The 44,650-nt window shown below is 61.1% G+C and carries 40 protein-coding genes and 1 tRNA gene (1 of these 41 running past the window's edge); 25 read left to right on the top strand and 16 right to left on the bottom strand.

Features of this window, described 5'->3' with window-relative positions; genetic code table 11:
- Positions 1-3 precede the first annotated feature (3 nt).
- Positions 4-90, bottom strand: a tRNA-Leu gene (locus tag BLO97_RS18835).
- A 226-nt stretch (positions 91-316) separates the two neighbouring features.
- On the opposite strand from BLO97_RS18835, the gene rnr reads away from it, so the two are divergent.
- The 15 genes from rnr (at position 317) to BLO97_RS18760 (ending at position 19,898) form a co-directional block, all read left to right on the top strand.
- Entirely contained in the window at positions 317-2,947 is a 2,631-nt protein-coding gene (rnr, locus tag BLO97_RS18830; RefSeq protein ID WP_092146971.1) for a ribonuclease R, read from the top strand.
- Complete coding sequence (gene rlmB / locus BLO97_RS18825) at positions 2,944-3,702, top strand: 23S rRNA (guanosine(2251)-2'-O)-methyltransferase RlmB (protein WP_063323178.1); 759 nt, start codon at positions 2,944-2,946, stop codon at positions 3,700-3,702. The genes rnr and rlmB overlap by 4 nt, the downstream gene beginning before the upstream one ends.
- A 306-nt stretch (positions 3,703-4,008) precedes the next feature.
- Complete coding sequence (rpsF, locus tag BLO97_RS18820) at positions 4,009-4,437, top strand: 30S ribosomal protein S6 (RefSeq protein ID WP_003186395.1); 429 nt, start codon at positions 4,009-4,011, stop codon at positions 4,435-4,437.
- A 28-nt stretch (positions 4,438-4,465) separates the two neighbouring features.
- Complete coding sequence (rpsR, locus tag BLO97_RS18815; protein WP_002551829.1) at positions 4,466-4,696, top strand: 30S ribosomal protein S18; 231 nt, start codon at positions 4,466-4,468, stop codon at positions 4,694-4,696.
- A 36-nt stretch (positions 4,697-4,732) separates the two neighbouring features.
- Complete coding sequence (locus BLO97_RS18810) at positions 4,733-5,623, top strand: YybS family protein (protein WP_092146973.1); 891 nt, start codon at positions 4,733-4,735, stop codon at positions 5,621-5,623.
- A gap of 18 nt (positions 5,624-5,641) precedes the next feature.
- A complete protein-coding gene (gene rplI / locus BLO97_RS18805) occupies positions 5,642-6,088 on the top strand; it encodes a 50S ribosomal protein L9 (RefSeq protein WP_003197251.1) in 447 nt (148 codons plus the stop codon).
- Positions 6,089-6,205: 117 nt separating this feature from the next.
- Positions 6,206-7,603 (top strand): replicative DNA helicase, encoded by a 1,398-nt coding sequence (gene dnaB, locus BLO97_RS18800; protein WP_027911801.1) that lies wholly within the window; start codon positions 6,206-6,208, stop codon positions 7,601-7,603.
- Between the two features lie 291 nt (positions 7,604-7,894).
- Positions 7,895-10,195, top strand: coding sequence for a YgiQ family radical SAM protein (locus tag BLO97_RS18795; RefSeq protein ID WP_092146975.1), 2,301 nt, complete (start codon positions 7,895-7,897; stop codon positions 10,193-10,195).
- Between the two features lie 277 nt (positions 10,196-10,472).
- A complete protein-coding gene (locus tag BLO97_RS18790) occupies positions 10,473-11,393 on the top strand; it encodes an Ssp4 family T6SS effector (RefSeq protein WP_092146977.1) in 921 nt (306 codons plus the stop codon).
- Positions 11,393-11,848, top strand: a complete 456-nt coding sequence (locus tag BLO97_RS18785; protein ID WP_092146979.1) for a hypothetical protein — start codon at positions 11,393-11,395, stop codon at positions 11,846-11,848. The genes BLO97_RS18790 and BLO97_RS18785 overlap by 1 nt, the downstream gene beginning before the upstream one ends.
- Positions 11,848-12,303 (top strand): hypothetical protein, encoded by a 456-nt coding sequence (locus BLO97_RS18780; protein ID WP_092347301.1) that lies wholly within the window; start codon positions 11,848-11,850, stop codon positions 12,301-12,303. Before BLO97_RS18785 ends, BLO97_RS18780 begins: the two co-directional genes overlap by 1 nt.
- Positions 12,304-12,477: 174 nt before the next feature.
- The gene (locus BLO97_RS18775) at positions 12,478-15,771 is read left to right on the top strand and encodes a transglutaminase family protein (RefSeq protein ID WP_092347299.1); all 3,294 of its coding nucleotides are present in this window, start codon (positions 12,478-12,480) and stop codon (positions 15,769-15,771) included.
- Positions 15,772-15,998: 227 nt separating this feature from the next.
- Positions 15,999-18,485, top strand: coding sequence for a circularly permuted type 2 ATP-grasp protein (locus tag BLO97_RS18770; protein WP_092347297.1), 2,487 nt, complete (start codon positions 15,999-16,001; stop codon positions 18,483-18,485).
- Positions 18,485-19,378 (top strand): transglutaminase family protein, encoded by an 894-nt coding sequence (locus BLO97_RS18765; protein ID WP_063323173.1) that lies wholly within the window; start codon positions 18,485-18,487, stop codon positions 19,376-19,378. The genes BLO97_RS18770 and BLO97_RS18765 overlap by 1 nt, the downstream gene beginning before the upstream one ends.
- A 142-nt stretch (positions 19,379-19,520) precedes the next feature.
- Complete coding sequence (locus BLO97_RS18760) at positions 19,521-19,898, top strand: NUDIX hydrolase (RefSeq protein ID WP_092347295.1); 378 nt, start codon at positions 19,521-19,523, stop codon at positions 19,896-19,898.
- 72 nt (positions 19,899-19,970) lie between these two features.
- On the opposite strand, the gene BLO97_RS18755 is transcribed toward BLO97_RS18760, so the two are convergent.
- Both BLO97_RS18755 and BLO97_RS18750 read right to left on the bottom strand, forming a co-directional pair.
- Positions 19,971-20,159 (bottom strand): hypothetical protein, encoded by a 189-nt coding sequence (locus BLO97_RS18755; protein ID WP_057448273.1) that lies wholly within the window; start codon positions 20,157-20,159, stop codon positions 19,971-19,973.
- Between the two features lie 68 nt (positions 20,160-20,227).
- Positions 20,228-20,815, bottom strand: a complete 588-nt coding sequence (locus BLO97_RS18750) for an LOG family protein (RefSeq protein WP_063323171.1) — start codon at positions 20,813-20,815, stop codon at positions 20,228-20,230.
- 342 nt (positions 20,816-21,157) lie between these two features.
- On the opposite strand from BLO97_RS18750, the gene azu reads away from it, so the two are divergent.
- Positions 21,158-21,604 carry an azurin gene (azu, locus tag BLO97_RS18745; protein ID WP_063323170.1) on the top strand — a complete coding sequence of 149 codons (447 nt, stop codon included), beginning with the start codon at positions 21,158-21,160 and terminating at the stop codon, positions 21,602-21,604.
- Between the two features lie 321 nt (positions 21,605-21,925).
- Here the strand turns inward: azu and nadE are convergent, their stop codons facing one another.
- From nadE to BLO97_RS18730, 3 genes are all read right to left on the bottom strand, one after another.
- Positions 21,926-22,753 (bottom strand): ammonia-dependent NAD(+) synthetase, encoded by an 828-nt coding sequence (gene nadE, locus BLO97_RS18740; RefSeq protein ID WP_092146989.1) that lies wholly within the window; start codon positions 22,751-22,753, stop codon positions 21,926-21,928.
- Between the two features lie 4 nt (positions 22,754-22,757).
- The gene (gene pncB, locus BLO97_RS18735) at positions 22,758-23,984 is read right to left on the bottom strand and encodes a nicotinate phosphoribosyltransferase (protein ID WP_063323168.1); all 1,227 of its coding nucleotides are present in this window, start codon (positions 23,982-23,984) and stop codon (positions 22,758-22,760) included.
- A gap of 229 nt (positions 23,985-24,213) precedes the next feature.
- Positions 24,214-25,122 (bottom strand): LysR family transcriptional regulator, encoded by a 909-nt coding sequence (locus BLO97_RS18730; RefSeq protein WP_063323167.1) that lies wholly within the window; start codon positions 25,120-25,122, stop codon positions 24,214-24,216.
- 177 nt (positions 25,123-25,299) lie between these two features.
- Between BLO97_RS18730 and BLO97_RS18725 the strand changes: the two genes are divergently transcribed.
- The 8 genes from BLO97_RS18725 to BLO97_RS18685 all read left to right on the top strand — a co-directional run bounded on the left by BLO97_RS18725 (position 25,300) and on the right by BLO97_RS18685 (position 35,149).
- Positions 25,300-26,790, top strand: a complete 1,491-nt coding sequence (locus BLO97_RS18725) for an L-piperidine-6-carboxylate dehydrogenase (RefSeq protein WP_063323166.1) — start codon at positions 25,300-25,302, stop codon at positions 26,788-26,790.
- Between the two features lie 92 nt (positions 26,791-26,882).
- Positions 26,883-28,166 carry an L-pipecolate oxidase gene (locus tag BLO97_RS18720; protein ID WP_092146993.1) on the top strand — a complete coding sequence of 428 codons (1,284 nt, stop codon included), beginning with the start codon at positions 26,883-26,885 and terminating at the stop codon, positions 28,164-28,166.
- Between the two features lie 370 nt (positions 28,167-28,536).
- Complete coding sequence (locus BLO97_RS18715; protein WP_063323164.1) at positions 28,537-29,673, top strand: branched-chain amino acid ABC transporter substrate-binding protein; 1,137 nt, start codon at positions 28,537-28,539, stop codon at positions 29,671-29,673.
- A gap of 164 nt (positions 29,674-29,837) precedes the next feature.
- Positions 29,838-30,752 (top strand): ABC transporter permease subunit, encoded by a 915-nt coding sequence (locus tag BLO97_RS18710; protein ID WP_063323163.1) that lies wholly within the window; start codon positions 29,838-29,840, stop codon positions 30,750-30,752.
- Between the two features lie 2 nt (positions 30,753-30,754).
- Positions 30,755-32,035, top strand: a complete 1,281-nt coding sequence (gene livM, locus BLO97_RS18705; RefSeq protein ID WP_060739397.1) for a high-affinity branched-chain amino acid ABC transporter permease LivM — start codon at positions 30,755-30,757, stop codon at positions 32,033-32,035.
- The gene (locus BLO97_RS18700; protein ID WP_063323162.1) at positions 32,032-32,904 is read left to right on the top strand and encodes an ABC transporter ATP-binding protein; all 873 of its coding nucleotides are present in this window, start codon (positions 32,032-32,034) and stop codon (positions 32,902-32,904) included. The genes livM and BLO97_RS18700 overlap by 4 nt, the downstream gene beginning before the upstream one ends.
- A complete protein-coding gene (locus tag BLO97_RS18695; protein WP_053117959.1) occupies positions 32,901-33,617 on the top strand; it encodes an ABC transporter ATP-binding protein in 717 nt (238 codons plus the stop codon). Before BLO97_RS18700 ends, BLO97_RS18695 begins: the two co-directional genes overlap by 4 nt.
- Before the next feature lie 767 nt (positions 33,618-34,384).
- On the top strand, positions 34,385-35,149 hold the full coding sequence (locus tag BLO97_RS18685) for an SDR family oxidoreductase (protein WP_003197302.1): 765 nt from the start codon (positions 34,385-34,387) through the stop codon (positions 35,147-35,149).
- Between the two features lie 147 nt (positions 35,150-35,296).
- Here BLO97_RS18685 and BLO97_RS18675 read toward each other — a convergent pair whose 3' ends face one another.
- From BLO97_RS18675 to BLO97_RS18640, 8 genes are all read right to left on the bottom strand, one after another.
- On the bottom strand, positions 35,297-36,430 hold the full coding sequence (locus tag BLO97_RS18675) for an AGE family epimerase/isomerase (RefSeq protein WP_092347289.1): 1,134 nt from the start codon (positions 36,428-36,430) through the stop codon (positions 35,297-35,299).
- Between the two features lie 200 nt (positions 36,431-36,630).
- The gene (locus BLO97_RS18670) at positions 36,631-37,203 is read right to left on the bottom strand and encodes a HupE/UreJ family protein (protein WP_092347286.1); all 573 of its coding nucleotides are present in this window, start codon (positions 37,201-37,203) and stop codon (positions 36,631-36,633) included.
- Between the two features lie 31 nt (positions 37,204-37,234).
- On the bottom strand, positions 37,235-37,849 hold the full coding sequence (gene ureG / locus BLO97_RS18665; protein WP_003197309.1) for an urease accessory protein UreG: 615 nt from the start codon (positions 37,847-37,849) through the stop codon (positions 37,235-37,237).
- Positions 37,850-37,858: 9 nt separating this feature from the next.
- Positions 37,859-38,533 carry an urease accessory protein UreF gene (locus BLO97_RS18660; RefSeq protein ID WP_092146999.1) on the bottom strand — a complete coding sequence of 225 codons (675 nt, stop codon included), beginning with the start codon at positions 38,531-38,533 and terminating at the stop codon, positions 37,859-37,861.
- Positions 38,530-39,030: an urease accessory protein UreE gene (gene ureE, locus BLO97_RS18655; protein ID WP_063323158.1), complete on the bottom strand. Its 501-nt coding sequence runs from the start codon at positions 39,028-39,030 to the stop codon at positions 38,530-38,532. Before ureE ends, BLO97_RS18660 begins: the two co-directional genes overlap by 4 nt.
- Positions 39,031-39,254: 224 nt before the next feature.
- Positions 39,255-39,638: a DUF6124 family protein gene (locus tag BLO97_RS18650; protein ID WP_092222444.1), complete on the bottom strand. Its 384-nt coding sequence runs from the start codon at positions 39,636-39,638 to the stop codon at positions 39,255-39,257.
- Between the two features lie 465 nt (positions 39,639-40,103).
- Positions 40,104-40,736 (bottom strand): TetR family transcriptional regulator, encoded by a 633-nt coding sequence (locus tag BLO97_RS18645; RefSeq protein WP_063323156.1) that lies wholly within the window; start codon positions 40,734-40,736, stop codon positions 40,104-40,106.
- Between the two features lie 158 nt (positions 40,737-40,894).
- Positions 40,895-41,236, bottom strand: coding sequence for a hypothetical protein (locus tag BLO97_RS18640; RefSeq protein ID WP_092347283.1), 342 nt, complete (start codon positions 41,234-41,236; stop codon positions 40,895-40,897).
- A gap of 377 nt (positions 41,237-41,613) precedes the next feature.
- Here BLO97_RS18640 and BLO97_RS18635 point away from each other — a divergent pair, with 377 nt between their 5' ends.
- Positions 41,614-43,689, top strand: coding sequence for an AsmA family protein (locus tag BLO97_RS18635; RefSeq protein WP_092222448.1), 2,076 nt, complete (start codon positions 41,614-41,616; stop codon positions 43,687-43,689).
- Positions 43,690-43,795: 106 nt separating this feature from the next.
- On the opposite strand, the gene BLO97_RS18630 is transcribed toward BLO97_RS18635, so the two are convergent.
- Complete coding sequence (locus BLO97_RS18630; protein ID WP_003197320.1) at positions 43,796-44,326, bottom strand: ferritin-like domain-containing protein; 531 nt, start codon at positions 44,324-44,326, stop codon at positions 43,796-43,798.
- Between the two features lie 57 nt (positions 44,327-44,383).
- On the bottom strand, positions 44,384-44,650 hold the 3' end of the coding sequence (locus BLO97_RS18625) for a LysR substrate-binding domain-containing protein (RefSeq protein WP_092222450.1). Its footprint extends 675 nt past the window's final position; only the last 267 of its 942 coding nucleotides appear in the window; its start codon lies beyond the right edge, outside the window; it ends in the stop codon at positions 44,384-44,386.

The raw sequence follows: 44,650 nt of genomic DNA, 5'->3' as shown, positions 1-44,650 counted from the left end.
AATTGGTGCCCAGAAGAAGACTCGAACTTCCACGACCTTGCGGTCACCAGCACCTGAAGCTGGCGTGTCTACCAATTTCACCATCTGGGCAATATCGACATCGTGTGTACGTCGTCGATGGCGCGCACTATACGGAGCGTCTTTTTAACTGTAAACCCCTCCTGAGAAAAAAACCGCTAAATTTCACGAGCGGTGCTTTTCCAGGCTTCCAAGGCGGGTCAAATGGCTTTAGAAAAGCGATCGGATGCTTGAAATTTCCCGTTTCATTAAGCCTATGCCAAACTAACCCGCATATAGACAAGGTGAAAACTCTCTAATGGCCGATTGGCAGTCCCTCGATCCCGAGGCCGCTCGTGAAGCGGAAAAATATGAAAACCCTATTCCTAGCCGCGAACTGATCCTGGCGCATCTCGCCGATCGGGGTTCGCCTGCTAGTCGCGAGCAGTTGGTCGAAGAGTTCGGTCTGACCACCGAGGACCAACTCGAAGCCCTGCGCCGCCGTCTGCGCGCCATGGAGCGCGACGCTCAACTGATCTACACCCGGCGCGGCACCTATGCGCCGGTGGACAAGCTCGACCTGATCCTGGGCCGCATCGCCGGTCACCGTGACGGCTTCGGTTTCCTGATCCCGGACGACGGCAGCGACGACCTGTTCATGAGCCCGGCGCAAATGCGCCTGGTATTCGACGGCGACCGTGCCCTGGCCCGCGTTTCCGGCCTGGACCGTCGTGGTCGCCGTGAAGGCGTGATCGTCGAAGTGGTGTCCCGTGCCCACGAGTCCATCGTTGGCCGTTACTTCGAAGAAGGTGGTATCGGTTTTGTTGTGCCGGATAACCCGAAGGTCCAGCAGGAAGTGCTGATTACCCCGGGCCGTAATGGCGCCGCCAAGGTGGGTCAGTTCGTCGAGGTGAAAATCACCCACTGGCCAACGGCGCGCTTCCAGCCGCAGGGCGATATCGTTGAAGTGGTCGGCAACTACATGGCGCCGGGCATGGAGATCGACGTTGCGCTGCGCACCTACGACATTCCTCACGTCTGGCCCGAGGCCGTGCTCAAGGAAGCCGCCAAGCTCAAGCCGGAAGTTGAAGAGAAAGACAAAGAAAAACGCATCGACCTGCGTCATCTGCCGTTCGTCACCATCGATGGTGAAGACGCCCGCGACTTCGACGATGCGGTCTACTGCGAAGCCAAACCTGGCAAGCTGCGCCTGTTCTCCGGCGGCTGGAAGCTGTTCGTCGCGATTGCCGACGTGTCCAGCTACGTGAAGATCGGTTCGGCCCTGGATAACGAAGCCCAGGTGCGCGGCAACTCCGTGTATTTCCCTGAGCGCGTGATCCCGATGCTGCCTGAGCAGCTGTCCAACGGGCTGTGCTCGCTGAATCCGAAAGTCGACCGTTTGGCCATGGTGTGCGAGATGACCATCTCCAAAACCGGCGAAATGACCGACTACCAGTTCTACGAAGCGGTGATCCACTCCCAGGCGCGCCTGACCTACAACAAGGTCAGCACCATCCTGGAAACGCCGAAGACCAGTGAAGCCAAGGCCTTGCGTGCCGAATACGCTGGCGTGGTGCCGCACCTCAAGCAGCTTTACTCGCTGTACAAGGTGTTGCTGGGTGCCCGTCATGTGCGTGGCGCGATCGATTTCGAGACCCAGGAAACCCGGATTGTCTTCGGTTCCGAGCGCAAGATCGCGGCAATCACCCCGACGACCCGTAACGATGCGCACAAGCTGATCGAAGAGTGCATGCTGGCGGCCAACGTGGCCACCGCCGAATTCCTCAAGAAACACGAGATTCCTGCGTTGTACCGCGTGCACGACGGCCCGCCGCCGGAGCGTCTGGAAAAACTGCGGGCCTTCCTCGGCGAGCTCGGCCTGTCCCTGCACAAAGGCAAGGACGGCCCGACGCCGAAGGACTACCAGGCGCTGCTGGCGAGCATCAAGGATCGTCCGGATTACCATGTGATCCAGACCGTGATGCTGCGCTCCCTGAGCCAGGCGGTGTACAGCGCCGACAACCAGGGCCACTTTGGTCTGAATTACGAGGCGTACACCCACTTCACCTCGCCGATTCGCCGTTACCCGGACCTGCTCACGCACCGCGCGATCCGCAGCGTGATCCATTCCAAGCAGAACACCCCGCACGTCAAGCGCGCCGGTGCCATGACCATTCCGAAGGCACGGATCTATCCGTACGACGAAGCGGCCCTGGAACAGTTGGGCGAGCAGTGCTCCATGAGCGAGCGGCGCGCCGACGAAGCCACTCGCGACGTGGTGAACTGGCTCAAGTGCGAGTTCATGAAAGACCGCGTGGGCGAGTCGTTCCCAGGCGTGATCACTGCAGTGACAGGCTTTGGTTTGTTTGTCGAGCTGACCGACATCTACGTCGAGGGCTTGGTGCACGTTACCGCCTTGCCGGGTGATTACTATCACTTCGATCCTGTGCACCACCGCCTGGCGGGCGAGCGCACCGGTCGCAGCTTCCGTCTGGGCGACACCGTGGAAGTGCAGGTCATGCGCGTCGACCTCGATGAGCGCAAGATCGACTTCGGAATGTCTGACAAGCCCGCCGAAGCACCGACTGGTCGTAAAAAACGTGGCAACGAGACCGCCGCGCCTGCGACCAAAGGTAAAGGTGCTCCTGCAAAAACCGCAGAGCCTGAGCCGGCCAAGGCCGGTCGCCGTTCGTCCGTCAAGGACAAGGCTCCCGAAGCCTACCGCCCCAGCGACGCTGCGGCGAAAAATGCCGAGTTGCGCAAGAGCCGCGAGTTGAAGCAGCAGTTGCTCAACGAAGCCAAAAGCGGTGGTAAAGCGGCGTCTGGGGGAAAGTCCCACGGGGCGGAAAAGCCGTCGAGCAAGCCAAGTAAACACCGTAAAGGCCCGCCAAAAGCGGGTTCGGCCCCTGCGAAAAGCGGCGGGTCGCGCAAACCTAAGGCCAAGTCATGAGTCTGGAAAAAATCTACGGCGTGCACGCCGTGGAAGCACTGCTGCGTCACCACCCAAAACGTGTCAAGCAAGTGTGGTTGGCGGAAGGTCGCAGCGAGCCGCGTGTGCAAGCGCTGGTCGAACTGGCCACCCAAAACAAGGTTGCCATTGGCCAGGCCGAGCGTCGCGAAATGGACGTGTGGGTCGAAGGCGTTCACCAGGGTGTGGTTGCGGACGTAAGCCCCAGCCAGGTCTGGGGCGAGGCGATGCTCGACGAACTGCTCGATCGCACCGAAGGCGCCCCCCTGCTGCTGGTGCTGGACGGCGTGACCGACCCGCATAACCTCGGCGCTTGCCTGCGTTCGGCAGATGCAGCGGGTGCGTTGGCGGTCATCGTGCCTAAAGACAAGTCGGCAACCTTGACGCCGGCTGTGCGTAAGGTCGCCTGCGGCGCGGCGGAAGTGATTCCGCTGGTGGCGGTGACCAACCTGGCGCGCACCCTGGAAAAACTCCAGCAGCGCGGCCTGTGGGTGGTCGGCACGGCGGGCGAGGCCGAGGTCAGTATCTATGACCAGGACCTGACGGGCCCGACGATCCTGATCATGGGCGCCGAAGGCAAGGGCATGCGCCGCCTGACCCGCGAGCACTGCGATTACCTGGTCAAGCTGCCGATGGCGGGCAGCGTCAGCAGCCTCAACGTTTCGGTTGCGACCGGTGTGTGCCTGTTCGAAGCGCTGCGCCAGCGCAGCGTCAAGGCTGTCGCCAAAAAGCCCTGAGCCAGACGCGTATCAAGTGTGGGAGCGAGCTTGCTCGCGATGACGGTGTATCAGTGCCAGAAATGTTGACTGGCACGCCGCTATCGCGAGCAAGCTCGCTCCCACAGTGTTTTGTGCAGGGGCAAGGATCGGCGGTTGTTCAAATAATCGCCAATTACCTTGCACCGCCCTCGACCCTTCTCTACAATTGCGCCCCTTGCTGTGATGGCAGGCACTTATGTGTCTAGCGTCCACAAGTCCATAAGTGTCATTCACTCCTTGTCTGACCGTTTTTGAGCGGCAGGCTACAACCCGTAAGGAGCATTCATGCGTCATTACGAAATCATCTTTTTGGTCCACCCGGATCAAAGCGAGCAAGTCGGCGGCATGGTTGAGCGTTACACCAAGCTGATCGAAGAAGACGGCGGCAAAATCCACCGTCTGGAAGATTGGGGCCGTCGTCAACTGGCTTACGCAATCAACAATGTTCACAAGGCTCACTACGTGATGCTGAACGTTGAGTGCACCGGCAAGGCCCTGGCCGAGCTGGAAGACAACTTCCGCTACAACGATGCAGTGATCCGTAACCTGGTCATCCGTCGCGAAGAAGCCGTCACCGGCCAATCCGAGATGCTCAAGGCTGAAGAAAACCGCAGTGAGCGCCGTGAGCGTCGCGACCGTCCTGAGCACTCTGACAGCGCCGATGGCGATGACAGCGATAGCGACAGCGACAACAGCGATAACGCTGACGAGTAATCCACGGACCTTTTAAGGAGCCAATCACATGGCACGTTTCTTCCGTCGTCGTAAATTCTGCCGCTTCACCGCTGAAGACGTGAAAGAGATCGATTACAAAGATCTCAACACTCTGAAAGCCTACGTATCCGAGACCGGCAAAATCGTTCCAAGCCGTATCACCGGTACCAAAGCTCGTTATCAGCGTCAGCTGGCCACCGCTATCAAGCGCGCCCGCTTCCTGGCCCTGCTGGCCTACACCGACAGCCACGGCCGCTGAGACCGGGCAGTCGACGAGTAGTAAGGGATTGAATGCATGCGCGCCTTAGCTGACTTCATCATGCGGGGACGTGTGCAGGCCACGTTGGTTGTGGCCGGATCCGCGGCATTGCCGCTGTTGTTCTGGTTGAGTGCCGCCGCTGGGTGCCTTGTGCTCCTGCGGCGCGGTTCGGACGCCTTGAGCGTCCTGGGTATCGGGTTGCTGTCAGCGTTGGTGAGCTGGTACTTCCTGAAGGACCCGACAACACTCCTGGTGTTGCTCGGGGCTTGTGGCCTGGCGTTGGTTTTGCGCGCCGGCCATACCTGGAACCGCGTGCTGCTGTGCAGCGTGGCCGTGGGGTTGTTGTGTGCGGTGAGCCTGGGAACTGTATTCAGTTCCTTCATCGAGTCACTGGCGCAGACGTTCGAACACGTCCTGCCGCTGGCGATGGGTGAGGTCTACGAGACATTCTCGGCAGACCAGAAGGCGTTTCTCACCGCCCTGAGCGCTCCGCTGATGATCATTTCGATAGCGTCTTCGCTGCAGATCTTTAGCGTGCTGTGCCTGATTCTTGGGCGCTATTGGCAGGCATCGTTGTATAACCCCGGTGGTTTCGGTCGCGAGTTTCGCGCCATCCGATTCCCCAAGAGCGTGGCGCTGTCACTGCTGGCCGTCATGTGTGTTGCTCCGTTTTTCGGGCTGCATGCATTGATCCTGTTGCCGTTGTGCAGTGTACCGCTGGTCTTCGCCGGCCTGGCCCTGATTCACGGGCTGGTGGCGCAGAAACGACTGGCCACTTTCTGGCTGGTGGGGGTATACGTGACGTTGTTGCCTTTCATGCACTTGCTCGGTCCGTTGCTCGTGGTCTTGGCCATCGTTGACAGCCTGATTGATTTTCGCGGTCGTATGGCGCCGAAAGACGCCGACAACGCGAACGGTGAAGGTTAAAAGTTAGAGGATTTTCACATGCAACTGATCCTTCTGGAAAAAGTCACCAACCTGGGCAACCTGGGTGACAAAGTAAACGTTAAGGCCGGTTACGGTCGTAACTACCTGCTGCCTTACGGCAAAGCCACCGCTGCGACCGCTGCCAACCTGGCTGCGTTCGAAGAGCGTCGTGCCGAGCTGGAAAAAGCTGCCGCAGACCGTAAAACCTCGGCTGAAAGCCGTGCTGCCCAACTGGCTGAGCTGGAAGTGACCATCACTGCCACCGCTGGCGACGAAGGCAAGCTGTTCGGTTCGATCGGTACTCACGACATCGCTGACGCACTGACCGCCTCCGGCGTTGAAGTTGCGAAAAGCGAAGTTCGTCTGCCGAACGGCACCATCCGCAACGTAGGCGAATTCGACGTAGCCGTGCACCTGCACGCCGAAGTTGAAGCCACCGTACGCGTTGTCGTGGTAGCAGCCTAAGCAACACCTGTCGGTTGGCACCTTCGGGTGCTTGCCGGTAACATCGGGCACGATCCTGTTTACAGGTCGTGCCCTTTGTCTTTCTGCAATTCCTGATTTTCATAACCAGAAGTGGCCATGAACGAAATCACCGCTCCCGAGCAATACGATCTGCAAACCGCTGCCCTGAAGGTGCCTCCGCATTCCATCGAGGCCGAACAGGCCGTGCTCGGTGGCCTGATGCTGGACAACAACGCCTGGGAACGCGTGCTCGATCAAGTCTCCGATGGCGATTTCTACCGGCATGACCACCGTCTGATTTTCCGTGCGATCGCCCGTCTGGCCGATCAGAACATGCCGATCGACGTTGTGACCCTGGCCGAGCAATTGGACAAGGAAGGGCAGACGTCCCAGGTCGGCGGCCTCGGTTACCTGGGCGAACTGGCGAAAAACACACCGTCGGTCGCCAACATCAAGGCCTATGCCCAGATCGTGCGCGAGCGGGCGACCTTGCGCCAATTGATCGGCATCAGCACCGAAATCGCCGACAGCGCCTTCAACCCGGAAGGCCGTACCGCCGCCGAGATCCTTGACGAAGCCGAGCGGCAGATCTTCCAGATCGCCGAGGCCCGTCCGAAAACCGGCGGCCCGGTCAGCGTCAACGACCTGCTGACCAAGGCCATCGACCGCATCGACACCTTGTTCAACACCGACAACGCCATCACCGGCCTGTCCACCGGTTACACCGACCTCGACGAGAAGACCAGCGGTCTGCAACCGTCCGACCTGATCATCGTCGCCGGCCGTCCGTCCATGGGTAAGACCACCTTTGCGATGAACCTGGTGGAAAACGCCGTGCTGCGCAGCGACAAGGCGGTGCTGGTGTACTCCCTCGAGATGCCAGGCGAATCGCTGATCATGCGTATGCTTTCGTCCCTGGGGCGTATCGACCAGACCAAGGTCCGTTCCGGCCAGCTGGAAGACGACGATTGGCCGCGCCTGACATCGGCGGTCAACCTGCTCAACGACCGCAAGCTGTTCATCGACGATACGGCCGGTATCAGCCCGTCGGAAATGCGCGCCCGTACCCGTCGCCTGGTGCGTGAGCACGGTGATATCGCACTGATCATGATCGACTACCTGCAATTGATGCAGATCCCGGGTTCCAGCGGCGACAACCGGACCAACGAGATTTCCGAAATCTCCCGTTCCCTCAAGGCCCTGGCCAAGGAATTCAACTGCCCGGTGGTAGCACTTTCCCAGTTGAACCGATCCCTGGAACAGCGCCCCAACAAGCGTCCGGTGAACTCCGACTTGCGGGAATCCGGAGCGATCGAGCAGGACGCCGACGTGATCATGTTCGTGTACCGCGACGAGGTGTACCACCCCGAGACGGAGCACAAGGGCATCGCCGAAATCATCATCGGCAAGCAGCGGAACGGCCCGATCGGCTTCATCCGCCTGGCGTTTATCGGCAAATACACGCGCTTCGAAAACCTGGCGCCGGGTAGCTACAATTTCGATGACGACGAGTAAGCCGTTCGCTCGATCGGATATTGTCTTTGTGGCGAGGGAGCTTGCTCCCGCTCGACTGCGCAGCAGTCGCAAAACCAGCGAATGCGGTTTGCCAGGGTAAAAGTGGGTGCAGCAGTGGGTCTGCTGCGCAGCCCAGCGGGAGCAAGCTCCCTCGCCACAATTGATTTGTATCTGGCTTGAGTTCTGGGGGCGAGCCACAAAATCGATTTCCGACCATAGCCGTCGGAATTGGTCAAAATTTGTGCTATATTCCGCGCCCGCGATTTTTCATCCTTTATACCGGTCATCGACATGCAAGCAGCCAAGCCGTTATTTGACTATCCCAAGTACTGGGCCGAATGTTTCGGCCCGGCGCCGTTCCTGCCCATGAGCAGGGAGGAGATGGATCAGCTCGGCTGGGATTCGTGCGACATCATCATCGTGACCGGTGATGCCTACGTCGATCACCCGTCGTTCGGCATGGCGATCATTGGCCGTCTGCTGGAAGCCCAGGGCTTTCGCGTCGGGATCATTGCCCAGCCGAACTGGCAGTCCAAAGACGACTTCATGAAGCTTGGCGAGCCCAACCTGTTTTTCGGTGTCGCGGCCGGCAACATGGACTCGATGATCAACCGCTACACCGCCGACAAGAAGATTCGCTCCGATGACGCCTACACCCCGGGCGGCATGGCGGGCAAGCGGCCGGACCGCGCGAGCCTGGTCTACAGCCAGCGCTGCAAGGAAGCCTACAAGCATGTGCCGATTGTGCTGGGTGGCATCGAAGCGTCGCTGCGCCGCATCGCTCACTACGATTACTGGCAGGACCGTGTCCGCAACTCGATCCTGATCGACGCCTGCGCCGACATCCTGCTCTACGGCAACGCCGAGCGGGCGATTGTCGAAGTCGCCCAGCGCTTGTCCTACGGTCACAAGATCGAAGACATCACCGACGTGCGCGGCACGGCCTTCATCCGTCGTGACACGCCGAAAGACTGGTACGAAGTCGATTCCACGCGCATCGACCGTCCGGGCAAGATCGACAAGATCATCAACCCGTATGTGAACACCCAAGACACCCAGGCTTGTGCTATCGAGCAGGAAAAGGGGCCGGTTGAAGACCCGAGCGAAGCCAAGGTCGTGCAGATCCTGGCAAGCCCGAAAATGACCCGCGACAAAACCGTGATCCGTCTGCCCTCAGTGGAAAAGGTCCGTGGCGATGCGGTGCTCTACGCTCACGCCAACCGCGTCCTTCACCTTGAAACCAACCCGGGCAACGCCCGTGCCCTGGTGCAGAAGCACGGCGAAGTCGATGTCTGGTTCAATCCACCGCCCATTCCGATGACCACCGAAGAAATGGACTACGTGTTTGGCATGCCTTACGCACGCGTCCCCCATCCGGCGTACGGCAAGGAGAAGATCCCGGCCTACGAGATGATCCGTTTCTCGGTGAACATCATGCGTGGCTGCTTCGGTGGCTGCACGTTCTGCTCGATCACCGAGCACGAAGGCCGGATCATCCAGAACCGTTCCGAAGAATCGATCATTCGCGAGATCGAAGAGATCCGCGACAAGGTTCCCGGTTTCACCGGGGTGATTTCCGACCTCGGCGGCCCGACCGCGAACATGTATCGCATCGCCTGCAAGAGCCCGGAAATCGAATCCGCGTGCCGCAAGCCGTCCTGCGTGTTCCCGGGCATCTGCCCGAACCTGAACACCGACCATTCTTCGCTGATCCAGCTGTACCGCAGCGCCCGGGCCTTGCCTGGGGTGAAGAAGATTTTGATTGCCTCCGGCCTGCGTTACGACCTGGCGGTCGAGTCGCCGGAATACGTCAAGGAGCTGGTGACCCACCACGTCGGCGGTTACCTGAAGATCGCTCCGGAGCATACCGAAGAAGGCCCGCTCAACCAGATGATGAAGCCGGGCATCGGCAGCTATGACAAATTCAAGCGGATGTTCGAGAAGTACACCAAGGAAGCCGGGAAAGAGCAGTACCTGATTCCGTACTTCATCGCCGCCCACCCGGGCACCACCGATGAAGACATGATGAACTTGGCGCTGTGGCTCAAGGGCAACGGCTTCCGCGCCGACCAGGTGCAGGCGTTCTATCCATCGCCAATGGCTACGGCCACGGCCATGTACCACTCGGGCAAGAACCCGCTGCGCAAGGTCACCTACAAGAGCGACGCGGTGACCATCGTCAAGAGCGAGGAGCAGCGCCGCCTGCACAAGGCCTTCTTGCGTTATCACGACCCCAAGGGCTGGCCGATGCTGCGCGAAGCGCTGACCCGCATGGGCCGTGCCGACCTGATCGGGCCAGGCAAGCACCAATTGATTCCGTTGCACCAGCCGGCCACCGACAGCTACCAGAGCGCCCGTCGCAAGAACTCGACGCCAGCCGGCAGCCACAAGGTTGGCAAGGAAACCACCAAGATCCTGACCCAGCACACCGGCCTGCCACCGCGCGCCAGCGACGGCGGCAACCCGTGGGACAAGCGTGAGCAGGCCAAGGCCGCGGCATTCGCCCGCAACCAGCAGGCCGCCAAGGAACGCAAGGACGCCGCCAAGGGCAAAGGACCGAAACCGGCACGCAAGCCTGTCGTGCCGCGCTGATCGCCTAGCCGCATCGCAAAACGCCAGCCTAAGTGCTGGCGTTTTGCTTTCTAGCGACGGTGCTGGCCGTTTGTTATCGTGGCGCCCGCATAGCCCTTGTGGCGAGGGAGCTTGCTCCCGCTGGGCTGCGAAGCGGCCCAAACAATCCCATGCAATGTTTCCAGACAGACCGTGCCGGCCGGTGTACGACGGCTTCGCCGCCGAGCGGGAGCAAGCTCCCTCGCCACAATATTGTGTGTGGATAAAGATTCACTTCCGTTTCTCAAGGACGATTCATATGAGCAGCGCTTCAACAGGCATCGGCATGGACCTGAGTTTCTCCCAGGTCATGGCCCGCAAACGCATTGAAAGCCAAATCAACCTGCCACGTCTGTTCGCCGCCATCGATGCCGATCCAGGCATCGTCGGCGCAGGCGTGGTGTACATCGATGCTGAGTTCAATGTAGTGACCCTGCGTGAGTTCAAGCCGATTTGCAGCATCAAGCCCAAGCGGATCATTTTGCATGAGGCGCAGAAGTACATCGCGCCTGAGCAGTTTGCCCAGCAGGTACAGGTCAATCCTCGGCAATCGCGCCTGGTGGGAGAGGCGATCAATACCACCTTGTCCTGCGCTGGAGCGGTATTGGGTTGGGTTGTCGTGCTCAGTGGGTCGATTGCGGTTCCTTTCAGTGCCGGGGCTAGCACTGTGGTAGTGGCTTTAGGTTATGCGGCTGCGACGGCGAGTTCAGTGCAATGTGGTATCGGTATTATCCGTACGACGGCAGAAGTGACTAATCCGCAGATCAATGACAAGTTGGACAGTGAAGAGTGGTACCAATACGCCTCGATCGGTCTGGATGCTGCCTCTTTGCTGGGCGTAGGGGCTTCTACCTTAACCACCATAAAACTTGTGAGGGTGGCCAAGGCCAGTACGGGTAAGAGTCTGCGTGAAGTCTTGCGTGGCCTGACTCGCCAGGAGCGGTCGAAGTTGACCAAAGAGTTGTTGAGCATCAATGATCCCCGGCTGACGCCAAAGATGCTCAAGCTCAAGCAACTTGCCGGTGAGTTGCCAAAGCGCTTCACTCCGACCCAACTGCAGCACGCTACGGTTACTCAGATCAAGGACGCCTTGGGGGCGGCGATAGGCCTGACGGGTAGTAGCTTGTCGGGCAATGTCAAAACTATTGCCGTTGGCTTGTACGAAGAGCTGGAGGAGTAATGGAAGATCTGAGTCTGCCCCGTTTTTTGGCGCGTTACTTTCCGACTTTCATGGGCGGCATTTTCGCCGCGCTGCTCTCTTTGGGCTGTGCTATTCCCTTGGTGACAACGTCCTATTTCGCCGGGGCTTCAATCGACGAGCAAGCGACTTGGTCGGTTCTGGGGGGCGCGGCGGTCACCCTGGTGGTGGTGCACTGCAATTTCATGATGGTGCGCGGATGGCCATTGTGGGTGTGGGGAGTGGTCGCCGTTCTGGTTTTATGCCTGCTAGTCGTATTACCCACCATAGGGAGCCATCCGCATAAGGTCATCTATGTTTTGGCTGTGATGTTTCCACTATTAGGTTTGCTGGTACTCAACAGCAAACGGCATCGCGAGATGCGTAGCCGGCTGGTGGAGATCCGTCATCAACGTGAAATGTTAAGGCAAGAGCTGAAGGGGCAGAGAAAGAAATAATGAATCGCAAGCATTCATTGAGCGCTTTCCTTGCTCACTATTTCCCGACCTTCATCGGCGCCTTTTTTCTAGCCTGCTTTGCGGTCTCCGCTTCGATTTCATTGGCATCAAGTACTTATTTTCGAGGTGATCCTGAACGGGCAAAATATTCTTTCCTGATTGCACTGGTGCTATCTCTGCTCTTGGCGCTGAGTCATTTCTTCATGATCAGAGGGCGGTCATGGGGTGTTCGGGTCATCGTTGTGTTCTATCTGGGGTGCCTTTTCACTGTCCTTCCCACCTACGGCTATGAACCGCACCCCGTTGTCTATGTGGCTGGGTTGCTGTTCCCGTTGCTAGGGCTGCTACTGCTAAACAGCAAGCGCCATCGCGAAATGCGCAGCAAACTGGTAGAAGTCCGCCGTCAGCGCGAACTCACCATCCAGGCCGCCAAGGCATCACGCCCGCGTCGCTGAGTCGATTCGCGCTGCCTGCGCCGCATTTATGTGCATTGCTTTGCAGATGAATTCGGGCAGCGCGCGTTTTTAGTGCTCTACTGCCTTGAGTAGACAAAGAAAGTGTCCGACCTGCCTGCATGGCATAAGTCTTGCGCCGCTTTCGATAACGCCCAGGCTCGCAGGAGGCACGTCGTGTCGATCCATGTCGCATTGCACCACGTTACGCATTACCGCTACGACCGCGCCGTCGAACTCGGCCCGCAGATCGTTCGCCTGCGCCCGGCGGCCCACAGCCGCACGCGCATTCTTTCCTATGCGCTGAAGGTTTCGCCCGAGCAGCATTTCATCAACTGGCAGCAGGATCCCCAGGGCAACTACCTGGCGCGGCTGGTGTTTCCCGAGAAAACCCGGGAGATGCGCATCGAAGTCGATCTGCTGGCGGAAATGGCGGTGTTCAATCCGTTCGATTTTTTCCTCGAGCCCTACGCCGAAAAGATTCCGTTCGCCTACGCGGCCGACGAGCGCAAGGAACTGGCGCCGTACCTGGAAACCCTGCCGTTGACGCCGAAATTCCAGGCCTATCTGGACGGCATCGATCGCACGCCATTGCCGGCGGTGGATTTTTTGGTGGCGCTCAACCAGCGCCTGAGCGAAGACATCAACTACCTGATTCGCATGGAGCCGGGCGTGCAGACCCCGGAGCATACCCTTGAGCACGCGTCCGGCTCTTGCCGCGACTCGGCCTGGCTGTTGGTGCAGCTGTTGCGCAATCTTGGCTTGGCCGCGCGTTTCGTTTCCGGTTACCTGATCCAGTTGACCGCTGATGTGAAAAGCCTCGATGGTCCGTCCGGCACTGACGTGGACTTCACCGACCTGCATGCCTGGTGCGAGGTCTACCTGCCAGGTGCCGGTTGGATCGGCCTGGATGCGACGTCGGGGTTGTTCGCTGGTGAAGGCCATATCCCGTTGGCGTGTAGTCCCGATCCGTCCTCGGCGGCCCCGATCAGTGGCTTGGTGGAGCCTTGCGAGTGTGAGTTCAGCCACGAAATGTCCGTCGAGCGGGTCTGGGAAGCGCCGCGGGTGACCAAGCCTTACACCGACGCACAGTGGCTGGCGATCCAGGCACTGGGGCGGCAGATCGATGCCGACCTGTTGGAGGGCGACGTGCGCCTGACCATGGGTGGCGAACCGACCTTTGTCTCCATCGATGACCCGGACGGTGCCGAGTGGAACACCGCGGCACTCGGGCCGGATAAACGCCGGCTCTCCGCCGAGCTGTTCCAGCGCATGCGCAATCACTATGCGCCCAAGGGGCTGGTGCATTTCGGCCAGGGCAAGTGGTACCCCGGCGAGCAATTGCCGCGCTGGTCGCTCAACTGCTATTGGCGGCGCGACGGCGTGCCGATCTGGCACAACAGCGCGTTGATCGCCGATGAGCAGGAGGACTACGGTGCCGATGGCGAACTGGCCGGACGTTTCCTGGCGAGCGTCGCCGAGCGTTTGAAAATTCCTGCGCGGTTCGTGTTTCCGGCCTACGAAGACAACTTCTATTACCTCTGGCGCGAAGGTGCATTGCCTTCGAATGTCACGGCCGAGGACCCACGCCTGGAGGACGCCCTGGAGCGTGCACGGTTGCGCAAGGTCTTCAGCCAGGGCCTGGACAAGATCATCGGCCAGGTCCTGCCGCTGGCCCGTACCGCCAAGGGCGATCAGTGGCAAAGCGGTCGCTGGTACCTGCGCGACAACCACTGCCGCCTGGTGCCGGGGGATTCGCCCCTGGGTTATCGCTTGCCGCTGGCGTCCCAGCCTTGGGTAACGGCGGCCGAGTACCCGTTCATCCACCCCACCGACCCGAACCAGGATTTGCCCGAGCTGCCCGGCACCGAGCAACTGGCGCGTCACGGCGAGCCGGCGGTCGAGCAGGAGCGCGTCCCGGAGATCGACAAATCCGCCGACTGGCTGACCCGCACCGCCTTCTGTGCCGAGGCCCGCGATGGCCGGCTGTACCTGTTCATGCCGCCACTGGAGCGGGTCGAGGATTACCTGGAGCTGGTCAGCGCCATCGAGGCGACGGCCGAGGAGCTGCATTGTCCGGTGCTGTTGGAGGGCTACGAGCCGCCGAGCGACCCGCGCCTGGGCAATTTCCGCATCACCCCCGACCCGGGTGTGATCGAGGTCAACGTGCAACCCTCGGCGACCTGGGATGAGTTGGTCGAGCGGACAGAATTTTTATACGAAGAGGCGCGACAGACCCGACTGACCACCGAGAAATTCATGATCGATGGCCGGCACACTGGCACTGGCGGTGGTAACCATTTCGTACTGGGTGGCGCGACACCGGCTGACTCACCGTTTCTGCGGCGTCCCGACCTGCTGCGCAGCCTGATCAGTTACTGGCATAACCATCCGTCGTTGTCCTACCTGTTTTCCGGATTGTTCATCGGCCCGACCTCCCAGGCACCTCGCGTGGACGAGGCGCGCAACGACGCGTTGTACGAGCTGGAAATCGCTTTCGCGCAAATGCCACAGCCCGGCGAGGAATGCCCGCCGTGGTTGGTCGATCGCCTGTTGCGCAACCTGTTGATCGACGTGACCGGCAATACACACCGTGCCGAATTCTGCATCGACAAGCTCTATTCACCGGACGGCGCCACCGGGCGTCTCGGCCTGTTGGAGTTGCGTGCTTTCGAGATGCCCCCCCACGCCCGCATGAGCCTGGCCCAGCAATTACTGCTGCGGGCACTGGTGGCGCGGTTCTGGCGTGAGCCTTACGCGCCGGCGAAACTGGCGCGCTGGGGCACCGAGCTGCATGACCGGTTCTTGTTGCCGCACTTTATCGAGCAGGATTTTGCCGATGTCATCCATGAGCTGAACGCCGCCGGCTACCCGCTGCGGGCCGAGTGGTTCGCCGCGCACCTGGAGTTCCGCTTCCCCAAGGTGGGCGATTACGCGGTCAGCGGTATCGAACTGCAATTGCGCCAAGCCCTCGAGCCTTGGCATGTGCTGGGGGAAGAGGGCGCGGTAGGCGGCACCGTGCGTTATGTGGATTCCTCCCTGGAGCGCTTGCAGGTCAAAGTCAGCGGCCTGGCGCCGCAACGCTACCTGCTGACCTGCAATGGCGTGCCGGTGCCGTTGCAACCCACTGGACGGGTCGGCGAGTTCGTCGCCGGGGTGCGCTTCCGCGCCTGGCAACCGCCCAACTGCCTGCAACCGACCATCCCGGTGCATGCGCCACTGGTCTTCGATTTGCTCGACACCTGGATGCAACGTTCCGTGGGCGGCTGCCAGTATCACGTGGCCCATCCGGGGGGGCGTAACTACGACAGCCTGCCGGTGAATGCCAACGAGGCCGAAAGCCGGCGGATGGCGCGTTTCTTCCGTATCGGACACACGCCTGGGAAACTTCCGATACCTAGCCTGGCAATGGATGACGAATTTCCCCTCACGCTCGACCTGCGTCGTTTTCAAGGGGCACCCAAGGTGTAAGCGAACCCCGTGGCGAGGGAGCTTGCTCCCGCTGGGCTGCGCAGCAGCCCTGAAACCTGACGACCCGGTGTGTCAGGCCAATGGAGTCTGCTGTCTTGGGGCCGCTGCGCAGCCCAGCGGGAGCAAGCTCCCTCGCCACGGTCGTCATGTTCCGCTCCAAACTCAACTATCCGGGCGTCATGCGCTTGCGCTAGTCTCACCTTTTATTGCCGTCTGCCGAGCTTTCCATGCCTGACCTGCTTGACCGTTACCCGCTGACGACGGGCACCTATCACGAACTGTTGGACGACAACGGTGCGGTGCGTCCGCACTGGCGGCGGTTGTTCGATCAGTTGCAGCGCAGCACGCCGGCTCACCTGATCCAGCGTCAGGCGCTGCTGGCTCGGCAGATCCAGGAAAACGGTGTGACCTATAACGTCTACGCCGATCCGAAGGGCGCCGACCGGCCGTGGGAGCTGGACCTGCTGCCCCACGTGATCGACCCGCAGGAATGGAAACATCTGTCGGCCGGGATCGCCCAGCGTGCGCGGCTGCTCAATGCGGTTCTGGCCGACCTGTATGGGCCACAGCGGCTGATCAGCGAAGGGCTGCTGCCGGCGGAGTTGGTGTTCGGGCACAACAACTTCCTTTGGCCCTGTCAGGGCATCGTGCCGCCGGACGGCAGCTTCCTGCACTTGTATGCGGTGGATCTGGCGCGCACCCCCGATGGCCGTTGGTGGGTCACGGCGGATCGGACCCAGGCGCCTTCGGGGGCCGGTTATGCGCTGGAAAATCGCATGATCGTCTCCCGCGCGTTCCCCGAGCTGTATCGCGACCTGAGGGTGCGACACTTGTCCGGGTTCTTCCGCACCTTGCAGGAAACCCTGGCACGACAGGCACCCAGCGACGGAGAGTCGCCACTGGTGGTGCTGTTGACGCCGGGGCGGTTCAACGAAAGTTATTTCGAGCATCTTTATCTGGCCCGTCAGCTTGGCTATCCGCTGGTGGAAGGGGGCGACCTGACCGTGCGGGACGCCACGGTCTACCTCAAGACCCTTAGCGGCTTGCGCCGGGTTCACGCCATCATGCGCCGGCTCGACGACGATTTCTGTGACCCCCTGGAGCTGCGCACTGATTCAGCCCTCGGCGTGCCGGGACTGCTGGAAGCGGTGCGCCAGGGCCGGGTGCTGGTGGCCAATGCCCTGGGCAGCGGCGTGCTGGAGTCACCGGGCCTGTTGGGGTTCCTGCCGAAGATCAGCCAGTATCTGTTCGGCGAGGAATTGATACTGCCGTCCATCGCCACCTGGTGGTGCGGTGAGCCGCCGGTGCTGGCCCAGGCCCTGGAAAAGCTGCCGCAACTGTTGATCAAGCCGGCGTTTCCTTCCCAAAGTTTCACCCCGGTGTTCGGCCGTGACCTGAACGAGGTGCAGCGCGGCCAACTGGCGGCGCGCATGCAGGCTCGGCCCTATGCCTATGTCGCCCAGGAGCTGGCGCAACTGTCCCAGGCCCCGGTCTGGCAGGCCGAAGACGGGCACATCCAGCCTCGGGCCATTGGCATGCGCGTGTATGCCGTGTCCGGGAAGGATGATTATCGGGTGCTGTCGGGTGGCCTGACCCGCGTGGCCGCCGAGGCCGACGCCGAAGTGGTGTCGATGCAGCGCGGCGGCGCCAGCAAGGACACTTGGGTGTTGGGCGAGCAGGCGCCCGGCGGTGAACAATGGACGGCCCAGCGAACCGTCGGCGTCCACGACCTGGTTCGCCGCGATCCATACCTGCCTTCGCGGGTGGTGGAAAACCTGTTCTGGTTCGGCCGTTACTGCGAACGCTGCGACGACAGCGCACGGCTGCTGCGGATCATGCTGGGGCGTTATGTCGATGGCGATGACCCGCAGGCCCTGCAGTCGGCGGTGGCCCTGGGCGAAAGCCTGATGCTGCTGCCTGAAGAGGGTGAGCTGCACGAGCGTTTGCTGGCGGCGCTGTTGGGCGACGACTGGTCGTTCAGCCTGCGTTCCAACCTGCAGCGCTTGCAGTGGGCGGCCTCGCAGGTTCGCGGCAAGCTGTCCCGGGAGAACTGGCAGGCGCTGGTGGAGTTGCAGCGCGAAGCGGCGGAGCTGGAAACCGAGGAACCGGATTTCGGTGAGTTGCTGGATTTCCTCAATCGGCTGGTGATGTCCCTGGCGGCGTTGTCCGGATTTGCCTTGGACGACATGACCCGCGACGAGGGCTGGCGCTTCTTGATGATTGGCCGGCGCCTGGAGCGCTTGCAGTTCCTCAGCAGCAGCCTGGCGGCGTTTTTGCGCAGCGATGCAGTCTTCGACCAGGCCGGGTTGGAGTGGCTGCTGGAACTGGGCAACAGCAGCATCACCTACCGTTCGCGCTACCTGGCGGTGGCGCAACTGATCCCGGTGCTGGACCTGTTGTTGCTGGACGAGCAGAACCCCCACGCGGTGCTTTTCCAGTTAAAACTGGTGGCCCGCACGCTCAAGCGCCTGAACGATGATTTTGGCGCGCCGAAGGAAACGGCCTTGCCAGAATTGGTGACGCGTCTTTCTCGCTTTGACTTGCGTTGCCTGGAAAATCCCCTGTTTGGCGAAGCCAGCCTGCGCGCAGCACTTGATGGGCTGGCCGACCTGTTGCAGGAAGTGGCCGATGTCGGTGGCCAGGTATCCGATCGCCTGGCCTTGCGTCATTTCGCCCACGTCGATGACGTCAGCCAACGCACGGTATCCGTCTGATGAGCGCTCGTTACCAGATCCTCCACGACACCCATTACCACTACGACAGCCCGGTGTCCCTGGCCCAGCAGCTTGCTCATCTGTGGCCGCGCGCCTGTGACTGGCAGCGTTGCACCGAACAGCAGTTGCTGATCAGCCCGGAGCCGACGACCCGGCGCGATGAGCAGGATGTGTTCGGCAACCCGCTGACCCGCCTGGCCTTCGAACGCCCCCATGACGAGTTGCTGGTCAATGCTCGCTTGAGCGTCGAGGTGCTGTCTCGCCCCTCGCTGGACTTCAACCTGTCCCCGGCCTGGGAGTCGACCTGCAACGCGCTGACCTACAGCGGCCGGCCACTTGCGGCGCCATTGCTGCAAGCATGCCGTTTTCGTTTCGAGTCACCGTATGTGCACCTCAAGCGCAGCTTCGTCGAGTTTTCCGAAAGCTGCTTCCCGCCGGGGCGCCCGTTGATGGTTGGCGTGCGGGCGCTGATGGAAAAGATTTTCGAGGAGTTCACCTTCGATGCCGAGGCGACCCAGGTGGCCACGCCGCTGGTGGAGGTGCTGGAGCGGCGGCGGGGCGTGTGCCAGGACTTCGCCCACTTGATGCTGGCCTGCGTGCGCTCTCGCGGGCTGGCGGCGCGTTACGTCAGCGGCTACCTGCTGACCCAGCCGCCACCCGGCCAACCCCGGCTGATTGGCGCCGATGCGTCCCATGCCTGGGTCTCGGTGTATTGCCCGGTGTTGGGTTGGGTGGACTTTGACCCGACCAACAACGTGCAACCGGCCTTGGAACACATCACCCTGGCCTGGGGCCGGGACTTTTCCGATGTGTCGCCGTTGCGGGGCGTGATCCTGGGGGGCGGCAATCATGATCCCGAGGTGCGGGTGACGGTGATGCCGCTGGAGTCATGACCGCGCTCTGCGGTGAAATACTTGTGGCGAGGGAGCTTGCTCCCGCTGGGTCGCGCAGCGACCCCATTTTTATGGGCGCTTCGCACCCAAGCGGGAGCAAGCTCCCTAGCCACAGATAAATCATTAACTGCGAGGCCTCTTCATGTTCCCGGTTTCCATCAAAGGCGTGCTGCTATCCCCCGAAGGCTTGGTCGTGCTGATGCTCAACGAACGGGATGAATGGGAATTGCCCGGCGGGCGGATCGAGCTGGGCGAAACAGCGCCGCAATGCCTGGCGCGGGAAATTACCGAGGAGCTGGCGATCGAGGTGAGCGTGGGGGAGCCGCTGGATTCGTACTTGTTCGAGGTGATTCCCGGCAAGCACGTCTTCATCTCCACGTACCGCTGCCAGTTGCTGGGCGGTTTCGTGCCGACGATCAGTCATGAACACAAGGAGATTGGGCTGTTCGAACCGGGGCGGCTGCCGGCGAACCTGCCAACGGGTTATCGCGAGTCGATTATCAAGGCATTGGGGTTGTGAGGACCGGCAGCTAGGCTGCCGGCCCTGGACACAAACCGTGGGGCCGGATTACATCATCGGGCCCGGAGGGGCTCAGGCGTCGGGCGCCTGATCTTTCGGTGCATCAACATCATCTTCTGCCGCCACTTCGCCTTCGGTATCCGGGGTCAGTGCGGCTTCTTCTTCAGCTGTGGCTTTCTTGCGCTGCAGCTTTTCCTCTTTCTTCTGCTCCTTGGCCAAGTCTCTTTGACGTTTGGCGAAGGAATAATTGGGTTTGGCCATGGGCGATCCTCTGGGGTCGAAGGTGAGGTTGAGCGGCGCATATTCTGCCCTGTATCGGGGCCGAGCCGTTAGCTGGGTTTTTGTTCGGCCCACTTTGGCTGCACTGACGGTTGCCATTCGTCCAGCGCATCGAGCAGGCTCTGCGCTGATTCGCTCACTTGCAGCATGTCACGATGGGGCGCGCGGACGAAGCCTTCGTCGACGATATGATCGAGAAAGCCGATGAGCTTGCTGTAGAAACCGTTCACTTCCAGCAGCCCCAGCGGTTTGCCGTGGTAGCCGAGTTGGCCCCAGGTCCAGACTTCGAACAACTCCTCCAACGTGCCGAGGCCGCCAGGCAGGGCGATGAAGGCATCGCTGAGTTCGGCCATGCGTGCCTTGCGGGCGTGCATGCCGTCCACCACTTCCAGGCGAGTCAGGCCGCTGTGGCCGATTTCCTTGTCCTTGAGGCTTTGCGGGATGATGCCGATGACCTCGCCGCCGGCCGCCAGCGCCGCGTCGGCGACGATCCCCATCAGGCCGACGGCACCGCCGCCGTAGACCAGGGTCAATTTTCGTTCCGCCAATGCCCGGCCCAAGGCCTGCGCCGCTTCACGATACGCTGGATCGGTGCCGGTGCTGGCGCCGCAAAATACACAAACAGACGCGATGGACATGCTTTACTCCATGATCAGTAACCGACCCAGAGTAAAGCCTGGCCTTGGTGGCGCAAAGCGATTAAACCTCGCGCTGGGGTTTTTCGTAGGTACCACTGGCGCCGCAGGCGTAGGCGGCGAGCAAGCTGCATAACAGGCTGTTGACGTTCATGAGGGGCGCTCCCGAGAGGTGGTGAGGCTGATCATAAAGTGGCGTCATCCCTCTGGCTGGTTGATTGTGTCCATCAGGCTGATAGCCTTAAGTTGTATACAATCTTTGATTCAGGTCATAGGAACTTGTCTGAAATTCAGGCAGTCTTCCCCTTTGACGGATTTTTGTTAACCATGCCTTGGAGATTCACGATGTTTGCCAAACTTGTTGCAGTATCCCTGTTGACGCTGGCCAGCAGCCAACTGATGGCAGCGGAGTGCAAGACCACCATCGACTCGACCGACCAGATGTCCTTCAACACCAAGGCCATCGAGATCGACAAGAGCTGCAAGACGTTCACCGTTGAGCTGACGCATTCGGGCAGCTTGCCGAAAAACGTCATGGGCCATAACTGGGTGCTGAGCAAAGAGGCTGACATGCAGCCGATTGCCACGGCTGGTTTGGCAGCAGGCATCGACAAGAACTACCTGCCGGAAGGTGATGCACGCATCATCGCCCACACCAAACTCATTGGTGCCAAGGAAAGCGACTCGGTGACCTTCGATGTGTCGAAACTGGCTGCCGGTGAGGCGTACGGCTTCTTCTGCTCGTTCCCAGGCCACATCTCGATGATGAAAGGCACCGTTACCCTGAAATAATCACTTCAAGCATAAAAAAGCGCCCCATGCAGGGTAATGCTGTTCACTTAAGGCAATCGATACACCCGTGGCGAGGGAGCTTGCTCCCGCTGGGCCGCGAAGCGGCCCCAAAACCGGCCAAATGCGGAGCATCAGACACACTGCATCCACCGGTTTACGACCGTTTCGCGGCCGAGCGGGAGCAAGCTCCCTCGCCACAGGTCCATCATTGTTCTTAAATGAACAGCGTTACCCATGCGGGGCGCTTTTTTTATGCCAGGCACCCCCCCCCTGTGGGAGCGAGCTTGCTCGCGATGGCGGCAGAGCAGGCGCCTCTTGTAGTCATGGGGCGTAAGGCATCACCCGCTTGTGCTCAGTCTTGCGATAGGTCTCGCAAATGATCCTGAACGCCTCGTCCCGTACCGGCTTGCCGTGCAGGAACGCATCGATCTCGGCGTAGGTCACGCCGTGGGAGGCTTCGTCCGGCTTGCCTGGGGACAGGTCCTCAAGGTCGGCGGTGGGGATTTTTTCCACCAGCGACTCCGGCGCGCCAAAGTCACGAGCGATGGCCCGGACCTGGTTTTTCACCAAACCACTCAACGGCGCCAAGTCGCAGGCGCCATCACCGAACTTGGTGAAGAAACCCATCACCGCTTCGGCGGCATGGTCGGTGCCGATCACCAGGCCGTGCTCGGTGCCCGCGATGGTGTATTGCGCCACCATACGCATCCGCGCTTTGGTATTGCCCAGCACGAAATCCCGCGAGACTGCTGCCTTGCCTTCGAACGCCGCGACTTGATCGGCCAAGGCCTTGACCGCCGGACCGATGTTGACGGTATGGCGCTCGTCCGGGTCGATGAAGTCCACACATGCTTGGGCTTCATGCTCGTCGAACTGGGTTTCGTACGGCAGGCGCACGGCGATGAACTTGTAGGCGGTGTTACCGGTTTTCTCCCGCAGTTCGCGCATGGCACGTTGGGCCAGCAGCCCGGCGGTCAGCGAATCGACGCCACCGCTGATGCCCAGCACGAGGGACTTGAGCCCGGAGTTGACCAGGCAATCCTGGATAAAGTCTACCCGACGGGCGATTTCGGCCTTGAGGGCGGCGTCATCGGCGAACGGTGGCTGGACCTTGAGCTGTTCAGCAATCTCACGCTGTACGGCTTGCATGAATTCACTCCTTGCTTGATGTGTCAGAAAGGGCGGCAGGTACTTGGAAAACATGTCGCATGTAGGCGACGAAATTCGGGTCTTTGCAGTGGGTCTTGCCGGGCTCGTCTGAAATCTTGGCCACGGGTTGCCCGTCACAGCTGATCATTTTAAGCACGATGCTCATCGGCTCTACACCTGGAATGTCACACGTCAGGTTGGTGCCAATACCGAAGCTGACATTAATGCGACCACGCAATGCTCGAAAAATCTCCAGGCATTTGGGCAATGTCAGGCTATCGGAGAACACCAGGGTTTTGCTCATCGGATCGATGCCGAGCTTGTGATAGTGGGCAATGGCTTTTTCGGCCCAGATCACCGGGTCGCCCGAGTCATGGCGCAAACCGTCGAACAGCTTGGCGAAGAACAGATCGAAATCCTTGAGGAAGGCGTCCATTGTGATGCAATCGGTCAGGGCGATCCCCAGCAGGCCTCGGTACTCGCGCACCCAGCAATCGAGGGCGGCGATCTGGCTGTCGATCAGCCGCGGGCCCAATTGCTGGTGGGCCATGATCCACTCGTGGGCCATGGTGCCCAGGGGCTTCATGTCCAGTTCCCGGGACAGGTGCACGTTACTGGTGCCGACGAAGCGCCCGGGGAAGTCATGCTTGAGCACGTTGACCACTTCTTCCTGGACACGGAAGGAAAAACGACGACGGGTGCCGAAGTCCGCGACTTGCAGTTCGGACAGTTCTTCGGCGCTGGCGTTGGCGCTCAGCCAGTCGAACTTGCGATAAAGCTGTTCCCGCGCCTGTTCCAGGACGATTTCACGATAGCGATAACGATTGCGCACCTCGCTGACGATGGCCAGTAGCGGCACTTCGAACAGAATGACGTGCAGCCACGGCCCGCGCAGGCGGATGAACAGCTCGCCGTTTTCGATACCGGTGTGCACGTAGCGCAGGTTGAAGCGAAACAGGCCCAGGAAACGCAGGAAGTCCGGCTTCAGAAAACTGATGCGCTCCAGGAAACCCAACTGGTCGGCGCTCAGGCTCAACTCGGCCAGGCGCTCGATCTGAAAGCGGATCTCCGCCAGGTACGGGCGCAGATCTTCGCTGTTGCGGCAGCGAAATTCCCATTCGACTTCGACGTTGGGGTAGTTGTGCAACACCGCCTGCATCATCGTCAGTTTGTAGAAGTCGGTGTCGAGCAGGTTCTGCACGATACGATCGGCAAATACGCTCTCGCTCATAGGGTTCTCCAGACAGGCCGCTGCGGCGGGCAGCGGGGTGCAGCGGTTTGGGATGAGGGGGTTAGTGGCGCATAACCTGGGTGGGTATTGCCAGTGATTTTTTAGTGTTCACAGGCCTTTGTGGCGAGGGAGCTTGCTCCCGCTCGGGTGCGCAGCGCCCGCACGTTTTTGGGGCCGCTTCGCAGCCCAGCGGGAGCAAGCTCCCTCGCCACAGGGTCAAAGCCAATGGCTACTGCGGCGTACCCGGGCTCTCGATCTGCTCCAACATCCACTCCACAAAAAACCGCACCTTGGGCACTTCCGCCGAATGTTCCGGATAGGCCAGGTAATAGGCGTTGGTGCTGGGCATCGCGTGTTGCCAGGGGATGACCAGTTTACCGTCGGCCAGTTCTTCTTCCACCAGAAACCGCGGCAACAGGGCGACGCCGCAGCCGACCTGGGCGGCGCGGATGCACATATAGAAAGTTTCGAAACGCGGCCCGTGATAGCTATGTTCGGTGTGGTAGCCCTGGTGGTCGAACCAGTCGTGCCAGGCCTGGGGCCGCGAGGCGTTTTGCAGCAGCACCAGCTCGGCCAGTTGGGTCGGGTCGGTGAAGGGCTGGTCAGGCAGGCTGCCGGGCGCGCAGACGGGCACCAGTTCTTCGCCAAACAGCTTCAGGGATTCGGTGCCGGGGCGCGAGCCTTGGCCGAAATAGAACGCCAGGTCGCTGCGCCCTTGCAGCAAGTCGTCGGCCTCCTGCTCGCTGCACAGGTCCAGGTGAATCTTTGGATGGCGCAATCGCCAGCCCTTCAAGCGTGGGACCAACCAGCGAGCGCCGAAGGTCGGAGGCGTGGAAACGCGCAGAACTTCGGTGTCGCCGCCGTAGGAGCGCAGGTAATGGGTAGACATCTCCACCTGCGTGAGGATTTTTCGCACCTCCCCCAGGTACAAATCACCGGCAGGCGTCAGCTGCAAGCGTCGGCGCACGCGTCGGAACAGCAAGTGCTGCAGCAGTTCCTCCAGTTGCGCGACCTGTTTGCTGACGGCGCTCTGGGTCAGATTCAGCTCTTCGGCGGCACGGGTGAAGCTCAAGTGGCGGGTCACCGCTTCGAAGCATTGCAGCGCCGTGATCGACGGCAAATAGCGTTTATTGAGCATATGAGGCCTTATTTCTTGTCGCTCTGCTTATCCGGTCATGGCCAGCATGAATAAACGGAATGATATCTCGCTTAAAGGTCGTTTGTTGGCAAGACTCAGGCCAGCTACAACTACAGGTCTGATCAGTCGCATTCGTCCGGCTGCCAATCCTTTGTTTTTCGTGTGAGGAAATTTTCCATGGTTGCTGCATTGCTTGATCGCTTGGGCGTCGACTCGGCCTTGTACCAGAACGGCACACAACCGGTGCATTCGCCCATTGATGGCAGCCGTATCGGCGCTGTGAACTGGGAAGGCGCGGCTGAGGTCGAGCAGCAGGTCAGCCGTGCCGAACACGCCTTCGACCTGTGGCGCCAGGTGCCGGCCCCGCGTCGCGGCGAGCTGGTGCGTCAATTTGGCGACCTGCTGCGTGAATACAAGGCCGACCTTGGCGAGCTGGTGTCGTGGGAAGCCGGCAAAATCACCCAGGAAGGCCTGGGTGAAGTGCAAGAGATGATCGACATCTGCGACTTCGCCGTCGGCCTGTCCCGCCAGCTGTACGGCCTGACCATCGCCTCCGAGCGTCCGGGCCACCACATGCGTGAGTCCTGGCATCCGCTGGGCGTGGTCGGGGTGATCAGTGCCTTCAATTTCCCGGTGGCGGTCTGGGCCTGGAACACCACGCTGGCCCTGGTGTGCGGCAACGCGGTGATCTGGAAGCCGTCGGAAAAGACCCCGCTCACCGCCCTGGCGTGCCAGGCGCTGTTCGAGCGCGTGTTGAAGAACTTCAGTGACGCCCCCCCATACCTGAGCCAGGTGATCATCGGCGGTCGTGATGCCGGTGAAGCGCTGGTGGATGACCCGCGCGTGGCCTTGATCAGCGCCACCGGCAGCACCCGCATGGGCCGTGAAGTGGCACCGAAAGTTGCCGCGCGTTTCGCCCGCAGCATACTGGAGCTGGGCGGCAACAACGCCATGATCCTGGCACCGAGTGCCGACCTGGACATGGCCGTACGCGCCATCCTGTTCAGCGCCGTCGGCACCGCCGGCCAGCGTTGCACCACCCTGCGTCGGCTGATCGCCCATGAGTCGGTGAAGGAAGAAATCGTCACCCGCCTCAAGGCCGCCTATTCGAAAGTGCGCATCGGCCATCCGCTGGAAGGCAACCTGGTGGGGCCGCTGATCGACAAGCACAGCTTTGACAACATGCAGGACGCCTTGGAGCAGGCCCTGAGCGAAGGCGGGCGCGTGTTTGGGGGCAAGCGCCAGCTCGAAGACCAGTTCCCGAATGCCTATTACGTCTCGCCGGCCATCGTCGAGATGCCGGAGCAGAGCGACGTCGTGCGCCACGAAACCTTCGCGCCGATCCTGTATGTGGTTGGCTACAAGGACTTTGCCGAGGCCTTGCACCTGAACAATGCCGTGCCCCAGGGCCTGTCGTCCTGCATCTTTACCACCGACGTGCGTGAAGCCGAACAGTTCATGTCGGCCGTGGGCAGTGACTGCGGCATCGCCAACGTCAACATCGGCCCGAGTGGCGCCGAGATCGGCGGTGCATTCGGTGGCGAAAAAGAAACCGGCGGCGGTCGCGAATCCGGCTCCGATGCCTGGCGCGGCTACATGCGCCGCCAGACCAACACCGTGAACTATTCGCTGGAGTTGCCGTTGGCGCAGGGAATTACCTTTGATTAAGCAGCTTCAAGCCGCAAGCTCCAAGCTGCAAGCGACCCCTGCTTGCAGCTTGAGGCTTGAAGCTCGCAGCTGCTCCTGACCAGGAGCTGGCAATGCCGTTACGCGAAGAATGTCTATGGGAAAAACTGACGCCGCAAAGGCCTGAAAACAGCGGGCTCACCGGTGAAGTCACGGCCGACGTCTGCGTGATCGGCGCGGGTTTTACCGGGTTATCGGCGGCGGTGCATTTGCTCGAACAAGGCAAGCGCGTGGTTGTGCTGGAAGCCCATCGGGCCGGGCACGGCGGATCGGGGCGTAACGTCGGGTTGGTCAACGCCGGCCTATGGATCCCGCCGGATGACATCGAGGCCGGGTTCGGCGAGGCGGTGGGCAGCCAGCTCAACCGCATGCTGGGGGCCGCACCGGCCCTGGTGTTCAGCCTCATCGACAAATACAACATCGATTGCCAACTGCGCCGCGAAGGCACCTTGCACATGGCCCATAACGCCCGGGGCGAGGCCGACCTGCGCAGTCGTGAAGAGCAATGGAAGCGCCGCGGTGCCCCGGTGGAGTTGCTCACCGGCCAGGCCTGTGTCGATGCCACCGGCACGTCGAAAATCGCCGCGGCGCTGCTCGACCATCGCGCCGGCACGCTCAACCCGATGGCCTACACCAGCGGGTTGGCCAAGGCGGCCACCGACCTTGGCGGTCAGTTGTTCGACCACTCGCCGGTGACGCACCTGGAACGCCAAGGCCAGCGCTGGTCGGTGCAGACTGCCCAGGGGGCGGTGCTGGCCGAGCAGGTGGTGATCGCCTCCAACGCCTACACCGAGGGCGACTGGACCGAGCTGCGGCGCAATTTCTTCCCCGGTTATTACTATCAGGTCGCCTCGGTCCCGCTGACCGACGAGGCCGCCCGACGCATTCTGCCGGGCGGGCAGGGCTCGTGGGATACCCGCCAGGTGTTGAGCAGCATCCGCCGGGACAAGGACGGCCGTTTGCTGCTGGGCAGCCTGGGCAACGGCAACCGCAAGCCGACCTGGTTCCTCAAGGCTTGGGCCGATCGGGTGCAGCAGCACTATTTTCCTTACCTCAAGTCGGTGGAGTGGGAGTGCACCTGGACCGGTTGCATTGCTTTTACCCCCGATCACTTGATGCGCCTGTTCGAACCGGCTCCCGGGCTGGTGGCCGTTACCGGCTACAACGGTCGGGGCGTGACCACCGGCACGGTGGTCGGCAAGGCGTTCGCCGATTACCTGTGTCACGGTAACGCCCAGGCCCTGCCGATCCCGTTCGCCCCCATGCAGCCATTGGCCGGGGTGGGGTTGCGCAGTTGCCTGTATGAAGCGGGCTTTTCGCTGTATCACGCGGGCCAGTGCCTGCGGATCGTCATTTGAGTGTTGAAAATTGTTGCTGGAAGCCGCGTTTTCCGGCGTAGCGTCTAGCCTGTTATGGTGCGGGTTGTAGCAATCGTGCACCGACAGTGTGCAGTTCGGTGACGTGGGTTGTTACACAGCGGTTGCACGCTGTTTCGTGCGATGGTTGCAATGATGGCTCACAGAGGGTTTCACTCATTTAAATAAAAGGTTGCACCTCGTGCGGTTTAGACGGTTGCACGCCCTATGAAAAAGGGCTCGAAACAGTCGAAATAACAATAAAGCAGCGACTTTTTTCAGAATAAAAAACCGATGGCACGGCCCTTGCTCTGAGCTTTTCAGTGAAATGAAGTCGCAGTGCCAACTAAAAAAAACCTTGGAGCACCACCTCATGTCCCAGACGTTTTACAAGAAAGGTTTCCTGGCCCTCGCAGTGGCAGCTGCGCTGGGTGTTTCTGCGTTTGCTCAAGCTGATGTGAAATTTGGTGTGGCGGGGCCGATGACCGGCGCCAACGCTGCATTTGGCGAGCAGTACATGAAGGGTGCCCAGGCGGCAGCCGATGCCATCAACAAGGCTGGCGGCGTCAACGGCGAGAAAATCGTACTGGTCGCGGGCGACGACGCCTGCGAACCCAAGCAGGCCGTGGCCGTGGCCAACCGCCTGGTCGACCAGGACAAGGTGATCGGCGTGGTCGGGCACTTCTGCTCGTCCAACACCATCCCGGCCTCCGAGGTCTACGACGAAGCTGGCATCATCGCCATCACCCCGGGCTCCACCAACCCCCAGGTCACCGAGCGCGGCCTGAGCGCCATGTTCCGCATGTGCGGTCGTGACGACCAGCAGGGCATCGTGGCAGGTGACTACATCGTCGACGTGCTCAAGGGCAAGAAAGTGGCCGTGCTGCACGACAAGGACACCTACGGCCAAGGCCTGGCGGATGCCACCAAGGCACAACTGGCCAAGCGCGGCGTGAAGGAAGTGCTGTACGAAGGCCTGACCCGCGGCGAGAAAGACTTCAGCGCCGTGGTCACCAAGATCCGTGCGGCCGGTGCCGACGTGGTCTATTTCGGTGGCCTGCACCCGGAAGCCGGCCCGTTGGTTCGCCAGTTGCGTGAGCAAGGGCTCAAGGACGTGAAGTTCATGTCCGACGATGGCATCGTGACCGACGAACTGGTCACCACCGCCGGCGGCGCGCAATACGTCGATGGTGTGTACATGACCTTTGGCGCCGACCCGCGCCTGCTGCCAGACAGCAAGGCCGTGGTTGAAGAGTTCCGCAAGAACGGCACCGAGCCTGAAGGCTACACCCTGTACGCCTACGCTTCGGTCCAGGCCCTGGCCGCCGGTTTCAATGGCGCCAAGTCCAATAAGGGCGAAGACGCGGCCAAGTGGCTCAAGGCCAACCCCGTCCAGACCGTGATGGGCAAGAAGGAATGGGATACCAAGGGCGACTTGAAAGTCTCCGACTACGTGGTCTATCAGTGGGACAAGGACGGCAAATACCACCAGCTGGAAAAACAGAAGTAAGGGCTGACGCGACCGTCAACGCCTCCTTTGGGGGCCGGGCAAACCCCGGTTTCCAAAGGGCGCGTGCAGGTCGTGCCTGACATTGCTCCGACGTTAATCTGTATTTTCCTTAGAAGAACCGCGCACCCAAAGGTGTGCAGGTTCTCACTGCGTGAGATTGCGTTATGGATGGTATTTTCCTGCAGCAACTGATCAATGGCCTGACCCTCGGGTCGGTCTATGGTCTGATCGCCATCGGCTACACAATGGTCTACGGCATCATCGGCATGATCAACTTCGCCCACGGCGAGGTTTACATGATTTCCGCTTACCTCGCGGCAATCAGTCTGGCTCTGCTGGCTTACTTCGGTATCGAATCCTTTCCACTCATGATCCTTGGCACGCTCGTGTTCACGGTGGTGGTCACCGGGGTATACGGCTGGGTCATCGAACGCGTCGCCTATAAACCCCTGCGCAACTCGACCCGGCTGGCACCGCTGATCAGTGCCATCGGTATTTCGCTGATCCTGCAGAACTACGCACAGATCAGCCAGGGTGCCCGTCAACAGGGTGTCCCGACGCTGCTTGAAGGCGCCATGCGCCTCGACATCGGCAGCGGTTTCGTCCAGCTCACCTACACCAAGATCTTCATCCTGATCGCCGCATTCGCCGGGATGGCGGTGCTGACCTACATCATCAAGTACACCAAGCTCGGGCGCATGTGCCGCGCCACCCAGCAAGACCGCAAGATGGCCTCGATCCTGGGGATCAACACCGACCGGGTGATCTCCTACGTCTTCATCATCGGTGCGGCCATGGCAGCCCTGGCCGGCGTGCTGATCACCATGAACTACGGCACATTCGACTTCTATGCCGGCTTCATCATCGGCATCAAGGCGTTCACCGCGGCGGTACTCGGCGGCATCGGCTCCCTGCCTGGGGCCATGCTCGGCGGGATCATCCTCGGGATTTCCGAGTCGCTGTTCTCCGGTCTGATCAACTCCGACTACAAAGATGTGTTCAGTTTCTCGCTGCTGGTGCTGATTCTGATTTTCCGTCCCCAAGGCCTGTTGGGTCGCCCACTCGTGGCGAAGGTATAAGTATGTCTGCTGCCAATAAACCGCTTGATATCAAACAGAGCGTCATCGACGCGATCCTGGCCGGCCTGATCTCGCTGATCGTGTTCGGGCCGATCGTCGGCGTGGTGCTCGACGGCTACAGCTTCAACTTGCAACCGGCCCGCGTCGGCTGGCTGGTGGCGATCGTGATGATCGGGCGCTTTGCCTTGAGCCTGTTCCTGCAAACCCCCAAGGGACTGAAGATTCTCCAGGGTTTCGAGAGCACCGGCTCCGGCGTGCACGTGCTGCCGCCGGACTACAAGTCGCGCCTGCGCTGGATCATCCCGGCGTTGATCGTGATTGCCATCGTGTTTCCGTTCTTCGCCAACAAATACGTGCTCACGGTGGTCATCCTCGGGCTGATCTATGTGCTGTTGGGCCTGGGCCTGAACATCGTGGTCGGCCTGGCGGGTCTGCTCGACCTCGGCTATGTGGCGTTCTACGCCATCGGCGCCTATGGCCTGGCGCTGGGCTACCAATACCTGGGGCTGGGCTTCTGGACGGTGCTGCCGCTGGCGGCCATCGCGGCGGCGATGGCGGGGTGCATATTGGGATTCCCGGTGTTGCGAATGCACGGTGACTACCTGGCCATCGTGACCCTGGGCTTTGGCGAGATCATTCGCCTGGTGCTCAACAACTGGCTGTCGTTCACCGGTGGGCCCAATGGCATGCCGGTGCCTTCACCGACTTTCCTGGGCCTGGAATTCGGCAGGCGGGCGAAGGATGGCGGGGTGCCGTTCCATGAGTTCTTCGGCATCGACTACAACCCCAACATCAAATTCCTGTTCATCTACATCGTGCTGTTCATCACCGTACTGCTGGTGCTCTACGTCAAGCATCGCCTGACCCGCATGCCGGTCGGTCGTGCCTGGGAAGCCCTGCGCGAGGATGAAATCGCCTGCCGCTCCATGGGCCTTAACCATGTGCTGGTCAAGCTCTCGGCGTTCACTATCGGTGCGTCCACGGCTGGCCTGGCCGGGGTGTTCTTTGCCAGTTACCAAGGCTTCGTCAACCCGTCTTCGTTCACCTTCTTCGAATCGGCGCTGATCCTGGCCATCGTGGTGCTCGGTGGCATGGGCTCGACGGTCGGCGTGGTGATCGCGGCATTCGTGCTCACCGTGGCACCGGAGCTGCTGCGCAGCTTCTCCGAATACCGGGTGTTGCTGTTCGGCGTACTGATGGTGTTGATGATGATCTGGCGTCCTCGCGGCCTGATCCGTATCAGCCGAACCGGCGTGACGCCGCGCAAGGGGGTTGCGCCATGAGCGAAGTCGTACTCAAAGTTGAAAACCTGATGATGCAGTTCGGTGGCATCAAGGCCCTCAGCGATGTCAGCCTGCAAGTCAAACGCAACTCGATCTTTGCCCTGATCGGTCCCAATGGCGCGGGCAAAACCACGGTGTTCAACTGCCTGACCGGTTTCTACAAGGCTTCGGGCGGCAAGATCGAGCTCAATGTGCGTGGCGAGCAAACCAACGTCATCAAGCTGTTGGGCGAGGCGTTTCGCCCGACTGATTTCGTGTCGCCGAAGTCCTTCGCCAGCCGGCTGTACTACAAGATGTTCGGCGGCACCCACTTGGTGAACCGCGCCGGCCTGGCGCGTACTTTCCAGAACATTCGCCTGTTCAAGGAAATGTCGGTGCTGGAAAACCTGCTGGTGGCCCAGCACATGTGGGTCAACCGCAGCATGGTGGCGGGTATCCTCAACACCAAGGGCTACCGCAAGGCCGAAAGCGACGCCTTGGATCATGCGTTCTATTGGCTGGAAGTGGTGGACCTGGTGGATTGCGCCAACCGTCTGGCGGGCGAGCTTTCCTACGGTCAGCAACGGCGCCTGGAAATCGCCCGGGCCATGTGCACACGCCCGCAGATCATCTGCCTCGACGAACCGGCCGCCGGCCTCAACCCTCAGGAAACCGAAGCGCTGAGCGCGATGATCCGGCTGCTGCGCGACGAGCATGATCTGACCGTGGTACTGATCGAACACGACATGGGCATGGTAATGAGCATTTCCGATCACATCGTGGTGCTGGACCACGGCAACGTGATCGCCGAGGGCGGTCCCGAGGCGATTCGCAACGATCCGAAGGTGATCGCGGCCTACCTGGGTGCCGACGAAGAGGAGCTGGTATGAGTGGACCTATCCTCGAACTCAAGGAATTGGACGTGTTCTACGGGCCGATCCAGGCCCTGAAGAAAGTCTCGATGCACATTGGCGAAGGCGAGACCGTGAGCCTGATCGGCTCCAACGGGGCCGGCAAGTCCACGCTTTTGATGTCGATCTTCGGCCAGCCGCGTGCCGCCGGTGGGCAGATCATTTACCAAGGCGTGGACATCACCCACAAGTCGTCCCACTACATCGCGTCCAACGGCATCGCGCAGTCGCCGGAAGGGCGGCGGGTATTCCCCGACATGACCGTCGAGGAAAACCTGCTGATGGGTACCATTCCTATTGGTGACAAATACGCCAGCGAAGACATGCAACGCATGTTCGAGCTGTTCCCGCGACTCAAGGAGCGGCGCAACCAGCGGGCCATGACCATGTCCGGCGGCGAGCAGCAAATGCTCGCCATCGCCCGGGCATTGATGAGCCGGCCAAAGTTGTTGCTGCTCGATGAGCCGAGCCTGGGGCTGGCACCCATTGTGGTGAAGCAGATCTTCGCCACCCTGCGTGAGCTGGCATCCACGGGGATGACCATCTTCCTGGTGGAGCAGAACGCCAACCACGCCCTCAAGCTGTCGGACCGGGCCTATGTGATGGTCAACGGTGAAATTCGCCTGACCGGCACCGGCAAGGAATTGCTCGCCAACGAAGAGGTGCGTAACGCGTACCTGGGCGGTCATTGAGGCGGTTGTTGCAATGAAAAAACCGGCGAGTGATCGCCGGTTTTTTTATTCCTCGAATACACCACTCATTCCCTGTGGGAGCGGGCTTTGGTCGCTTGGGAGAATTGTGGACAACAATCCTTAGCCCTTGCGAAGCCGCGACATAAAGTCGCCGCAAATAGTTGTTTTGCCACGGTTTTGACTTGTCCCCGTTTGCTGTGGAACTGGCTGTGGGTAACGTGGGAGTAGCTGGCTGAAAGCCTTTGAATACGTGGCTTGCAGGGCTGTGATCGTTTTTTGATCAGGCGTTTTCAGTCAAGCGGGAATGGCTGTTGTCAACACTTTTGTGACCGCTGCAATGGGCTTGAAAGTCGCTGGACAAGCCTGTGGATAAGTCTGTGGTTAAACTCTGGAAAGACGGCGCTGAGCAGCGTCGTTACTGGCTTGGAGCCATCGCCCATCTCGCATTGGCTTATAGCAGATAACTTGCGCTGCACAACCTCACTTGCAGGGTCAAGCGAAAAAAATTTCCAAACACCCCGCAAAGCCTTATGCACAGCGGCTTGCGGGTTTTGCACTTGCCCCCGATTACTGTGGACGTGCCTGTGGATAAGATGCGGGCAACCGGCTGCGGCCCTTGTTCGACAAGGCCTGGCATTGATTGGTTGTTTTATGAGCAGTCGTTGGGCAAAAGCCGTGTGCAAGCCTTGCCCCTACCGTGCCAGGGCGGGCATGCTGTGGGCCGATTTCCATTCAATGGCTGTTGAAGTTCAAACAAGGAGAACACGATGTCTGACACCCTGTTTATTACCGGCGCGACGTCCGGTTTTGGTGAAGCCTGTGCCCGTCGTTTTGCCGAGGCCGGTTGGAAACTGGTGCTGACCGGTCGTCGTGAAGAACGCCTCAATGCCCTCTGTGCCGAGCTGTCGAAGCAGACTGAAGTCCATGGCCTGGTATTGGATGTGCGTGATCGCAAGGCCATGGAAGAGGCCATCGCCAACCTGCCGCCATCCTTCGCCAAATTGCGCGGGCTGATCAACAACGCCGGACTGGCCCTGGGCGTTGACCCTGCACCCAAGTGCGACCTTGATGACTGGGACACCATGGTCGACACCAATGTGAAAGGGCTGATCTACAGTACTCGCCTGTTGTTGCCGCGCCTGATCGCCCACGGTCGTGGGGCCGGGATCGTCAACCTGGGTTCCATCGCCGGCAACTACCCGTACCCGGGCAGCCATGTGTATGGCGCGAGCAAGGCGTTCGTCAAACAGTTCTCCCTGAACCTGCGTTGCGACCTGCAAGGCACGGGCGTGCGGGTGAGCAATATTGAGCCGGGCCTGTGCGAGAGCGAGTTCTCCCTGGTGCGCTTCGGTGGCGACCAGGAACGCTACAACGCGACCTACGCCGGCGCGGAGCCGATCCAGCCACAGGACATCGCCGATACGATTTTCTGGGTGCTCAATGCGCCAGCGCATATCAACATCAACAGCCTGGAGCTGATGCCGGTGAGCCAGACCTGGGCCGGGTTTGCCATTGAGCGCAACAAGACTTGATGGTGGACATCTGTGGCGAGGGAGCTTGCTCCCGTTCGGCTGCGAAGCAGCCGCCAGCTTTTGGGGCCGCTACGCAGCCCAGCGGGAGCAAGCTCCCTCGCCACAAAAGCTACAGGAGTCACAGCAGCCACAGCAGCCACAGCAGCGTTATGCCAGGTAGTCGGCCAGCCCGCGATAGCAGGTCAGCAGGTGATACGGCGTAGTGGACGGCATGTCCCGGCGGCTGACGATGCCGTCGGCGTCCAGGCATTCGTTCCAGCCCTTGGCATGCAGAAAATGCTGCTGCAGCGCGCGCAATTGACGCAGCAGCAGCCCCTGGCTGCCCGGGCGCAAGGTGAGGGCCCGCAAGTATTCCGCCTGGGCCCAGATGCGTTGGGTGGCATCGCGCGGGCCTGCCTGGGATCCCAAGGCCAGCGTTGCACACACAGCGCCGGAGTCCGGGGCGACGCCGCGTTGTTCGGTATGGCCGAAGCTGTGCTCCAGGGCCGCGTGCAGCTTGCCGTCACGCAGCAGGGGTGACGAAGCCAGCAGGAAATACCATTCGAACTGATGCCCCGGTTCGAACCAGTTATCCACAGCTCTGAGCGGCTTCTCCATCATCACGCGTTGCTGCGGCTCGATGAAATGCTTGGACATCCCGTCGCAAAGGCTCAGCAGTGCCTGGCGGACGTTGGCGTCTTCGCGGACCGACAAGGTCGCGAGGAACGCTTCGGCCAGATGCATCAAGGGGTTTTGCAACGGGCCGGATCCGGTCGTTGACCAGTCGCGCTTTAGGCTGGCTTCGTAGAGGCCGTCTGCGCTGGCAAAGCGCCGGGCAATGACCTCCAGGCACGCGTTGAGTACCGACTCCACCAGCGGTTCGCGGACCTTGCCCCAGTAATGGGCGCAGGCGAACAGGATAAAGGCGTGGGTGTAGAGGTCTTTGCCGGTGTCCAGCGGCGCGCCTTGCGGGTCGATGCTGTAGAACCAGCCGCCATGCTCGGCATCGTGGAAATGACGCTGCAGCGAGCGGAACAGTGCACTGGCCCGCTCCTCGGCCTGGGGCACTTCGCCGATCAGATTGGCGAACACATACAACTGCCGCGCACAGGCCATGGCGCGGTAGCGCTGGGGTGGCAGCGGCACATGCTCGGCATCAAGGGATTCATAGGGCAACGCCAGTTCGGCATTCCAGCCCGGGCCTTGCCACATCGGCACGATCACGTCGTGAAAATGCTGACGCACCGTTGCGAACAGGGCGGTCAATTCAGGCTGGGGAGCGGGGCGGGAAGCATCAGGCATCGGCGGAGGTCGTCACGGCTGGGGGCGATTGCGCGACATGGTAGCAGAGTGACCGACTCCAGAGAGATGGTGCTTGTAAGTCCGTCATCGCGAGCAAGCTCGCTCCCACAGGGGCCGGTGTACACCGATCAAAGTGTGGAGCCCGATCAAGCTGTGGGAGCGAGCTTGCTGGCGATGACGGCCTGGCGGGCGCTAAAGAATCAGCCCGCCAGCAACCAAACCCCAGTCGCCGCCGAAGCCGCCCCAGCCAATCGAACCAACGGCGCCGCCGCTCGCGGCAACACCCGCACCAGGGCAAACCCGGCGCCATGCAACGCCGCCGTCGCTGCGACGAAGCCCACCGCATAGGCCCACGGGCTCGACATGTCCGGCAGTTCCAAGCCATGGGCCACGCCATGAAACAGCGCGAACAGTGCCGTCGCACCGACTGCCAGGCTCAATGGTGGACGCACCGCCAGTGCCACCGCCAGGCCCAGGGCGAGCACCGAGGCGGCGATCCCGCTTTCCAGCGCTGGCAGATCCAGGCCTTCAAAGCCCAGCAGGCCACCGAGCAGCATTGTACCGACGAAAGTGCAGGGCAGCGCCCAGCGCGCGGCGCCTTGTTGTTGCGCGGCCCACAAGCCCACCGCCAGCATCGCCAGCAAATGGTCGAGCCCACCGATGGGGTGGCCGAGGCCGGCGATCAGGCCATTGTCGCCATGGCCGGGATGGGCGAAGGCCAAGGCTGGGGTCAGCAGCAGGGCAAGGGCGCCGAGGATGCGTTTGAAGTTCATGGATAAGCTTCCTTGTGGTCAGTCGGAAAGATCAGGCGGCGGTCAGCAGACCCTGGCGCTCGATGAAGGCAATGATGTCGTCCAGGCCCTGGCCGGTCTTCTGATTGCTGAACACGAAGGGCTTGCCGTTGCGCATCCGCCGGGTGTCGCTGTCCATCATTTCCAGGGACGCACCCACCAGCGGTGCCAGGTCGATTTTATTGATCACCAGCAGGTCTGATTTGCAGATGCCCGGCCCGCCCTTGCGCGGCAGCTTGTCACCGGCCGAGACGTCGATCACATAGATGGTCAGGTCCGACAATTCCGGGCTGAAGGTCGCCGACAGGTTGTCGCCGCCCGACTCAACCAGGATCAGGTCCAGGCCCGGGAAGCGCCGGTTCAACTGGTCCACCGCCTCCAGGTTGATCGACGCGTCTTCGCGAATCGCCGTGTGCGGGCAACCGCCGGTTTCCACGCCGATGATCCGCTCCGGCGCCAGGGCCTCGTTGCGCACCAGGAAGTCGGCGTCTTCGCGGGTGTAGATGTCGTTGGTGACCACCGCCAGGTTGTAGCGTTCACGTAGAGCCAGGCACAGGGCCAGGGTCAGGGCGGTCTTGCCGGAACCTACCGGGCCGCCGATACCGACGCGCAGAGGTTGTGTATTCATGAGTGTCTCCTAGGAACGGAACAGACGGCTGTACTGGCGCTCATGGGCCATGCACGCCAGGGACAGGCCAAATGCGGCGCTGCCGTAATGATCGGGGTCGATGTTCGAGGCGTCGCGCTGGGCCTGTTGCAGCAGCGGCAGCAGCTCGCTGGTCAGGCGCTGGGCCGCTTGCTGGCCCAGGGGCAGGGTTTTCATCAGCACCGCCAGTTGGTTTTCCAGCCAGCTCCACAGCCAGGCGGCGAGGGCGTCCTGGGGGGCTATCTGCCAGGCGCGGGCGGCCAGGGCCCAGCACAAGGCCAGGTGCGGCTCGCTGCGCTGTTCGAGAAAGTCTCGCGCGGCGCGGTCGAGTTCCGGCAGGCCCGCGAGCAATTGCTGCAACGAGTAGCCCATCTGCCGGCTCTCCTGATACAGCTCGCGGGTTTCCCGGCTGGCGCGGTGTTCTTCGCAACGTTGCAGCAGCGCGTCCCAATCGTCAGCGGCGGCTGCGGTGCAGTGCGCCAGTAGCAAGGGCGCTTCGAAGCGTGCCAGGTTCAGCAGCAATTGATCGCTGATCCAGCGACGGGCGTCGTCAGGGTTTTTCACCTGGCCGTTGTCCACCGCCATCTCCAGCCCCTGGGAATAGCTGTAGCCACCAATCGGCAGTTGCGGGCTGGCCAGACGCAGCAGCGCCCAGGCCGGGTTCATGTGCGCACGCCGAACTGATGCAGGCGCGGCGCGTAGTTGAAATCTTCGTCGCCGTGCCGGGAGTGATGGTGACCGCCGCCATAGGCGCCGTGTTCCGGCTGGAACGGGGCTTCGATGGATTCGGCGCGGGCGCCCAGTTGTTCGAGCATCGCCTTGAGCACGTAGTCGTCCAGCAGGCGCAACCAGCCATCGCCCACTTGCAGGGCGACATGGCGATTGCCCAGATGGTAGGCGGCGCGGGTCAGTTCGAAGGCGTTGGCGCAGGTGACGTGCAGCAATTGTTCGGCGCGGGCGCAAACGCGCACGATGCGCCCGTCTTCAGCTTGCAGGCATTCGCCGTCGTACAGCGGCGGTTGGCCTCGTTCCAGGAACAACCCCACGTCTTCACCCTCGGCACTGAAACAGCGCAGGCGGCTTTTGCTACGGGCGTCAAAGGTCAGGTGCAGCTCAGCGTCCCAGCGCGGTTGAGTGTCGATTCTGCGATGAATCACCAGCATCGGAGTGCTTCCAGCAATGAACAGTGCTGTGTTTAGAGCAAGGGGCTTGCCAACCGAATGAGGTGTAGGAAATAGCTGGGATGGCGTTTCAGGATGGGGCGGATTGCGTGCCATGTTGGTGCGCGGCGCGATGGCGTGCACCATTTTGCGGCTGACACAAAAAGAACCTGTGGGAGCGGGCTTGCTCGCGAAGGTGTCGGCTCAGCTTGCGTCAAAACAAAGCGCTATCCCTTGGCACCAGGCGCCGCCATCTCCTTGGTTTCCAGATGATCCAACGCCCGCTCAACCAACAACTGCACCCCATCGGCCATCCGGCTGATCGCCAGGGCGACGCAGCGGCGTGAATCGTCCACGTCGTCAGCCAGGTCGGCGGCGATGGTGCTGATGGAGAGCAGGTCTTCGGAGGCGTTGGCGAGCAGGGTTTCGGTGTCGATGTGGGGGGACACGATGAAGAGTTGGTTTTTGTCAGGTTCGGGCGGTGAGGCGGGCTTGGGCTTGAGGTAGTAGTCGAGGGCGCGGGTGGCGGCGTCTTCGAGCTTTTTTTCTTCCTGTGCTTCGACGCGGGATTTGTGGCTGCTTTGCGGGGGATTCGGAGTTGCTTTGAACATAGTGAAAATTCCTGGAAGTGGAGCCGACACCCTCCGATTGCACGTCGAAAAATGGGTGGCAGCTGTACGTAGGTGTGCAAGACCGGTCCAGGAACCCGGCAGACCCGAAGGTCTCCCACGCGCAGCCGCCATAACAGTCGGCGAGCATAGAAAAATGCTCGGCGAATAGCCATAACGAATGCGTTCCTAGATCGGACTTGCACGTCCGTGTCACCGTTTTTTGCGATGACGAACAAAGGTTAGCGGCGCTCGAAATTGCTGCCTAGTTCATGAGCAGCCCTGCGTGTTGAAGGAAATGTCCGAGGGTTTGGCAGGGAAAAGCCCCGAAAGGTCACAGCGGTCGGCAGTTCCTACAGAGATGGCCACATCTCCCAGGCGGTTCTTCGGGAGGCGGTGTGTCAGGTGAGCAATCAGGGGGCTGAGACTCCGCTATCGCGAGCAAGCTCCCACAGTGGGTACATCGGGTTATTCGGTACTGCCCAACCCTTGCCAATGCTTGAGGCCAATGAAGATGAACCGCAGTTGCTGGGTAATCTTCGCCTGGGGCGTGAGATGTTCGGGGAGGGCTTGGGCGGGTGGGTCGATGATGTCCGGCAGGGTGGCGAATACGCTCTTGACGATGAGGTCGGCCATCACGCCCAGGGCGGCAAGGTCCAGGTGCTGCAACTTGGGCATCAAGGCCAGGTCGGCTGCCAGGTCCGAGCTGATGTCTTCGCGCAGTTGGGCGATGGCCTGGCGCACCGGCAGGGAACCGCCATATTGCTCGCGGGCCAGGAACAGGAACTGCGATCGGTTGGCCTGCACCACATCGAGAAAGATCCGCACTGACGCGTCGATAATGCCGCCCATGACGAATTCGTTGTGGCGTACCAGGCGGATGGTTTCGCGGAAGGTCTGGCCGACTTCGCTGACCAGCACCAGGCCCAGTTGGTCCATGTCGTCGAAGTGCCGGTAGAACCCGGTGGGGACGATGCCGGCTGTCCGGGCGACTTCCCGCAGGCTCAGGCTGCCGAACCCCCGGCCACACTCCATCAAACGGCGGGCTGCGTCCATCAGGGCAATTCGGGTCTGTTGTTTCTGTTCGGCGCGGGGCAGCATCGCAAGGCTGGCTTCTGATTCACGGGAGCGACGCACTCTAGCAAATCGGCTTTGTCGACGTCGAACGATAGAGAGGGGGGCGGGCGGGGAAAACGAGGGGTTTGAAAAGTCAAAAGCCCGATTGCTGGAATCGGGCTTTTTTCTGGGCCACCATGGGCTCAGCTCACTGTGCCGTTGCGTTCGATCACGCGGTCACCACCGCCTTCGGCGAGGGTCTCACCCAGCTTGGTGCGGGAAGAGCCGTCTTCGGCGAGGGTCTCACCCAGCTTGGTGCGGGAAGAGCCGTCTTCAGCCAAGGTCTCGCTTTGCTTGGTGCGGTCATAACCGTCTTCAACCAGACCTTTTTGTTCCAGGCGATCACGGCCACCTTCGGCAACCGTCTGGCTGTAGACAGAGTGGCTGTCCTTGACCTGTGGCGTGGCTTGTTCGGAAGCTGGCAGTGCGAAGGCAGTGGAGGCCAGCAGTGAAAGGGACAGGCTCATCAGTAATTGGCGTTTCATGATCGTTGCTCCTTGGGGGGGCGATAAAGTGGGTACGAGGGCAATGCTACTCTCGATAAGTCGATATAAAAGTTCATAAAGACAATGGTAATAATCAACGGAATTGATTGTTCTGCGCGAAGGCTCTAGAACGGGCGTTTCCGAGGTGCCGTTTTGCACCGAGGTGGGTATTTTGTACCCACTACTGCCTCGTAAATGTGCGAGGGCGGTAACAGTTTGTTGGCTGATCGGTCAGGAATATTGCATTTTTTTGTGCCGTTCATCGGCACCTGTGGGCCGCTTTACCAGTCCAACCCTTCATAACGAACCGACTGCAAGGTCGTGTTCCCAGCGGCGTCGCGGTTGCGGACGCTGACTTGTCATCAGGAGCCTTGTGCATGACGCGCACCTCGAAAATCCTCGCCTGGAGCTTTGCCAGCCTTGTTGTCCTGCTGGCCGTGCTGGTCCTGGTCATCGCCTTCTTCGACTGGAACCGCATCAAGCCCACGCTCAATGCCAAGGTTTCCGAGGAGTTGCATCGTCCCTTCGCCATCAACGGCAATCTGGCGGTAGCCTGGCAGCGTGAGCCAGAGGAAGGGGGCTGGCGTGCCTGGCTGCCCTGGCCCCATGTGGTGGCCGAGGATTTGAGCCTGGGCAACCCTGACTGGTCGAAAACCCCGCAAATGGTCACGCTCAAGCGTGTCGAGTTGCGCGTGTCCCCCTTGGCCTTGCTGGCCCGGCGGGTGGCGATACCGCGCATCGACCTGACTGAGCCCAATGCCAACCTGCAGCGTCTGGCTGACGGACGCGCCAACTGGACCTTCCAATTCGATCCGAAAGACCCGGACGCCGAGCCGTCCAGCTGGGCGGTGGACATCGGCGCCATCGGCTTCGACAAGGGCCACGTCACCCTTGACGACCAGACGCTCAAGACCCGGCTCGACCTGTTGATCGACCCGTTGGGCAAACCCATCCCGTTCAGCGACATTGTTGGCGACAAGGCCGCCAAAAAGGCTCAGGACCAGGGCGCGACACCGCAGGACTACGCGTTCGCCTTCAAGGTCAACGGGCAGTATCACGGGCAGAACCTGGCCGGCTCCGGCAAGGTCGGTGGTTTGCTGGCATTGCAGGATGCCTCACGACCCTTTCCGCTCCAGGCCCAGGCGAAGATCGCCGAGACCCGCGTCGAACTGGCCGGCACCCTCACCGACCCGATGAATCTCGGGGCCCTGGACTTGCGCCTGAAACTGGCCGGCAACAGCCTGGCTCATCTCTACCCGCTGACCGGCGTGACCCTGCCGGATTCGCCGCCTTACGCCACCGATGGCCGCTTGATTGCCAAGCTGCATGAGCCGGGTGGGGCGCTGTTCCGCTACGAGGCGTTCAACGGCAAGATCGGCGACAGCGATATCCATGGCGACCTGGCTTATGTCGCCAGTCAGCCCCGGCCGAAACTCAGTGGCGCGCTGGTCTCCAACCAATTGCTGTTCAGCGACCTGGCGCCGCTGATCGGTGCGGACTCCAATACCGAGCAAAAGGCCCGTGGCGGCGCCAGCAAGCAGCCAGCCGACAAGATCTTGCCCGTGGAAGAGTTTCGCACCGAGCGTTGGAACGTGATGGACGCCGATGTGGAGTTCACCGGCAAGCGCATTGTCCATAGCGAGCAGTTGCCATTCACCGACCTGTATACCCATCTGGTGCTCAACGATGGGCAGTTGAGCCTCGAGCCCCTGCGCTTCGGTGTGGCCGGTGGTCGCCTCGATGCGCAGATCCGCCTCAATGGCCATGCCCAGCCCCTTGAAGGCCAGGCGAAGTTGACGGCGCGCGGCTTCAAACTCAAGCAGCTGTTCCCGGGTTTTGAGCCGATGAAAACCAGTTTCGGCGAATTGAACGGCGATGCCGATATCACCGGGCGCGGCAATTCGGTGGCGGCGTTGCTGGGCACTTCCAACGGCACGCTGAAAATGCTCATCAACGATGGCGCTATCAGTCGTGAGCTGATGGAGCTGGCGGGGCTGAACGTCGGCAACTACGTGGTGGGGAAAATCTTTGGCGACAAGGAAGTGAAGATCAACTGCGCAGCGGCGGACTTCGACATCAAGACGGGCCTGGCAACCACGCGTCTGTTCGTGTTCGACACCGAGAACGCGATCATCTACATCGACGGCACGGCGAACATGGCGAATGAACAGCTGGACCTGACCATCACCCCCGAGTCCAAGGGCTGGCGCCTGATTTCCCTGCGCTCGCCGTTGTACGTCCGGGGTCCGTTCGCCAAGCCCGCCGCCGGGGTCAAGGCGGTGCCGCTGATGCTGCGCGGCGCCGGGATGGTGGCGTTGGGTGTGATCGCTGCACCGGCCGCCGGCTTGCTCGCGCTGGTAGCGCCCAGCGGCGGTGAGCCGAACCAGTGCGCACCGCTGCTGGAGCAGATGAAGGCGGGCAAGGCGCCGGTGACGGTCAAGCCCACCCGATAAGCCAGGCTTGCGGTGAGGCGACGGGCCTCATCGCGAGCAAGCTCGCGCCCACAGGGAGATGCGATTCCATGTGGGAGCGAGCTTGCTCGCGATAGCGGTATCAGTATCAGAGGTCGGCCAGGATATCGGCCATGTCATCGGCATGCTCTTCTTCCTGGGCCAGGATGTCTTCGAAGATGCGCCGGGTGGTCGGGTCTTTTTCGCCGATGTACTGGATGATTTCCCGATAGCTGTCGATGGCGATCCGTTCCGCCACCAGGTCCTCGTACACCATTTCCTTGAGGGTGTTGCCCGCCACGTACTGGGCGTGGGAATTGCGGGTCAACAGGTCGGGGTTGAACTCCGGCTCGCCGCCCAACTGCACGATTCGCTCGGCGAGTTTGTCGGCGTGTTCGGCTTCCTGGTTCGCGTGCTCGAGGAATTCACTGGCCGCCACGCTGGCCTTGAGGCCGGTGGCCATGAAGTAGTGGCGCTTATAGCGCAGCACGCACACCAGTTCGGTGGCCAGCGCTTCGTTGAGCAGGCGGACAACTTCCTGCCGATCGGCGCCGTAACCTTCGGTCACTGCGCCGTTCTGCACGTTCTGCCGTGCACGTTCGCGCAGGGTCGTTACATCGGATAAGTGCATGTCGCTCATCTCGTTCTCCTGGAGGCTGATCCGGTGGGAGCGTCACGCTCTGATGGCGCGATCACTCTAAGTCTGAGTGACACGGTCCTGAAAAAGTTTTACCGAGTTTTTCAGCGCATAGCCGGACAGCCGTGCTTCCTCCCCTAGCCACTGGAAGAACGCCCGCACCGGGGGATGGCGTTCGCGGCCCGGGACGCACAGGGCGCTATAGCCAGCACCATTGACTTGGACGTCCGGGCGATAACCCACCAGCAAGCCACTGGCGATGCTTTCGGACGCCAGGATATTACTCGCCAGCACCAGGCCCTGCCCGGCGATCGCCGCTTGCAAGGC

This window comes from Pseudomonas sp. NFACC05-1, from assembly GCF_900100135.1.
Classification (GTDB): domain Bacteria; phylum Pseudomonadota; class Gammaproteobacteria; order Pseudomonadales; family Pseudomonadaceae; genus Aquipseudomonas; species Aquipseudomonas fluorescens_Q.
This window is presented reverse-complemented; position numbering and strand designations above follow the sequence as displayed.

Coding starts and splice junctions, on each gene's coding strand:
- rnr (WP_092146971.1), top strand. CDS start 317: ATGGCCGATTGGCAGTCCCTCGATCCCGAGGCCGCTCGTGAAGCGGAA.
- rlmB (WP_063323178.1), top strand. CDS start 2,944: ATGAGTCTGGAAAAAATCTACGGCGTGCACGCCGTGGAAGCACTGCTG.
- rpsF (WP_003186395.1), top strand. CDS start 4,009: ATGCGTCATTACGAAATCATCTTTTTGGTCCACCCGGATCAAAGCGAG.
- rpsR (WP_002551829.1), top strand. CDS start 4,466: ATGGCACGTTTCTTCCGTCGTCGTAAATTCTGCCGCTTCACCGCTGAA.
- BLO97_RS18810 (WP_092146973.1), top strand. CDS start 4,733: ATGCGCGCCTTAGCTGACTTCATCATGCGGGGACGTGTGCAGGCCACG.
- rplI (WP_003197251.1), top strand. CDS start 5,642: ATGCAACTGATCCTTCTGGAAAAAGTCACCAACCTGGGCAACCTGGGT.
- dnaB (WP_027911801.1), top strand. CDS start 6,206: ATGAACGAAATCACCGCTCCCGAGCAATACGATCTGCAAACCGCTGCC.
- BLO97_RS18795 (WP_092146975.1), top strand. CDS start 7,895: ATGCAAGCAGCCAAGCCGTTATTTGACTATCCCAAGTACTGGGCCGAA.
- BLO97_RS18790 (WP_092146977.1), top strand. CDS start 10,473: ATGAGCAGCGCTTCAACAGGCATCGGCATGGACCTGAGTTTCTCCCAG.
- BLO97_RS18785 (WP_092146979.1), top strand. CDS start 11,393: ATGGAAGATCTGAGTCTGCCCCGTTTTTTGGCGCGTTACTTTCCGACT.
- BLO97_RS18780 (WP_092347301.1), top strand. CDS start 11,848: ATGAATCGCAAGCATTCATTGAGCGCTTTCCTTGCTCACTATTTCCCG.
- BLO97_RS18770 (WP_092347297.1), top strand. CDS start 15,999: ATGCCTGACCTGCTTGACCGTTACCCGCTGACGACGGGCACCTATCAC.
- BLO97_RS18765 (WP_063323173.1), top strand. CDS start 18,485: ATGAGCGCTCGTTACCAGATCCTCCACGACACCCATTACCACTACGAC.
- BLO97_RS18760 (WP_092347295.1), top strand. CDS start 19,521: ATGTTCCCGGTTTCCATCAAAGGCGTGCTGCTATCCCCCGAAGGCTTG.
- BLO97_RS18755 (WP_057448273.1), bottom strand. CDS start 20,159: ATGGCCAAACCCAATTATTCCTTCGCCAAACGTCAAAGAGACTTGGCC.
- BLO97_RS18750 (WP_063323171.1), bottom strand. CDS start 20,815: ATGTCCATCGCGTCTGTTTGTGTATTTTGCGGCGCCAGCACCGGCACC.
- azu (WP_063323170.1), top strand. CDS start 21,158: ATGTTTGCCAAACTTGTTGCAGTATCCCTGTTGACGCTGGCCAGCAGC.
- nadE (WP_092146989.1), bottom strand. CDS start 22,753: ATGCAAGCCGTACAGCGTGAGATTGCTGAACAGCTCAAGGTCCAGCCA.
- pncB (WP_063323168.1), bottom strand. CDS start 23,984: ATGAGCGAGAGCGTATTTGCCGATCGTATCGTGCAGAACCTGCTCGAC.
- BLO97_RS18730 (WP_063323167.1), bottom strand. CDS start 25,122: ATGCTCAATAAACGCTATTTGCCGTCGATCACGGCGCTGCAATGCTTC.
- BLO97_RS18725 (WP_063323166.1), top strand. CDS start 25,300: ATGGTTGCTGCATTGCTTGATCGCTTGGGCGTCGACTCGGCCTTGTAC.
- BLO97_RS18720 (WP_092146993.1), top strand. CDS start 26,883: ATGCCGTTACGCGAAGAATGTCTATGGGAAAAACTGACGCCGCAAAGG.
- BLO97_RS18715 (WP_063323164.1), top strand. CDS start 28,537: ATGTCCCAGACGTTTTACAAGAAAGGTTTCCTGGCCCTCGCAGTGGCA.
- BLO97_RS18710 (WP_063323163.1), top strand. CDS start 29,838: ATGGATGGTATTTTCCTGCAGCAACTGATCAATGGCCTGACCCTCGGG.
- livM (WP_060739397.1), top strand. CDS start 30,755: ATGTCTGCTGCCAATAAACCGCTTGATATCAAACAGAGCGTCATCGAC.
- BLO97_RS18700 (WP_063323162.1), top strand. CDS start 32,032: ATGAGCGAAGTCGTACTCAAAGTTGAAAACCTGATGATGCAGTTCGGT.
- BLO97_RS18695 (WP_053117959.1), top strand. CDS start 32,901: ATGAGTGGACCTATCCTCGAACTCAAGGAATTGGACGTGTTCTACGGG.
- BLO97_RS18685 (WP_003197302.1), top strand. CDS start 34,385: ATGTCTGACACCCTGTTTATTACCGGCGCGACGTCCGGTTTTGGTGAA.
- BLO97_RS18675 (WP_092347289.1), bottom strand. CDS start 36,430: ATGCCTGATGCTTCCCGCCCCGCTCCCCAGCCTGAATTGACCGCCCTG.
- BLO97_RS18670 (WP_092347286.1), bottom strand. CDS start 37,203: ATGAACTTCAAACGCATCCTCGGCGCCCTTGCCCTGCTGCTGACCCCA.
- ureG (WP_003197309.1), bottom strand. CDS start 37,849: ATGAATACACAACCTCTGCGCGTCGGTATCGGCGGCCCGGTAGGTTCC.
- BLO97_RS18660 (WP_092146999.1), bottom strand. CDS start 38,533: ATGAACCCGGCCTGGGCGCTGCTGCGTCTGGCCAGCCCGCAACTGCCG.
- ureE (WP_063323158.1), bottom strand. CDS start 39,030: ATGCTGGTGATTCATCGCAGAATCGACACTCAACCGCGCTGGGACGCT.
- BLO97_RS18650 (WP_092222444.1), bottom strand. CDS start 39,638: ATGTTCAAAGCAACTCCGAATCCCCCGCAAAGCAGCCACAAATCCCGC.
- BLO97_RS18645 (WP_063323156.1), bottom strand. CDS start 40,736: ATGCTGCCCCGCGCCGAACAGAAACAACAGACCCGAATTGCCCTGATG.
- BLO97_RS18640 (WP_092347283.1), bottom strand. CDS start 41,236: ATGAAACGCCAATTACTGATGAGCCTGTCCCTTTCACTGCTGGCCTCC.
- BLO97_RS18635 (WP_092222448.1), top strand. CDS start 41,614: ATGACGCGCACCTCGAAAATCCTCGCCTGGAGCTTTGCCAGCCTTGTT.
- BLO97_RS18630 (WP_003197320.1), bottom strand. CDS start 44,326: ATGAGCGACATGCACTTATCCGATGTAACGACCCTGCGCGAACGTGCA.